Origin of the sequence: Streptomyces xantholiticus, from assembly GCF_014651015.1 — a bacterium.
Lineage (GTDB): Bacteria > Actinomycetota > Actinomycetes > Streptomycetales > Streptomycetaceae > Streptomyces > Streptomyces xantholiticus.
In genome coordinates this window covers 1-56,757 of sequence record NZ_BMWB01000002.1, presented here as the reverse complement: position 1 = coordinate 56,757, position 56,757 = coordinate 1, and the positions used below count along the sequence as shown (strand labels likewise).

At 70.8% G+C, this 56,757-nt stretch carries 49 protein-coding genes, 1 tRNA gene and 5 pseudogenes (1 of these 55 only partly in view); 26 read left to right on the top strand and 29 right to left on the bottom strand.

The features are described from left to right. Positions 1-560, top strand: partial view of an EI24 domain-containing protein gene (locus tag IE198_RS04580; RefSeq protein WP_189882938.1) — the 3' portion only. The gene continues 229 nt to the left of window position 1, outside the view; the window shows 560 of its 789 coding nt (coding positions 230-789); its start codon lies beyond the left edge, outside the window; the stop codon is at positions 558-560. Positions 561-596: 36 nt separating this feature from the next. Here IE198_RS04580 and IE198_RS04575 read toward each other — a convergent pair whose 3' ends face one another. The 3 genes from IE198_RS04575 to IE198_RS04565 form a co-directional block, all read right to left on the bottom strand. After that, positions 597-1,364, bottom strand: a complete 768-nt coding sequence (locus IE198_RS04575; protein WP_189882936.1) for a carbon-nitrogen hydrolase family protein — start codon at positions 1,362-1,364, stop codon at positions 597-599. A 7-nt stretch (positions 1,365-1,371) separates the two neighbouring features. Next, positions 1,372-2,625: a pyroglutamyl-peptidase I gene (locus IE198_RS04570; RefSeq protein ID WP_189882934.1), complete on the bottom strand. Its 1,254-nt coding sequence runs from the start codon at positions 2,623-2,625 to the stop codon at positions 1,372-1,374. Positions 2,626-2,777: 152 nt separating this feature from the next. Continuing rightward, positions 2,778-3,707, bottom strand: a complete 930-nt coding sequence (locus tag IE198_RS04565) for an SGNH/GDSL hydrolase family protein (RefSeq protein ID WP_229833742.1) — start codon at positions 3,705-3,707, stop codon at positions 2,778-2,780. Positions 3,708-3,971: 264 nt separating this feature from the next. Between IE198_RS04565 and IE198_RS04560 the strand changes: the two genes are divergently transcribed. Next, positions 3,972-4,466 carry a DUF3145 domain-containing protein gene (locus IE198_RS04560; protein ID WP_189882930.1) on the top strand — a complete coding sequence of 165 codons (495 nt, stop codon included), beginning with the start codon at positions 3,972-3,974 and terminating at the stop codon, positions 4,464-4,466. Between the two features lie 387 nt (positions 4,467-4,853). Here IE198_RS04560 and IE198_RS04555 read toward each other — a convergent pair whose 3' ends face one another. From IE198_RS04555 to IE198_RS04535, 5 genes are all read right to left on the bottom strand, one after another. Further along, on the bottom strand, positions 4,854-6,116 hold the full coding sequence (locus tag IE198_RS04555; protein ID WP_189882928.1) for a beta-ketoacyl-[acyl-carrier-protein] synthase family protein: 1,263 nt from the start codon (positions 6,114-6,116) through the stop codon (positions 4,854-4,856). Positions 6,117-6,195: 79 nt separating this feature from the next. After that, entirely contained in the window at positions 6,196-6,444 is a 249-nt protein-coding gene (locus IE198_RS04550) for an acyl carrier protein (protein WP_010987188.1), read from the bottom strand. 66 nt (positions 6,445-6,510) lie between these two features. Beyond that, complete coding sequence (locus IE198_RS04545; RefSeq protein WP_189882926.1) at positions 6,511-7,542, bottom strand: ketoacyl-ACP synthase III; 1,032 nt, start codon at positions 7,540-7,542, stop codon at positions 6,511-6,513. A gap of 14 nt (positions 7,543-7,556) precedes the next feature. After that, complete coding sequence (locus tag IE198_RS04540; protein WP_189882924.1) at positions 7,557-8,471, bottom strand: ACP S-malonyltransferase; 915 nt, start codon at positions 8,469-8,471, stop codon at positions 7,557-7,559. Between the two features lie 89 nt (positions 8,472-8,560). After that, positions 8,561-9,745 (bottom strand): PucR family transcriptional regulator, encoded by a 1,185-nt coding sequence (locus tag IE198_RS04535; protein WP_100107014.1) that lies wholly within the window; start codon positions 9,743-9,745, stop codon positions 8,561-8,563. A gap of 93 nt (positions 9,746-9,838) precedes the next feature. Between IE198_RS04535 and IE198_RS04530 the strand changes: the two genes are divergently transcribed. Continuing rightward, positions 9,839-10,498, top strand: coding sequence for a pirin family protein (locus IE198_RS04530; protein WP_189882922.1), 660 nt, complete (start codon positions 9,839-9,841; stop codon positions 10,496-10,498). Between the two features lie 276 nt (positions 10,499-10,774). On the opposite strand, the pseudogene IE198_RS36035 reads toward IE198_RS04530, so the two are convergent. Both IE198_RS36035 and IE198_RS36030 read right to left on the bottom strand, forming a co-directional pair. Continuing rightward, positions 10,775-10,900, bottom strand: a pseudogene (locus IE198_RS36035) (NAD(P)H-dependent oxidoreductase); the annotation flags it as partial. Then, the gene (locus IE198_RS36030) at positions 10,897-11,373 is read right to left on the bottom strand and encodes an NAD(P)H-dependent oxidoreductase (protein ID WP_268246458.1); all 477 of its coding nucleotides are present in this window, start codon (positions 11,371-11,373) and stop codon (positions 10,897-10,899) included. The pseudogene IE198_RS36035 and the gene IE198_RS36030, both read right to left, overlap by 4 nt. 401 nt (positions 11,374-11,774) lie before the next feature. Here IE198_RS36030 and IE198_RS04520 point away from each other — a divergent pair, with 401 nt between their 5' ends. After that, entirely contained in the window at positions 11,775-16,661 is a 4,887-nt protein-coding gene (locus IE198_RS04520) for a ricin-type beta-trefoil lectin domain protein (protein ID WP_189883647.1), read from the top strand. 306 nt (positions 16,662-16,967) lie between these two features. Beyond that, entirely contained in the window at positions 16,968-18,065 is a 1,098-nt protein-coding gene (locus tag IE198_RS04515) for a hypothetical protein (RefSeq protein ID WP_229833741.1), read from the top strand. A gap of 408 nt (positions 18,066-18,473) precedes the next feature. Here IE198_RS04515 and IE198_RS04510 read toward each other — a convergent pair whose 3' ends face one another. Continuing rightward, positions 18,474-19,331 carry a dienelactone hydrolase family protein gene (locus IE198_RS04510; protein WP_189882918.1) on the bottom strand — a complete coding sequence of 286 codons (858 nt, stop codon included), beginning with the start codon at positions 19,329-19,331 and terminating at the stop codon, positions 18,474-18,476. A gap of 97 nt (positions 19,332-19,428) precedes the next feature. On the opposite strand from IE198_RS04510, the gene IE198_RS04505 reads away from it, so the two are divergent. Next, complete coding sequence (locus IE198_RS04505; RefSeq protein WP_189882916.1) at positions 19,429-20,403, top strand: GlxA family transcriptional regulator; 975 nt, start codon at positions 19,429-19,431, stop codon at positions 20,401-20,403. Between the two features lie 11 nt (positions 20,404-20,414). Here IE198_RS04505 and IE198_RS04500 read toward each other — a convergent pair whose 3' ends face one another. Beyond that, complete coding sequence (locus IE198_RS04500; RefSeq protein ID WP_189882914.1) at positions 20,415-20,606, bottom strand: DUF397 domain-containing protein; 192 nt, start codon at positions 20,604-20,606, stop codon at positions 20,415-20,417. Next, entirely contained in the window at positions 20,572-21,414 is an 843-nt protein-coding gene (locus IE198_RS04495) for a helix-turn-helix domain-containing protein (protein WP_189882911.1), read from the bottom strand. Before IE198_RS04495 ends, IE198_RS04500 begins: the two co-directional genes overlap by 35 nt. Positions 21,415-21,498: 84 nt before the next feature. Here IE198_RS04495 and IE198_RS04490 point away from each other — a divergent pair, with 84 nt between their 5' ends. Continuing rightward, entirely contained in the window at positions 21,499-21,915 is a 417-nt protein-coding gene (locus IE198_RS04490) for an ATP-binding protein (protein WP_189882909.1), read from the top strand. 5 nt (positions 21,916-21,920) lie between these two features. Here the strand turns inward: IE198_RS04490 and IE198_RS04485 are convergent, their stop codons facing one another. Further along, positions 21,921-23,105 carry a L,D-transpeptidase gene (locus IE198_RS04485; protein ID WP_229833740.1) on the bottom strand — a complete coding sequence of 395 codons (1,185 nt, stop codon included), beginning with the start codon at positions 23,103-23,105 and terminating at the stop codon, positions 21,921-21,923. A gap of 209 nt (positions 23,106-23,314) precedes the next feature. On the opposite strand from IE198_RS04485, the gene IE198_RS04480 reads away from it, so the two are divergent. The 5 genes and pseudogenes from IE198_RS04480 (at position 23,315) to IE198_RS04460 (ending at position 29,339) form a co-directional block, all read left to right on the top strand. After that, a complete protein-coding gene (locus IE198_RS04480) occupies positions 23,315-24,487 on the top strand; it encodes a lipid II:glycine glycyltransferase FemX (RefSeq protein WP_373299767.1) in 1,173 nt (390 codons plus the stop codon). Between the two features lie 80 nt (positions 24,488-24,567). Further along, positions 24,568-25,929, top strand: a pseudogene (gene murJ, locus IE198_RS04475) (murein biosynthesis integral membrane protein MurJ); the annotation flags it as partial. A 601-nt stretch (positions 25,930-26,530) separates the two neighbouring features. Further along, positions 26,531-27,214, top strand: coding sequence for a response regulator (locus tag IE198_RS04470; RefSeq protein ID WP_189882904.1), 684 nt, complete (start codon positions 26,531-26,533; stop codon positions 27,212-27,214). Next, entirely contained in the window at positions 27,211-28,686 is a 1,476-nt protein-coding gene (locus tag IE198_RS04465) for an ATP-binding protein (RefSeq protein ID WP_229833739.1), read from the top strand. Before IE198_RS04470 ends, IE198_RS04465 begins: the two co-directional genes overlap by 4 nt. Next, positions 28,683-29,339 (top strand): hypothetical protein, encoded by a 657-nt coding sequence (locus IE198_RS04460; protein WP_189882899.1) that lies wholly within the window; start codon positions 28,683-28,685, stop codon positions 29,337-29,339. Before IE198_RS04465 ends, IE198_RS04460 begins: the two co-directional genes overlap by 4 nt. On the opposite strand, the gene IE198_RS04455 is transcribed toward IE198_RS04460, so the two are convergent. Both IE198_RS04455 and IE198_RS04450 read right to left on the bottom strand, forming a co-directional pair. Next, positions 29,336-30,151 carry a serine hydrolase domain-containing protein gene (locus IE198_RS04455; RefSeq protein ID WP_189882898.1) on the bottom strand — a complete coding sequence of 272 codons (816 nt, stop codon included), beginning with the start codon at positions 30,149-30,151 and terminating at the stop codon, positions 29,336-29,338. The genes IE198_RS04460 and IE198_RS04455 overlap by 4 nt on opposite strands. Before the next feature lie 2 nt (positions 30,152-30,153). After that, complete coding sequence (locus IE198_RS04450) at positions 30,154-30,654, bottom strand: GNAT family N-acetyltransferase (RefSeq protein ID WP_189882896.1); 501 nt, start codon at positions 30,652-30,654, stop codon at positions 30,154-30,156. Between the two features lie 87 nt (positions 30,655-30,741). Between IE198_RS04450 and IE198_RS04445 the strand changes: the two genes are divergently transcribed. Next, the gene (locus tag IE198_RS04445) at positions 30,742-31,209 is read left to right on the top strand and encodes a MerR family transcriptional regulator (RefSeq protein ID WP_189882894.1); all 468 of its coding nucleotides are present in this window, start codon (positions 30,742-30,744) and stop codon (positions 31,207-31,209) included. A gap of 6 nt (positions 31,210-31,215) precedes the next feature. Next, positions 31,216-32,229 carry an aldo/keto reductase gene (locus IE198_RS04440; RefSeq protein WP_189882892.1) on the top strand — a complete coding sequence of 338 codons (1,014 nt, stop codon included), beginning with the start codon at positions 31,216-31,218 and terminating at the stop codon, positions 32,227-32,229. A gap of 434 nt (positions 32,230-32,663) precedes the next feature. Here IE198_RS04440 and IE198_RS04435 read toward each other — a convergent pair whose 3' ends face one another. The 3 genes and pseudogenes from IE198_RS04435 to IE198_RS04425 all read right to left on the bottom strand — a co-directional run. Continuing rightward, positions 32,664-33,539 (bottom strand): DUF4429 domain-containing protein, encoded by an 876-nt coding sequence (locus IE198_RS04435; protein ID WP_189882890.1) that lies wholly within the window; start codon positions 33,537-33,539, stop codon positions 32,664-32,666. Between the two features lie 84 nt (positions 33,540-33,623). Next, positions 33,624-34,826: an alpha/beta hydrolase gene (locus IE198_RS04430; RefSeq protein WP_189882888.1), complete on the bottom strand. Its 1,203-nt coding sequence runs from the start codon at positions 34,824-34,826 to the stop codon at positions 33,624-33,626. Between the two features lie 187 nt (positions 34,827-35,013). Further along, a pseudogene (locus IE198_RS04425) lies at positions 35,014-35,303 on the bottom strand (acyl-CoA-like ligand-binding transcription factor); the annotation flags it as partial. Between the two features lie 42 nt (positions 35,304-35,345). On the opposite strand from IE198_RS04425, the pseudogene IE198_RS04420 reads away from it, so the two are divergent. Both IE198_RS04420 and IE198_RS04415 read left to right on the top strand, forming a co-directional pair. Then, positions 35,346-35,901, top strand: a pseudogene (locus IE198_RS04420) (MFS transporter); the annotation flags it as partial. 158 nt (positions 35,902-36,059) lie between these two features. Beyond that, positions 36,060-36,440, top strand: coding sequence for a peptidase inhibitor family I36 protein (locus IE198_RS04415; protein ID WP_100106992.1), 381 nt, complete (start codon positions 36,060-36,062; stop codon positions 36,438-36,440). Here the strand turns inward: IE198_RS04415 and IE198_RS04410 are convergent. Both IE198_RS04410 and aceE read right to left on the bottom strand, forming a co-directional pair. Beyond that, complete coding sequence (locus IE198_RS04410) at positions 36,421-37,194, bottom strand: potassium channel family protein (RefSeq protein WP_229833738.1); 774 nt, start codon at positions 37,192-37,194, stop codon at positions 36,421-36,423. The genes IE198_RS04415 and IE198_RS04410 overlap by 20 nt on opposite strands. Positions 37,195-37,265: 71 nt before the next feature. Then, positions 37,266-39,998 (bottom strand): pyruvate dehydrogenase (acetyl-transferring), homodimeric type, encoded by a 2,733-nt coding sequence (gene aceE / locus IE198_RS04405; RefSeq protein WP_189882884.1) that lies wholly within the window; start codon positions 39,996-39,998, stop codon positions 37,266-37,268. Between the two features lie 439 nt (positions 39,999-40,437). On the opposite strand from aceE, the gene IE198_RS04400 reads away from it, so the two are divergent. The 6 genes from IE198_RS04400 (at position 40,438) to IE198_RS04375 (ending at position 44,931) form a co-directional block, all read left to right on the top strand. Next, positions 40,438-40,878, top strand: coding sequence for a DUF3052 domain-containing protein (locus IE198_RS04400; RefSeq protein ID WP_100106989.1), 441 nt, complete (start codon positions 40,438-40,440; stop codon positions 40,876-40,878). Positions 40,879-40,997: 119 nt separating this feature from the next. Beyond that, positions 40,998-41,456, top strand: coding sequence for a peroxiredoxin (locus IE198_RS04395; RefSeq protein WP_189882882.1), 459 nt, complete (start codon positions 40,998-41,000; stop codon positions 41,454-41,456). A gap of 134 nt (positions 41,457-41,590) precedes the next feature. Continuing rightward, complete coding sequence (locus IE198_RS04390; protein ID WP_189882880.1) at positions 41,591-42,166, top strand: TerD family protein; 576 nt, start codon at positions 41,591-41,593, stop codon at positions 42,164-42,166. 115 nt (positions 42,167-42,281) lie between these two features. After that, positions 42,282-42,857 (top strand): TerD family protein, encoded by a 576-nt coding sequence (locus tag IE198_RS04385; protein WP_189882878.1) that lies wholly within the window; start codon positions 42,282-42,284, stop codon positions 42,855-42,857. A 70-nt stretch (positions 42,858-42,927) separates the two neighbouring features. Continuing rightward, entirely contained in the window at positions 42,928-44,076 is a 1,149-nt protein-coding gene (locus tag IE198_RS04380; protein WP_189882876.1) for a DUF475 domain-containing protein, read from the top strand. Positions 44,077-44,187: 111 nt separating this feature from the next. Next, the gene (locus IE198_RS04375; RefSeq protein ID WP_189882874.1) at positions 44,188-44,931 is read left to right on the top strand and encodes a TerD family protein; all 744 of its coding nucleotides are present in this window, start codon (positions 44,188-44,190) and stop codon (positions 44,929-44,931) included. Between the two features lie 732 nt (positions 44,932-45,663). On the opposite strand, the gene IE198_RS04370 is transcribed toward IE198_RS04375, so the two are convergent. Continuing rightward, a complete protein-coding gene (locus IE198_RS04370; protein WP_189882873.1) occupies positions 45,664-46,416 on the bottom strand; it encodes a TerD family protein in 753 nt (250 codons plus the stop codon). Between the two features lie 212 nt (positions 46,417-46,628). Here IE198_RS04370 and IE198_RS04365 point away from each other — a divergent pair, with 212 nt between their 5' ends. Genes IE198_RS04365 through IE198_RS04355 form a run of 3 tightly spaced genes read left to right on the top strand, consistent with a single transcriptional unit; the run spans position 46,629 to position 51,189 of the window. Further along, positions 46,629-47,792 (top strand): HpcH/HpaI aldolase/citrate lyase family protein, encoded by a 1,164-nt coding sequence (locus tag IE198_RS04365; protein WP_189882870.1) that lies wholly within the window; start codon positions 46,629-46,631, stop codon positions 47,790-47,792. Then, a complete protein-coding gene (locus IE198_RS04360) occupies positions 47,792-50,335 on the top strand; it encodes a phosphoribosyltransferase (RefSeq protein WP_189882868.1) in 2,544 nt (847 codons plus the stop codon). Before IE198_RS04365 ends, IE198_RS04360 begins: the two co-directional genes overlap by 1 nt. Then, positions 50,332-51,189 carry an HAD family hydrolase gene (locus tag IE198_RS04355; protein WP_189882866.1) on the top strand — a complete coding sequence of 286 codons (858 nt, stop codon included), beginning with the start codon at positions 50,332-50,334 and terminating at the stop codon, positions 51,187-51,189. The genes IE198_RS04360 and IE198_RS04355 overlap by 4 nt, the downstream gene beginning before the upstream one ends. A 357-nt stretch (positions 51,190-51,546) precedes the next feature. On the opposite strand, the gene IE198_RS04350 is transcribed toward IE198_RS04355, so the two are convergent. The 4 genes from IE198_RS04350 to IE198_RS04335 form a co-directional block, all read right to left on the bottom strand. Beyond that, positions 51,547-51,765 (bottom strand): FmdB family zinc ribbon protein, encoded by a 219-nt coding sequence (locus IE198_RS04350; RefSeq protein WP_100106980.1) that lies wholly within the window; start codon positions 51,763-51,765, stop codon positions 51,547-51,549. Positions 51,766-51,775: 10 nt separating this feature from the next. Continuing rightward, on the bottom strand, positions 51,776-52,504 hold the full coding sequence (locus IE198_RS04345; protein ID WP_189882864.1) for a DUF4383 domain-containing protein: 729 nt from the start codon (positions 52,502-52,504) through the stop codon (positions 51,776-51,778). 104 nt (positions 52,505-52,608) lie between these two features. Then, a complete protein-coding gene (locus IE198_RS04340; RefSeq protein ID WP_373299764.1) occupies positions 52,609-54,033 on the bottom strand; it encodes a coiled-coil domain-containing protein in 1,425 nt (474 codons plus the stop codon). Between the two features lie 83 nt (positions 54,034-54,116). After that, on the bottom strand, positions 54,117-54,836 hold the full coding sequence (locus IE198_RS04335; protein WP_189882862.1) for a DUF4097 family beta strand repeat-containing protein: 720 nt from the start codon (positions 54,834-54,836) through the stop codon (positions 54,117-54,119). A 248-nt stretch (positions 54,837-55,084) separates the two neighbouring features. Here IE198_RS04335 and IE198_RS04330 point away from each other — a divergent pair. Continuing rightward, positions 55,085-55,159 (top strand) — tRNA-Val (locus IE198_RS04330). Positions 55,160-55,227: 68 nt separating this feature from the next. On the opposite strand, the gene IE198_RS04325 is transcribed toward IE198_RS04330, so the two are convergent. From IE198_RS04325 to IE198_RS04315, 3 genes and pseudogenes are all read right to left on the bottom strand, one after another. Further along, a complete protein-coding gene (locus tag IE198_RS04325) occupies positions 55,228-56,382 on the bottom strand; it encodes a tyrosine-type recombinase/integrase (RefSeq protein WP_189882860.1) in 1,155 nt (384 codons plus the stop codon). Further along, a complete protein-coding gene (locus IE198_RS04320; RefSeq protein ID WP_189882858.1) occupies positions 56,382-56,570 on the bottom strand; it encodes a helix-turn-helix domain-containing protein in 189 nt (62 codons plus the stop codon). The genes IE198_RS04325 and IE198_RS04320 overlap by 1 nt, the downstream gene beginning before the upstream one ends. Beyond that, positions 56,567-56,757 (bottom strand): annotated as a pseudogene (locus tag IE198_RS04315) (replication initiation protein); the annotation flags it as partial. The pseudogene IE198_RS04315 and the gene IE198_RS04320, both read right to left, overlap by 4 nt.

Here is a 56,757-nt window from a genome sequence, read left to right as displayed (position 1 = left end):
CGGCACTGCTGTTCGCCCTCGGGCTGTTCGTCGCGGTGATCACCTTCACCGCCGTGACGCTCCTGGTCGGCCAGCCCTTCTACGAGAACCTCTCCGAGCAGGTCGACCGCTCCGAGGGCGGCGAGGTGCCCCATTCGGGGCTGCCGCTCTGGCGTGAACTGTGGATCTCCGCCAGGGACTCGCTGCGGATCGTGCTGCGCGTGGTCTTCTACGGTCTGCTGCTCTTCGCCTGCGGCTTCCTCCCGGTCGTGGGCCAGACCGTCGTCCCGGTGATCGGGTTCTGCGTCTCCGGCTTCTTCCTGGCGGAGGAGCTGGCCGCCGTGGCCCTCCAGCGGCGAGGCGTCGAACTGAAGGAGCGCCTGGCGCTGCTGAGGGGCCGTCGTCTGCGCACCCTGGGCTTCGGCGTGCCGCTCACGCTGTCGTTCCTGGTGCCGTTCGTCGCGGTCTTCCTGATGCCGGGGGCGGTCGCCGGCGCGACGCTCATGGTCCGCGACCTGGTCGCGCCGCAGGACCCGGAGCCGGCACACGCGGGCCCGCACAGCCTTCGCAAGCCCGACTAGGCACCTACTGCTTCCGAGCCGCTGCGTGCCCGACAGCTACGACAGTGTGCCGGTGACCACGGATGCGGCTTCCGGGCCGGGCGGTGAGTCGAGCAGCACCTGCGCCACCGCGAGGCCGGGGGCGTTGGTTCCCGCAGTGGCGAGCAGGGCGCCGTCCGGGCCCCAGACCGCGCTGCCGCCCCGGCAGTCGCCGACGCTGCACGGCCCCACGGCGTTGGCGAGCAGCACCGGCAGGCCGTTGTCCCTCGCCCGGACCGGGTAGACCTTCTGATACGAGTCGTTGCCCTCCTCGAGGACCGAACTCGCCACATACACCTGGCAGCCGTCGGCCCTCGCCCGCTCCGCGACCTCGGGAATGCGGTTGTCGTAGCAGATCGCCACCGCGAACCGGACACCGTCGAGCATGAAGCGGCCGTCCTCGGTGCCTGCCGCGAAGACGTCCTGTTCCGCACCGTGCAGATGCGTCTTGTCGTAGCGGGCGAGCAGCTCACCGTCCGGGCCGATCACGAGGGCGGAGAGGGCCGGTCGTGGGCCGGACGTACGCACTGCGCAGCCGACCAGCGCCGCCGTCGACGTCGTACGGCACGCCTTGCGCACCGGCTCCAGCCGTGGATCCTCCTCCGTCAGCCACAGGCCCGGGTCCTCGGCGATCGCCTCCAGGTCGTAACCGGTGGCAGCCAGCTCGCAGAAGGCGACCAGCCGGGCGCCGCGCCCGGCCGCCTCCCTCACGAGCGCCTGCATGCTGTGGACATTCGCCTCGATGTCGCCCGGAGCTGACGTGAACTGCCCTGCCGCGATCTTCATGCGGGCATCATCCCGCCTCGCCGCTCTCCGCAGCCACCCGGATGATCTCGCGTGTCTGGCTGATGATGTCCAGCCGGTTGCGTTCGAACTCCAGGTCGGTGATCCCGGTCGTGTTCCCCGGCGCGAACTGCAGCACCGGGGTGTGCACATGACCGCCCGGTACGTCCAGGCCGAGACGGTCGCGCAGCAGCGTGGCGCGGTAGGCGATCTCGTTGGAGAGGTAGTTGCCACCGCCACCGGCGCGTGCGGTCGAACCCTCGGTCGGGCCGTCCGGCCGGATGACCGGGGCGCCTCCACCGGCCGGGATCTCGGTCACGGAGGTGTTGTCGTACACCGGGAAACGGCCCGTGTCAGCCGCGGTGATCGCCTCGTACGGGAGAGAGGTGGACGTCCACTGCGGTTGCGAGGCGGGGTCGGCCACCGGCACCGTCTCCGTACGGGAGACGTTGTCGTTGTCCGGGAAGCCGCCGCGCCACCCCCCGTTGAAGCGCTCGATGTCGACCCGGCCCACCCGGCCCTGGCTGACCGTGGTGAACAGGTCCGCCTTCGGCAACTGCCGCGCCAGCGTCCGCTCGACCGTGCCGTCGGCGAAGTCCTGCCAGCGCACGGGGAACACCGCCGTCTCGATCCTGGCAGGTCCCTGCGAGGTGTGGATCAAGGTGCCGTCGAGAGCGAGGGCGGTGGCGCCGGAGGGGTTGCTGATACGGATGTCCCGGTCGAGCGTGAAGGGGTCGAAGCCGGTCATCACGATGCGCTTGAGGCCCTTGCCGGTGGGGAGGTCCATCGAGTCCTGACCGCGTGAGGAACGTTCCAGACGGTCCATCAGCCGCGCACGCTGTGCCTGCGTCACGTCGAACGCGGGCCGCCACTGCCGCAGCCCGGCCGTCATCCCGAGCCGCGCCCAGTACAGCGGCCGGTCGTCGTCCCGGCTCAGATCGCCTCCCGCCGCGCCCTTGCCCTGCGCCCGGTCCACGGCCCGCTCCCACAGGGCGGACCCGTGGCGCCCCACGGCACGCTCGGCCTGCCGGTAGGACGTCGCACCCTCCAGGGCCCGTACGAAGCCCGGTGCCATCGAGTCGAAGCCGCTGCGCCGCAGGATCTCCTGGGGAACGGCCCGTTCGAGCCGCTGCTCCTCCACGGTGAGCGGGGCGCCGGCCGGGACGGGCGCTGCCGACGCGAGCGGGGACGCGGTGAGGCCGAGGGCGGCGGAGGCGAGGAGGGCGAGCGCGAGCACGTCGAGGCGGGCGCGTGTTCGGGGCACGGGATTCCTTTCGTCGGCCGGCTCGCAGTATCGCGGCGCCACCGCGTCGGGCGGAAGGCCGCACCGGTGTCCACCGGGGGCGATGGCGGTACTCGGCAGGTGCGCGAAGCGGAGGCGGGCCGGGCCCCACGCGTCCCCGGCGGCGCCGGACCTCAAGGCACCTGCGCTGCCGTGACGTTGCGGTGCGCGATCTCCGCCAGCCGCTGCTGGCCGTCCCTGCCGGGGTGGAACCAGTCCCAGCGGCTCAACTGCGCACCGGAGAAGCGATAGTCGAAGACGGCCCCACCGTCGTACCGGCAGCGGTCGTCCTTCGCACAGACGTCCTTCAGCACCTCGTTGTACGCGACGACCCGCTGCTGGACGGTGTCCCTGCGCTGCTGTGCCCGGACGCCCACGTCCTGCGCGTCGCCGAGCATCGTCGCGCAGATGCCCAGTTCCCATATCCGGCTGCCCAGCGCGTCGCCCCGGCCCTCGGACCACAGCCGCTTCAGGTCCGGCACGCTGGCGACATAGACCTGTGCCTTCGGAGCATCGTTCCTCAGTCGGTCCATGGCAGCCTCGAGGGACGCGCGGAACTCCTCGACGGGAGTCATCCGGCCCACGGTGTCCGCACAGGCGTCGTTCGCGCCGATCATCACCGTGACCAGTTCCGGGTCGTGGGCCGCGGCGCGTGCCATCTGCTCCGGCAGGTCCGCGGCGTCGGCGCCGGAACGGGCGAGGTTCCAGCTGCGCTCCTTCACCCCCGACGCGCCCAGCAGACGCATGGCGAGACTGTTCACCCCGGTGTCCGTTCCGGTCGCCCACGACACCTCGGGGCAGTCCGACAGCACCATGCACGCGTCGAAACCGCGGGTGATGGAGTCGCCGACCGCCGCGAGCGAGTCCGGGCTGCGGTCCCACACCGGGGTGGGGCTGGGGCTGGGGGAGGGACGCGCGGAGGCGCCGGGCGGGCGCCGGCCGTCGGACTCTGACGACGAGTCACATGCCGCCAGTGCTCCGGCCGCCAGGGTCGCGGTGGCGAGCGCGGCGGCGACGCCGGTGCGTGCGCGGCGTGTCCCGCTGCGCGTGCTGCGCTGTCCCAAGGTCACTTCCCCCTCTGCAAACCCGGCATCCGACCTCCTGCCGAGTGAAAGCTTGGTGCGTACGGGCCCCAGGACCGACATTACGTCACCCCGTGGCGCGTCTCGCACGGTAACTTTTGCCTCGTCGACCCAGAGGCCCACCTCCCCGATCGGCGCCGGTAAATTACATCACGTCACATGCCGTCCCTTTTGTGGAGACTTGTTCCCGATGCTGTTTACTGAGGCCGCTGGGAAGGCGAACCTCGTCCCACACTGGAGGTCCCGGTGACGACACGTGGCGTTCTGTACGTTCACTCCGCACCGCGCGCGCTGTGCCCGCATGTCGAATGGGCGGTCGCGGGCGTACTCGGCGTCCGGGTCCAGTTGGACTGGATCCGGCAGCCCGCATCGCCCGGCACCTGGAGAGCCGAGTTCTCCTGGAAGGGCGAGGCGGGCACGGCGTCCAAGCTGGCGTCCGCGCTGCGCGGTTGGCATCTCCTGCGCTTCGAAGTGACGGCGGAGCCGTCCGCCGCGGCCGAGGGCGAGCGCTACAGCGCCACGCCGGACCTCGGCATCTTCCACGCGGTGACCGGCATCCACGGCGACATCCTCGTCCCCGAGGACCGCCTGCGGGCGGCGCTGGCGCGGTCCACGCAGGGCGAGACGGACCTGGAGGCCGAGATCGCGAAGCTGCTGGGGAAGCCGTGGGACGACGAACTGGAGCCGTTCCGGTACGCGGGGGAGGGAGCGCCGGTGCGGTGGCTCCACCAGGTCGTCTGACCCCGGACCCGGGCCCGCCCCGGGGCACGTCGGCGTTGCCGGCCTGGGCTGGGCGTCTCCGCGTTCGGCAGTGGGCGCGTGCGCTGCGGGCGCCGCTGTGGAGGCGGGTGGGCCGCTGCGCGGGGCTCTTCCCCTACGCGCCCCCCTACGCCTGACGGAGTGAGTGGTCCCCCCCATCCCGAAACCGGGCTCTGCCCGGCCCCGTACCGCGCTTCGCGCGCTGTCCTCACACTCCTCCCACGGCCTGGTGGCCGTGGGACGTTCCCCCGAACGGGCTGACTTTGTCAGCCCGTTCGGCGTTCGAAGCCGGGGGGTACCGGGGGCGGAACCTCCCGGCAAACGCGCGAGGCCCGCGCCCCCGGGGGGACGCGGGCCTCGCCCGATGAATCAGACCGTGCGGAACGCCAGCACCACGTTGTGGCCGCCGAAGCCGAACGAGTTGTTGATCGCCGCGATCGTGCCCTCCGGCAGCGCCCGCGGCTCGCCGCGGACCACGTCCGCGTCGACCGTCTCGTCGAGGTCGTCGACGTTGATCGTCGGCGGGGCCGTGCGGTTGTGCAGAGCCAGCACCGTCGCCACCGTCTCGATGCCGCCGGCGCCGCCCAGCAGGTGACCCGTCATCGACTTGGTCGCGGAGACCGCGACATGGTCCAGGTCGTCGCCGAGGACGGCCCGCAGCGCCTTGATCTCCGCGACGTCACCCTGCGGGGTGGACGTCGCATGTGCGTTGAGGTGGACGACCTCGGACGGCTTGAGGTCCGTGGTCTCCAGCAGGTTCCGCAGCGCCGCCGCGATACCGCGGCCGGTGGGCTCCGGCTGCGCGATGTGGTGGCTGTCCGCGGACAGGCCCTGGCCCAGCACCTCGCAGTAGACCTTCGCGCCGCGCGCGGCCGCGTGCTCGGCGGACTCGAGGACCACGACGCCCGCGCCCTCGCCGAGGACGAAGCCGTCACGAGCGGTGTCGTAGGGGCGCGAGGCCTTCTCGGGCTCGTCGTTGTTCTTGGACATCGCCATCATGTTGGCGAACGCCGCGATCGGCAGCGGGTGGATCGCCGCCTCCGTGCCGCCGGCGACGACCACGTCGGCACGGCCGGTGCGGATCATCTCGACGGCGTAACCGATCGCTTCGGCACCGGACGCGCACGCGGACACCGGGGTGTGCACGCCCGCCTGGGCGTTCACCTCGAGGCCGACGTTGGCGGAGGGGCCGTTCGGCATCAGCATGGGAACGGTGTGCGGGGAGACGCGGCGTACGCCCTTCTCCTTGAGCACGTCGTACTGGTCGAGCAGGGTCGTCACGCCGCCGATGCCGGAGGCGATGACGGTGCCCAGCCGGGCGGGGGCAACGGCCTCGTCCTCGCCGGCGGGTGCGGTGTAGCCGGCGTCGGCCCACGCCTCGCGGGCCGCGATCACGGCGAACTGCGCGGAGCGGTCGAGCTTGCGGGCCAGCGGGCGCGGCAGCACCTCGCCCGGGTCGACCGCGGCGGGCGCCGCGATCCTCACCGGAAGGTCGGCGAAGCGCTCGCCCTCGAGCAGCTTCACACCGGAACGCCCGGCGATGAGACCTTCCCAGGTCGATGCGCTGTCGCCACCCAACGGTGTGGTTGCGCCGATACCGGTGACGACCACGGTGCGATTGGTCGAGTTCACAGGAATTCTTTCTCCACGACTAGAGGGTGCTGAATTTTCACGGCGCCACCGGAGGGTGGCGACAAACGCGGCTGAAGACTCAGGCCTGGTGCTTGAGGATGTAGTCCGCGGCGTCGCCGACGGTCTTCAGGTTCTTGACGTCCTCGTCCGGGATCTTGACGTCGAAGCGCTCTTCGGCGGCGACGACGACCTCGACCATGGACAGCGAGTCGACGTCCAGGTCGTCGGTGAAGGACTTGTCCAGCTGGACGTCCTCGGTCGGGATACCGGCGATCTCGTTGACGATCTCGGCGAGACCTTCGACGATCTCTTCCTGCGTGGCGGCCATGGTGGCGCTCCTTCGGTGGTTATTCAGAGGGTGTGGCAGTAGCCGTCCGGAAGATCCGTACGGTGCCTAGGGGAGGGTAACGACCGTTGCGGCGTAGACGAGACCCGCCCCGAAGCCGATGACGAGCGCGGTGTCGCCGCTCTTCGCCTGTCCGGTCGCCAGGAGCCGCTCCATCGCGAGCGGGATCGAGGCGGCCGAGGTGTTGCCGGTGGTCTCCACGTCGCGGGCGACCGTGACGTGCTCCGGCAGCTTCAGCGTCTTCACCATCGAGTCGATGATCCGCATGTTGGCCTGGTGCGGGATGAAGACGTCCAGGTCGGCCGCGCTGATTCCGGCGGCGTCGAGCGCCTGCTGGGCGACCTTCGCCATCTCGAAGACGGCCCAGCGGAACACCGCCTGGCCCTCCTGCGTGATGGCGGGGAACTTGACCTCGCCGCGCTCGTTGAGCGGCAGCTTGGAGACATCGCCGAGGTGGAAGTCGTTCCACGGCACGGTCTGCTTGATCGTCTCGGACTTGTCGCCCTCCGAACCCCAGACCGTGGGACCGATGTGCGGTTCCGCGGAGGGGCCGACGACGACGGCGCCGGCGCCGTCACCGAACAGGAAGGCCGTCGCGCGGTCCTCCAGGTCGGTCAGGTCGCTCAGCCGCTCGACGCCGATGACGAGCACGTACTCGGCGGAACCCTCGACGATCATGCCCTTGGCCAGGGTCAGCCCGTAGCCGAAGCCCGCGCAGCCGGCGGAGATGTCGAACGCGGCCGGCTTGCCCGCGCCGACCTTGTCGGCGATCTCGGTGGCCACGGCCGGGGTCTGCTTGAAGTGCGACACCGTGGAGACGATGACGGCACCGATCTGCTCTGCCGCGATCCCGGCGTCGGCGAGCGCCTTGCCCGACGCCTCGACCGACATCGCGGTCACGGTCTCCTCCGGGGAGGCCCAGTGGCGCGTGGTGATACCGGAGCGGGAGCGGATCCACTCGTCGGACGAGTCGATCTTCTCGAGGATCACCTCGTTGGGCACGACCCGGACGGGGCGATAGCCGCCGACACCCATGATCCGTGCGTACGGGGCGCCCTTGCTGGGCTTGATCTTCGACATGCGCTACGGCTCCTTCAGGCAGTGTGCTCGGCGAGCAGCGTGCGGGCCGCGTCGAGGTCGTCGGGCGTCTTCAGCGCCAGCGTCTGCACGCCCGGCAGCGCGCGCTTGGCCAGGCCGATGAGAGTGCCGCCGGGGCAGACCTCGACCAAGGCGGTGACGCCCTGCTCCTTGAAGGTCTCCATGCACAGGTCCCAGCGGACCGGATTGGCGACCTGACCCACCAGACGGGCGATGACGTCGGCGCCGTCGGCGACGATCCGCCCGTCCTTGTTCGAGACGTAAGGGACGGCCGGGTCCGAGGCCTCGAGGGCCTTCACGGCCTCCTCGAGTTGTGCGACGGCGGGCGCCATGTGGTGCGTGTGGAACGCGCCGGCCACCTTCAGCGGCAGCACACGACGGACGCCTTCCGGCTTGTCCTCCGCGAGTGCGGCGAGTTGTTCGGCGGTGCCGGCGGCGACGATCTGGCCCGCGCCGTTCACGTTCGCCGGAGTGAGGCCCAGCTTCTCGAGGTGGGCGACGACCGTGTCGGCCTCGCCGCCGAGAATGGCGGACATGCCGGTCTCGGTGATCGCGGCGGCCTCGGCCATCGCCAGACCCCGCGCCCGTACGAGCTTCAGCGCGGCGATGTCGTCCACGACACCGGCGAAGGCGGCGGCCGTGATCTCTCCGACGCTGTGACCGGCGACGGCGCCCGGAGCCACCTCACCGAGCGCCGACGCGGACAGCAGTCCGGCGGCGACGAGGAGGGGCTGCGCGACGGCGGTGTCGCGGATCTCGTCCGCGTCGGCCTTGGTGCCGTAGTGGGCAAGGTCGAGCCCGATGGCGTCCGACCAGGCCGCGATGCGGTCGGCCGCGCCGGGGAGATCGAGCCAGGGAGTCAGGAAGCCTGGCGTCTGAGCGCCTTGGCCAGGAGCGACGAGTACGAGCACCCTCACACTCTCTCTTGCGGACGGCTCCGCCCGCCCGTGAGGACAGGGACGAAGAACCGTCAGGGGAATTGTCGGTGTTCCACAAAAGTCTAGGGCTGGGCATCCCCGTCGGCCAGACGCCCGAGGATGAGTGCGATTCGCAGCGTGAAGGCGGAGCGTACATCGGAAGGGGACCATCCGGTGACGTCTGTCACACGTCGGAGCCGGTAGCGCACGGTGTTGGGGTGAACGAAGAGCATGCGCGCCGCGCCTTCGAGACTGCTGGCCTGCTCCAGATAGACACTCAGAGTTTCCAGAAGAGCCGAACCCGCCTCCTCCAGTGGTCTGTAGATCTCCTCCACCAACTGCTCGCGTGCCGCAGGGTCGGAGGCGATCGCACGCTCCGGCAGCAGATCGTCCGCCAGAACCGGACGCGGCGCGTCCTGCCAAGCCGAACACGCCTTGAGCCCCGCCGCGGCAGCCTGCGCGGACCGGGTCGCGGCCAGAAGATCGGGCACGATCGGCCCGGCGACGACCGGCCCCGCCGCGTACGGACCGATGAGGGCCTTGGCGACATGGAGCGGATTGTCGCTGCCGCCGGCGATGACGACGAGCCGGTCGCCGAGTACCCCGGTGAGCACCTGCAGCTTGGCGTGCCGGGCGGCGCGGCGGATCGCCTCGACGGTCAGCTCGCTGTCGCCGTCCGGCGCTGTGCCGAGGATCACGCAGACGTGCTCCGGCGAGTTCCAGCCGAGCGCCGCCGCCCGGGACACCGCGCCCTCGTCGGCCTCGCCGGACAGCACCGCGTTCACGACGAGCGACTCCAGGCGGGCGTCCCAGGCGCCGCGGGCCTCCGCGGCCTGCGCGTACACCTGGGCGGTGGCGAACGCGATCTCCCGTGCGTAGACGAGCAGCGCCTCACGCAGCACGGACTCGTCGCCGGGCGCGGCGACCTCCTCGATCGCCGCCTCCATGACCTCGATCGTGGTGCGCACCATCTCGACGGTCTGGCGCAGGGTGATCGCCCGGGTCAGCTCGCGCGGCGCGGTGCCGAAGACATCGGTCGAGATCGCCTGCGGGGTCTCCGGGTGACGGAACCATTCGGTGAACGCGGCGATACCGGCCTGGGCGACCAGCCCGATCCACGACCGGTTCTCCGGTGGCATCGCCCGGTACCAGGGCAGTGACTCGTCCATGCGGGCGATGGCGTTCGCCGCGAGCCGGCCGGAGGACTGCTCGAGGCGGCGCAGGGTCGCGGAGTGCGGGTGGGAGGAGTTCGCTGCAGGTTGGGGCACTGGACAAGAGTGCCTTATCAGGACGGGCGGCCCGTGTCCCGGGGTTCCTGTTCACCGCGCCGACATGTGCCGGCTCCCGGTTACCGTGGGGCCGTGACAACCGTTCGGCGCGCCGGTGAGCGCTACAGCGGCGGCGACCTCGCGGCCGGTATCGAGTCCTTGCACGCCTTCTCCTTCGGTCGGCACTACGACCCGGACAATCTGCGCTTCGGTGCGCTCCTCGCCTGCAACGAGGAGCGGCTCGCACCCGGTGCCGGCTTCGACGAGCACCCGCACAGCCACACCGAGATCGTCACCTGGGTCGTCGAGGGCGAGCTCACCCACCGCGACTCGGCGGGCCATGCCACCGTCGTACGCCCCGGCGACGTCCAGCGCCTCAGCTCGGCGGGCGGCGTGCGGCACGTGGAACGCAACGACGCCGATGTCCCGCTGGTCTTCGTCCAGATGTGGCTCGCACCGCTGGAGCCGGGCGGCGAGCCGTCGTACGAGATCGTCCGCGGCATCGCCGACGCCACCCCGTACGCCCTCCCGGAGGCGGGCGCGATGCTCCACGTGCGGCGGCCGGCGGAGGGGGAACGGACGGCGGTGCCGGACGGGGCCTTCGTATACGTGCACGTGGTGCGCGGTCGGATTCGCCTCGGCGAGGTCGAGTTGGGGCCGGGGGACGCGGCACGGATCACGGACGCGGAGGGTCTGGAGATGGCCGCCGTGGACACGGCCGAGGTACTGCTGTGGGAGATGGCCGCCCGCTGAGCGCCGGGCCGGTGCGGCCGTACGGCCGTGGACCCGCCCGGCCCGGCCCGGCGCCCGGCCGTGTCTCAGGTGCGCGGGTGGACGTGCAGGTCCGCCCTGCTGATGCCCGGGCGTCCCGCGTCCGGCAGCAGCCGCATGTCGCGGCCGTAGTCCCCGCCGGGTCAGAGTCCGGTACGGGATCGGCTCGTCGGTGAACAGCCTGTCGAGGCGCCGCCCGTACTCCTTCTCCACTGCCGCGTATCGCTTTCTTGGCAGGCTGTTGGCGTCGTACACCGCGAACGGTTCCAGCGCTGCGATGCCGGTGAACCAGAACACGCCGTGCTGCACGGGGTGGAGCAGGTCCGACAGCCGGCCGTGGGCGCCACGCTCGGACAGTGACGGCTCCGACGCGCCGATCGTCACCGACACCAGCGCCCGCCGCCCGGCCAGGGCGCCCTCGCTGTAGGGCGGGGCAGGTCCGGGCCGTGGGCGAAGCCGAAGGTGAACACCCGGTCGAACCAGCCCTTCAGAATCGCGGGCACCGAGAACCACCACAGCGGGAACTGGAGGATCACGGCGTCCGCCCGGAAGCAGCTTCTCCTGCTCGGCCGCGATGTCCGCGTGAACCGTCCGGACAGCGTGGCCTGTTCATGGGCGGCCAGCACCTCCAGCCGCCGGTCGGCGGGGTGGTCGGGGAAGTCGTCGGCGTCCAGGGTCGCCTTCCACTTCATCGCGTACAGGTCGGACACCTGCACCTCTTCCCCGGCGTATGTGACCGCTCGAATCCTCGTGGTGCGAGTAGGCGGCTTCCAGCCGAATTGTGACGGAGAAATGTCGTTGTGGGCACTGCTCCTTCTCGTACTCCACACATCCAATCCACGCTGTGGGCACGGCATTTGCGGTCTCTGCGCCGTGATCAATCGTGCAAGCGGTTTTCCGTTTGGGTGGCCCCGGCTCCGAAGTCGGCCCTTGCCGCGCCCCGTTGACCTGTGTCTATGGTGAACGCGCGCTCATGAGCAGGTCTTGACCACCCTGCCGTGACCAGCGCACGTCATTCGGCGGCCGGGGGAACGGTGCCGCCATGGGGGAGGGACGGTTCGTCATGCCGCGATACGGGCTCATTGTGAACGCCGCTTCGGTGGCTGCTGCCCGCTGCCCCTGTTCCCGCGCCGGATCAGAGGGCTGATCCGCGCGCTTCGCCACCGCCTCTTGGGGCGGTTCCCCTGCCTGCCCTCGCCCGTTGACAAAGGATGATCCTTTGCGTCTCAGACCGGGGTTCTTCAACCCCAGATCGCGCATGTCCGCGACGTTCACCTCGGCCGTCACGTCGGTCGTGGCCTTCGCTGTCCTCGGTGGCCTGGCTGTCCAACCCGGTCCGCTCGGCGGGGACACCGAACCGCGCACGGTCCCGGCCGGCGACTCGTACGACGGCTATGACGCCAAGGCGGCCGAACGGCTGCGTGAGGACCAGTGCCTGGCCGGCGAAGCCCTGCGCACGGGCGGCCCGAGCATGTTCGCCCTTGCGCAGGAGGCCATCGCGCTGCCGCCCGATCAGCTTCACGAGAAGCTCGAACGGGACATCTTCAGCGACAAGACTCCGCTGCATCAGGCCTACAGAGCGGACAGCGACAGCAAGGACCAGTGGGTCGACAAGGTCCAGAAGCAGGGGTACGCGTGGTCGAGTGCCACAAGCGGCCTGGAGTCCTACCCCGGCGAACCACGCGACGCGAACAAGATCTACGACCGGATCGGGCTGTTGCCGTGGCTGTGGCAGTCGTACTCCAGTCCGGAGGAGGGGGTTCTCAACCCGTTCTGGGACCCGTCGCCCACCGCTGACGACAAGACGAAGGCCGCCGCGCTCGCGCTCGGCGACCCGCTGTACACCACTGGTGGGACGCCGCAGGAGCAGGAGGCGTGGGCACTGTGGAAGAAGAACTCCGGGAAGGTCGAACCCAACGAGTTCTTCGTTCCGAGAGTGTTCGCCGATGACGCCCGTATCTTCCTCGCCTCCGGCGGCTTCCCCCGCACAACCCCGGCCCCGGGCACGCCGGAGTTCCGTATCGCGGTTGAGGACCTGAAGACCCGCTTCGCGTCCTGTGCGTGGCACGACCCGATCGACCCGAACCGCGTTCTCGGCAAAGAGGTGGCGCAGGCGTCCTCCGAGTGGCAGCAGGAGATCGCCTCGCAGGCCACCCAGCGGCAGCAGATCCTCGGCGCCAGTGCCACCGCCACGAAGGCGTTGCAGGACGGCACGTACACCCTGGGGCAGATCGTCGGCCAGTCGTGGCTCGCGGACTACTACACCCGCTGGCAGGACTACTGGGCCGCCGGCGGTGTGGGCTGGATCGGTGACAGCCATGTGACGATCGAGGTACCGGGCGCGAAGGGCAGCTGCCTCGATGTGGCAGGCGGTGGCAAGACCAACGGCACGCCGGTCCAGATCTACACCTGCAACGGCGGCGCGGCGCAGCAGTGGACGCTCGAGGGCAGTGAGGACGACCTCCACCTGCGCAACGTCGGCTCGCAGAAGTGCCTGGATGTGGCGGAGAACGCGTCGGCGAACGGCACGAAGATTCAGATCTCGGACTGCTACAAGTCCAAGGGCCAGTCGTGGAAGGGTGACGTCCGTGCCACCTCGCCTCTGAAGAGCGTGTCCACGGGCAAGTGCCTGGATATGCCCGCGTTCACGAAGAGTACGGACGCGCGGCTGTGGGACTGCAAGGACGCCGGTGCGCAGAAGTTCCTGATCAAGCCGTCCGGCCACAAGGGCACGGACAGCCTGTCGTACCCGGAGAAGGCACAGTTCGACCGGGCGAAGAAGAGCATCACCGACACCCAGGCGGCGGCGAAGAAGCACCTGGCCGCGCTCAAGACCCAGCTGGAGAGCGCCAAGAAGTCGGCTGTCGCTTCGGACGCCGCCGAGCAGGCCGCGTACGGGATCGCGGATGCCGCTGGTGCGCCCCGGGGTCGTGGTCTTCTCGTCGGTCAGCAGAAGGCGCAGGTCACCAAGGGTGCCGTGGCCGCGCTGACCGCGATGGTGAAGGCCGGTGAGACCGCCGAGGCCGCCACCCGTGCCGCCGCCGGTGACAGCAAGACCATCGCGCAGCGTGCGCTGGCCCAGGCCGCGCAGGTCAATGCGGAGTTCCGCAAAGAGGCCGCGCACAAGGCCGAGTTGCAGGCGAAGGCGGCAGCGGACGCGGCCAAGCTGCACCGGGACAACGCCAAGAAGGACAAGGAGACCGCAGAGGCGAAGCTCGCCGAGACCGTGAAGGCGGAGGCGGACGCGAAGGCGGCCGCTGCCGAGGCGCACGCCAAGCGGCTCGCGGCCGAGGCCGAGGAGAAGACGGCCAAGGCGGAGAAGGACACCGCCGCGGCCAAGCAGGCCGAGGCCGACCAGCACAAGCAGACCGCGCAGGCCGAGGCGGCGAACGCCAAGGACGCCAAGGAGAAGGCCGAAGCGGCCGAGGCGACCGCGGTCGCGCGGAAGAACGACGCGGTCAAGGCCCGTGACAAGGCCCGCGATCTGAACACCGACGCCTGGGACGCCGCGCAGAAGGCCGACGCGGCTCGCGCCAAGGCGGACGCGAAGGAGGCGTTCGCCGAGGCTCACGAGTCCGACAGCAACGCCAAGGAGTCCAGGGCGGCAGCGGACGCGGCGAACGCGCATGCGAACGACGCCGAAGCGGCAGCCGGCCGTGCCCGCACCGCCGCGAATGCCGCGACCGAGGCGGCGGCCGAGGCAGATGCCGCGGCGACCCGTGCCGAGGCGGCGGCCAAGCGGTCCCGTGCTCACGCGGACGCCGCCCACGCCGCCAAGCTGAAGGCCGACGCCGCCGTCGCGACCGCGACCAGCGCCGCCGCTGATGCGATCAAGGCCTCCCAGCAGGCCTCCGCCGAGGCCAAGACCGCAGTCAAGCTGGCGGAGGAGGCGGAGAAGCTGGCCAAGACCGCCAAGTCCCACGCGGACGAGGCGAGCAAGGAGGTCGTCAAGGCTCTGGCCGCGTCGGCGAAGGCCGCGGGTTTCGCTCACGTCACCGCGCAGGCGGCGGCCGACGCGGGCGCCGCCGCCGCGCAGGTCGCCAAGCCGGCGAATGACGCGATCCAGCTCGGCTCGCCGTATGTCACCACCGACTCGGCCGCGAGCCTGGTCGTGCTGACGGGGCAGGCGTCGAAGTCGATCGCCGAACAGCAGAAGGCCGTCGCCGACGCCCACGCCAAGAACGCACAGGCCGAAGCCGCCGCGGCGAAGAACCTCGCCGACCAGGCATCGGGCGACGCGAAGATCGCCTACCAGCACGCGGCCAACGCCGCCGGCCACGCGGCAACCGCCCGCACCTACTCCAAGGAGGCCCTGGGCTATGCGGCCGACGCCGCCGCAGCCGCCGCCAAGGCATCGGCGTCACTGGCCCGCACGATCGAGTACGACCGCCAGGCAACCGCGGCCGCCGCGGCCGCCGACCAGGCAGCCGGCCGCGCCGAGGGTTATGCCAAGGACGCCCGGGACTCCGCCGACCAGGCCGCCCTCGATGCCCAGGCCGCACGCGACGCCGCAACCGCGGCCGAGCAGTCCGCCAAGGAGGCACGCGCAGCAGCCGGCCGCGCCGCCACCGCCGCCACCGAGGCCGAACAGGCCGCCAAGGACGCACTGAAGTACGCGAAGGAGGCGCAGAAGGCGGCGGAGGAAGCGGCACGCAACGCCGCGAACAAGCAGGTCTCCACCGGTGCGGGCACCGGAGTCGGCGGCACGTGGTACGTCGTCGACGAGGACACCATCGAGATCACCGACGCCAAGCAGCAGAACGACTGCGTCATCGAGATCGGCTTCGAGGGCTGCACCGTCACGTTCCTCGTCACATTCAACGCGACGGTCGACTTCTTCCTCTGCACCAATCCCGACGTGCCGGCCAGCGCCAACGGCTGCCCGCAGGACGACATCCTGCTTCTGGAGAGCAAGCCCCTGAAGGGCTTGAAGAAGGAGGTCACCGAGCACTTCACGAAGCTGGAGCTCATCCAGCAGACCCTGACCTACAAAATCATCAAGGCAGTCCTGGTCCAGGACTTCGTCGACTGCTGGCACGGCAGCGCCAGCGGCTGCGCCTGGGCCGCGAGCAACTTCATCCCGGGCAAGGCCTTCGCGAAGGTCGCCGAGGCGATCCACGCCCTGGACGCCGCGATGAAGACCGGGGTCGGCGTCGCTGACGCCTGGAAGGCGCTGAAAGCCCTCGACTTGGCTCCCGGCACCATCGCGGGGCTCCAGAAAACGGTCAACCTCTATGAGGACCTGCTGACGTCCTGTAGGCGCAACAGCTTCCCTGGCAGCACCCAAGTGCTCATGGCGGACGGCAGCCGCAAGGCGATCAGCGACATGCGCCTGGGCGACTGGGTGCTGGCCGAGGACCCCGAGAGCGGCACGAAGCGTCCGCAGATGGTCACGGCAACGTACGCACATGACACGAACCGGCTGATTGCCATCACCTTCGCCGACGGAAGCACCCTGTCCAGCACTGCGGGGCACCGGGTCTTCGTCGTCGACCGTGGCTGGAAGCTCGTGTCGGAGCTGCGCAAGGGCGACGGGCTGCGCTCGTCCGACGGATCGGTCCACCCCGTCCGCGTTCTGCGAGACCTCGCGCAGCTCACCACGCGTTCGGTTTACGACCTCACCGTCAGCGGACTGCACACGTTCTATGTGCGCTCCGAGGGGCCGCGGGCCAAGGATCTTCTGGTCCACAACTGCGGGGACCTCGGGGACGAGCTGCTCTTCCCGGACAGCCAGGCCCACACGCTGAGCAAGCACGTCGACCCGGATCGGGCAGAGGCGGAGCGGCTCGCCAGGATCAACCGGGACAAGGGTCTTCCCCCGGTCAACAGTGTGTGGACCAGTCGGGACGTCGCCCAGGAGGCTGTCGACGCCGTCCTCCAGCACTACTTCTTCCCGAACGGCCAGCGGAGGGAAGCCAGCTTCAAAGCACTGGACAACTTCCTCCAGAAGAAGGGCCAGTGGAGGAACAAATCGGAGTTCCCGATCGAAGGTAGATTCGACCAGCACTCTTCACTCGGCACGGTGTATCACGCGGACGGTAGAACACCTACCGCCGCGGGGCAGACTGTCAAGATCGTTCTCAAGAGGCTGCCGGGGAAGAGGGGGCACAAGGGCTACATCGTCTATTCGGCCTATCCGGTCTGACGAGACAACGTCCCGAATGATCACTGCACGAAGGGCATGAGAGTGCTCCATCAACCGTGAAAGCGGGCGGGCCCGAGCCGAGTACAGCTGTGCGGGAGCGGGCCCGCCCCCGATGAGTGAAGCGAGGAACCGGTCATGGCAAGGCAGCGTGAGGAGTACTGCGTTCTCTACGAAGGGGACTTCGGACTGAGTGCCCTCATCGGGAAGTTGTGTTCCTCCGCAGGATCCCTCGCCGGACTTCCCGATTACACGCAGGCACTGGCCTTGGCTGCGGAAGTGGCAGCAGAGTGCGACGGTGAGGGCGCCGTGGAACTCGGCGTGGACGTCCGCTGCCTGCTGGACTCCGCCGTGCCCGGTGACGTCATGCGCACGGCGTGGCTGGCGGCCTCGTGCGGGCGCTTCGATCCGGCCGCGCACGGCATGGACATGAGCGATTGGCTGCAAAGACTCGCGGATCTCTACCCTGGTCGACCCCGGAAGCGCTCGGCCGACCTGCGCGATGCCATCGTCCAGGAGGTGCGCACTGTGGCCGCCACCCTGTCCGGACCGGTCGCGACGGCACTCGAGTCGATCATCAGCGAATGTGACGAAGACCTGGGGCTCCGGCTCTTCCTGCGCGTCGTGAAGAACCATGGCTTGCCGGTCGGCAAGGACCAGTACGACCGCCTCATGGCGCTCGGGACCACGCTCCGGTATCCGGGTCCGCTCGTTTACGAGGGCATCAACGTCCAGTGGCCGCCGATCGACACGACCCGGCGCGACGCCACAGGAGATTTCGGGTTCTCCGGGCTCACGTCGTGGTTCGCCGGAAACTGGCACGATCACACAGCACGGGAGACCGTCCAGATGGCCGCCGCCAACGACGACACCGCCGAGACCCCCGGCTCAGCGGCGGCAATGCTGTTGGAAGACACCCTCCGCCTGCTCGAATCCCCGCTGTCCGCCGAGACGATCAGCACGCTGTGGCTGGCCGCATCGGAGCGAGGCTTCAGTATTGACAGGTTCAGCATCGACGCCAGGCACTGGCTCGGGCAGATCGTGGACGTGTGCACTGAACGTCTGAGGACGGTCGATCCTGCGTACAGGCACGTGACGCCGCCCATCAGGTCGGATCTTACGGACGTGGTTCTGCGTGAAGTACGGGAAGCGAGGCCGCTGCTGGAGGACAGAACCGTCAGCCCGCACTGGCAGGGAATCGCCGGGCCAACCGCGGCCCAGGCGATTGAGGAGGTCATCGGCCAGGTTGACCCCGACCTCGGATTCAGGCTCTTCCTGCGGCTGCTGACGGTGCTGTCCGTACCGCTGACCGCAGAGCAGTACAGCCGGTACCACGCACTTGGCGAGCAGTTCGGCTACGGCGAGTTTCACGTCGGAGAGCTGGAGGTCCTGGTGCGCCACGACTGAGGACGACCACGACGACGATCTCGCGGACCGCGCGCTCGGCGTGTTGGCTCGGGTGGTGCCGGACCGCGCGGCTCCGCTGCTCGCCCGCGACCTCGGACGCCGGCCTTGGGGCCCGGACGCCGCCGGTATCCGGGCGCCGGAAGACGTGCCGTTCCCGCTCCCCCCGAACTGCTGACCGCGGTAGGGGCCAGGCCTGCGGAGGACGGCCTCTCAGGGGACGAGCCCATCCGGCTGATGCGCCTGCTGCGGCAGTGGGGCGGACGGGCCGCCCCCGCGTTGCCCGTGCTGTACGAACTGCTGACCCGTTTCCCGCTGCCGGCCGCCCCGGCCATCGCCGGGATCGCCGCCGAATGCCCGCCCGGCGAGCGCCGGCGCGGCGTCGCGTCAGGCGCGGTGACCGCTCGCGACTCAGGACGCGGTCTGATTCTCACAGTGCTCCGCGGGGAGCAGGCGGTCGGTCAGGAAGGCGAGAATCTCGTCCCTGGCCCGCACCGTGGGATGCCCGTTCTCGTCGACGAAGTGGGCGGTGACCACACTGTGCGGCGTTTCGACCATGTCGCGGAAGAACGGTGGCGGCGCGGTGTTCGCGGCACTGCCCGGAAGGACGCGCCCGTCGAAGGCGTCGCCGAGGAGCGCCCGGTAGGCGGCGAAGCGCTGACCGGTGCACCAGCGGTCGTTGTCGAAGCGGTAGGCGAGAACCTTCAGGCCGTCCCGTGTGACGCGGTCCCGGACGGCGCGCGCGTCCTCGTCGCCGATCTCCAGTCCGGCGGGATCGTCCAGCGGCAGCGAAGGGTGGCCCAGGACCGGTGCGACGACGGCCGGCTCGAGCGCCATGGTGAGGGCGAAGTTGCCGGTGAAGCACAGGCCGATCGCACCGACTCCCGGGCCGCCGCATTCGGCGTGGGCCCGGCGTGCGAGCTCGCGCAGCCACGCCGTGACGGGGCTGGTGCCACCCCCGGCGAACGCGCGGAACTCGGCGCTGACGCAGGCACGGCGGGCGACCTTCTCGCCCTGCGCGACGGTGGGGTACGCGCCGTCGGGCCCGAAGAGCGAGGGGACGTGGACGGTGAAGCCCGCGTCCCGCACCCAGCGGGCCAGCCGCAGGACGTCGGGGCTGATGCCGGGCATCTCCGGCATCAGCACGACGGCGGGGCCCGAACCCGCCACGTACACCGTCTTCACCACCCCGCCCACGTCCACGAGCCGGTGGGAGAAGTCCTCGATCGGATCGTCGAGGTGGCCGTCGTGTCCATCGGCAGTAGTCATGGCGACAGCGTGGCCCGATGCGTCCGCGCCGGACGATGGGCCGGATCGCCATGTGTGCGGGTAATCTCGCCAGACTTGGCGGGGGAGGTGGGCGGGTGTGAGCGCGCTGCGGGTCGGTGTCCTGGCGTATCCGGGCTGCTTCGCGTCCGAAGTGTTCGGTGTGCCGGACCTGTTGACGATGGCCACGCACGTCGCCGGGCCGGACGGCGCCGGATACGAGGTGTCGGTGCTCTCGCCGCGTCGCCGAGTGGCCGCATCGGGCGGTGCGGCGCTGCCCGTCTCTCCGCTGCGCGAGGTCGACGTCCTCGTCGTGCCGGGGTTCGAGTTCGTGCCGGGGCACCTCGACCTGGACACCAGACTCGCCGTCCTGGCCCCCGAGGTCGCCGCGATCCGCGCGCACGCGGCCGAGGGCCGCGCCGTCGTCTCTGTCTGTGTCGGGGCCTTCCTGCTCGGCCAGTCCGGCCTACTGGCCGGGCGCCGCGCCACGACGGCATGGCTGTTCGCGGACGAACTGGCCCGCCGCTGCCCCGACACCGACGTCCGGCCCGAACATCTGGTCCTCACCGACCGGGGTGTGACGACGACCGCGGCCTTCAGCGCCATGTACGACTTCGCGCTGCAACTGATCCGCCGGCACAGCGGCGTCCGCGTGGCGCGGACCACCGCGCGGGTGGCGCTCGTCGACGACGCGCGGTCGTCCCAGACGCCGTACGTCGACGCGCGGCTACTGCCGCAGCCCGGACATGAGTTCTCCCGCAGGGTCATGCGGCACCTCGACCAGCACCTTGCCGCGCCGTACGACCTCGCCGCGCTGTCGTACGCGTTCGACGTCAGCTCGCGCACACTGCTGCGGCGTTTCGCGGCCGAGACCGGTCTCAGCCCCCTCGGACACCTGCAGTCGTCGCGCGTCCGGCGCGCCCGCCACCTCCTGGAGACCACGGACCGAACCGTCGCCGCCATCGCTGCGACGGTTGGATACCGGGACCCCGGAACCTTCGCCGCCCTCTTCGCCCGGCACACCGGACAGCGGCCGAGCGCCTACCGGGCCGCGTTCCGGCGCGATGCGCCGTGAGGCCCGGGGAGTTACCGCAGCCCGTCCACGAACGCCCGCCAGGCGTTTGCGCCGACGGTGATGACCGGGCCGTCGGCGTTCTTGCTGTCCCGGACGGGGACGGTGGCGGCGGGGCAGCCGTCGGCCACCTCGACGCACTCGCCGCCGGTGCTGCCGCTGTAGCTGGACTTACGCCACTGCACCTTGCTCGGGCCGGTCTCCATAGCGTTCCTCCATCACGCGGGCGATCAGCGCCGCCGAGTCCTCGACGGAGAGGGCGGCGGCCTGAAGGTGAGCGTAACGGCGTGAGGCTTCCTTGATGGTCTCGGGGTTGGCCGTCATGTGGCCGGAGATCAGGTCCTCCGTGTAGATGATGTCCGGATCGGCGTCGAAGCGCATGGTGGTGAACGATCCATCGAGGCTGGTGTGTTCACCAGCGACGTACGGCAGGACCTGGACACGCATCCAGCGGTGGTCCGTGAACTCCAACAAGCGGGCGAGTTGCCTCCGCATCACCCCACGGCCGCCGATCGGCCGGTGCAGAACCGCCTCGTCGAGAATCGCCCACGCCAGCGGCGGCTGCTCACGCTCCAGGATGCGTTGGCGTTCCATCCGGGCGGCGAGCAAGCCCTCCAGGTCGTCCGGCATACCGGTGGCCAGAACCGCCCGCGCGTACTCCTCCGTCTGCAGCAGCCCGTACACCAACTGCGCCTGGTACGTGGAGATGTACGCCGCCTTCGCCTCCATCTCCGCGTACGGCTGGAACCAGTTCGGCAGTTGGCTGCGCAGGACCAGGCCCACGAGGCGCGAGAACACTCCGTCCGTGCCGAGCGCCGCGTCGACCCGTTCGGAGAAGTCGCGGGTGGGGACCTTCTTCGTGGTCTCGATCTGGCCGATCAGAGAGCCCGTGCAGAAGATGATGTCCCCGAGCCGGCCCTGTTTGAGGCCGTGGGCCTCGCGTTGACGGCGGAGCTCCCAGCCGTAGTAGTCGAGCGGGGAAGCGCTGGGATCGAGTGACTGGACGTTGGCCACGGCGGGCACCTCCGGCCTGCAACGCCTCGCGGCGTTCGGTTCGTTACGTAGCCGAGCGTAGTCATGTCATCGCAGGCTGGTGACATGAATCACGTAACTGACCAGCAGCCCGGCTACCGCGCCGACTTCGTCGTCGGCGAGCACTCGGCCCGGCATCTGCGCCGGATCCTGCGCGCCTACCTCACGAGCTGGGGGGTGCCGGAGGTGGCCTGTGCCGCCGAGCTGGCGCTGACCGAGCTGGTCGCCAACGTCGTGCGGCACGTCCCCGGCCGTCGCTGCTGCACGCTCGTCGAGCTCCGGCCCGGTGGCGTGCGGGTCGAGGTGTCGGACGGCTGGCTGCGGCTGCCGCGCCTGTCCGCGCAGGATGAACTGGCGGACGGCGGGCGCGGCCTGCTGCTGGTCGACGCGGTCACCGACAGGTGGGGCGTGGAACCGGACCCCGGCGGGCACGGCAAGACGGTCTGGTTCGAATGCGCGGCCGAGGCGGGGGACAGCACGTGAAGCGGTCAGCGCAGCGCGCTGCGCGTCTGCCAGCCCGCCCACGGAACGTTCCACGCACCGAAGCCGTTGCCCGGTGCCACGAGGCCCTTGGTGTCCTTGCCCTTGATCTCGAACGGGTCGCCGGGGCGGACCTGGGCGTAGAACCAGGCGGCGTTCGCGTCGCTCATGCCGATGCAGCCGGAGCTCTTGTTGGCCTTGCCGAACCACTTGTCGTTCCACGGCGCGGCGTGCGCGTACATCCCCGACCAGGTCAGCCGCATTGAGTGGTCGACCATCTTGTCGTACGCGTCGCCGAGGCCTACGGTCTCGGAGTTCATGTTGATCGTGCCCTCCTTGGCCATCAGCACGGCCGTGCCGCGCCAGGAGCGCTTGTCGCCACCGGGAGTGCCGCCGGAGACCGGGATCGTACGGACCGCCTGCCCGTCGCGTTCCAGGGTCAGCTGCTTGCGGTCGAGGTCGACCTTGACGACCTGGCTCGCGCCGATGGTGAACGTGGTCGAGTAGTCGCGGACGAACCAACCGCCGTCGCCGGAGTCCGTGCCGTTCAGCTCGGCTGCGAGGGTGACCTTCGTGCCGGGCTTGAAGTACTCCTTGGGGCGCCAGTCGACCCGGTCACGGCCGGAGTAGTCCTCGACCCAGCCCCATGAGCCCTCCGTGCGCTCGGAGGTCGTGAGCTTCAACTGCTTCTCGACGGCGGCCTTGTCGGTGACCGGGTTGTCGAAGACGAGGGATATCGGCTGGGCGATGCCGACGGTGGTGTTCGCTCCGGGCCGCCAGTCGACCTTGTTGACCTTGTCGGCCGCCGCGGTGGTGAACACGGACTTCGTGGTGCTCTTCGTGCCGGCCTTCGTGGTCGTCAGGACGGTGACCACGTACGAGCTGCCGGGAGCCGCCTTGCGTTCCGAGGTCCAGCTCGAGCCGTCCGCGGCCGGCTTGCCGCTCAGGGTGCCGCCCTTGGCGTCGGTGACGGTGACCGAGGTGAGCGTGCCGCCCTCAGCCCTCACCTTGACCGGCTCACCGGCCCTGACGTCCTTGCCCTTCGGCGTCACCGTCACGGTCGCCGGGCGGTCCTCGGCCGCCGATCCGCCGCCCTTGGCGTCTGTGGCCGGTGTGCCGGCTCCGGACGAACAGGCGGCGAGCGGCGCGAGCAGCACCGCGAACGCCGCGATCCGCACACGTATGTGGCCCAACGGATTTCCCCCGTCACGAGTAGTGGTGGTGCCCGCGACTGTAGAGCCCGGGAAAGCGCAGGTGAGCCGCGCTGCGGCCATATGACGGCGACTGGAGACGAACGGTCGTCGTCCGGTCACATTGGCCGCGCGGAGCGGTCACGGACGGCTGTGAGCATCCTCGGCATCGCCTTGCAAGACCCGGCGTTCCCCACAGAGAGGCTCACACCGTGTCAGCGCTGCTCGTGACGGCCGACCGCGGCCAGGAAACACCGCTGGGGCCCATCACGGCCGCCGCTTACCGCCAGTTCCTGACGTCCCGCGAAGGGGCGGCACTGGGCGCCGGGTTCCTGCAGTGTCCGTCCTGGGCGCAGGTCAAGCAGGGCTGGCGCGCCCAGCTCGTCGGCTGGGGGCCGGACCCGGAGTCCGGGAGGCTGACCGGTGTGGCGCTGGTGCTGCTGCGCCAACTGCCCGGAACCCGCAAGTACTTCGCGTACCTGCCCGAGGGGCCGGTCGCCGACTGGGCCGACCCGGACATCGACGGCTGGCTCGCCCCGCTGCTGCGGCATCTGCGCGCGGCGGGCGCGTTCGCCGTACGGATCGGCCCCTCGCCCGCGTACCGCCGTTGGAGCGCGGCCCACCTCAAGTCGGCGACCGGGTCGGGGCGGCGACTGGCCGACGTCCTCGCCAGTGAGGTGGACCCGCTCGGCACCGCCGTCGCCGAACGGCTGCGGGCGCGCGGCTGGCAGCGGTGCGGCGGCGAGGAGGACGGAGACGCGCAGCCGCGGCACGTCTTCCGGATACCGCTCACCGGCCGCACCCCGGAGGACCTGTGGTCCGGGCTCAACCAGGAGTGGCGGCGCAACGTCCGGCGCGCGAGGAAGTCAGGGGTGGAGGTCGTGGTCGGCAGCGCGGCGGAGCTCCCCGAGTTCTACCGGCTGCTGCGGATCACGGAGGAGCGGGACGGCTTCCGGCTCGGCCGGTCGCTGGAGTACTACGAGCGCCAGTACGCGGCCCTCAACGCGGAGGAAGCGGGCCGGATGAAGCTGTACCTCGCACGCCACCAGGGCGAGATACTCGCCGCGCACACCATGGTCCGCGTGGGCCGCCGGGTCTGGTACCAGACGGGTGCCTCCGCCGACCACCGCCGCGAGGTCCGCCCCTCGAACCTGCTGCAGTGGCGCATGCTGCTCGACGCCCAGGCACTCGGCGCCGACGTCTACGACATGCGCGGGGTACCCTCCACCCTCGACCCCGAGGACCGCCCCTACGGGCTGCTGCGCTGGAAGCTCGGCACCGGGGGAGAGGTCGTCGAGACCCTGGGGGAATGGGAGAGACCGTTGGACGGCACGGCCAACCACGCGCTGTACCGCGCGTTCCAGACGTACCTGGCGCGCCGGTGACGGCGTCGGGCACCACGACGGTCACGTCCGGCGAAGCGGCGCCGTCCCGGGCGCCGTCCGTGCTGCGGAGCGGGGCCGTCATGGCCGCCGGGTCCGTCGTGTCGCGGGCGACCGGGTTCGTGCGGTCCGCCGTCGTCGCCGCGGCGATCGGCGTCGGGGCGGTCGCCGACGGGTACGCCGTCGGCAATTCCGTACCCACCATCGTCTACATGCTCCTGATCGGCGGCGCGCTCAACGCCGTCTTCGTGCCGGAGCTCGTCAAGGCCGCCAAGGAGCAGGAGGACGGCGGCGCCGCGTACACCGACCGGCTGTTCACCGCCTGCGTCCTCGCCCTGCTGGTGCTCACCGCCGGCGCGGTGTGGGCGGCGCCGGCGATCATCGACGCGTACACCGACTACCCGCCCGGGCAGACTGCCATGACGGTCGCGTTCGCCCGCTACTGCCTGCCGCAGATCTTCTTCCTCGGTCTGTTCACCCTGCTCGGCCAAGTGCTGAACGCCCGCGGGCGGTTCGGCGCGATGATGTGGACGCCGGTCCTCAACAATGTCGTCGTCATCGCCGTCTTCGGCCTCTACCTCGTCACCGGTGACGGCGGTTCGCTCTCCTCCGCCGAGACCGCGCTGCTCGGCTGGGGCACCACCGCGGGCATCGCCGTCCAGGCCCTCGCCCTGCTGCCCTCCCTCCGCTCGGCCCGCTTCCGTTTCCGGCCCCGCTTCGACTGGCGCGGCAGCGGGCTCACCCGGCCGCTGCGAAAGGCCGGGTGGCTGGTACTGCTGGTGCTCACCAACCAGGCGGCGTACTGGGTGACGACCCGGCTCGCCACGGCGGCGGGCCTGCACGCGCAGGCGGTGGGCGTGGACGGCGGCGCCGGGTTCAGCGCGTACAACAACGCCTATCTGCTGTGGGCCGTGCCGCACGGCATCATCACCGTGTCGCTCATGACCGCGCTGCTGCCCAGGATGAGCGCGGCGGCCGCCGACGGCGACACCGCCGGGATACGGCGCGACGTGTCCTACGCGCTGCGCAACAGCGCGGCGGCCGTCGTCCCGGCGGCATGTGCGCTGTTCGCCCTTGCGCAGCCGGTGATGGTGCTCGTCTTCCAGTACGGCGAGACGGACGCGGACGACGTCGCCGCCATGGCGGCGACGCTGATGGCGTTCGCGCCCGGACTGATCGCCTTCAGCGGGCAGTACGTCCTCTCCCGCACGTTCTACGCGCTGTCCGACACGCGCACCCCGTTCCTCCTCAACCTGGTGATCGCGGGTCTCAACGCGGCCCTGTCCGTGACGGCGTACGAGCTGCTGCCGGCACGCTGGGCGGTGACCGGAATCGCCGGCGCCTACTCGCTGGCGCTGTGGGCGGGTTGGGCCGTCACGGCGCTCGTCCTCCACCACCGACTCGCGGCGCGGGACGCCCCGGGCGGCGAGGGCGCGCCCCGGCGCGCTTCCGGTCCGTCGGCGGGGGCGCCGGCCGACGGCTTCCGGACGTCTTTGGACGTGCCGGGCCTCCGGCCCGACGGCCAGGACGCTCCGGTCGCCCTCCGCCGACCGCCGACGGGGCCGCTCCCGGGGGCTTCCGACGGCGTCGGTGCCTCGCGCGGCGCCCTGCCGAGCTCGCACGGTACGGCGGGGCCCGGCGGGTCGGTCGACCCCCGCGCCGGTGACGGCGCGGCGGCGGGCCCCAGCATGCCCGGGCCCGCCGCCACTTCGGGCGGGACCGCCGCGCCGGGCGCGACCCGGCGGCGCCTCGCGCCTGCGCGTACCCCGTGGCGTTCCGCCACCCTCGCCGCGCAGGCGCGGCTGCTGGTTGCCGCCGTCCCGACGACGCTGCTCGGGTACGTGGCAGCCCGCTGGGCAGCACCTGCCGGGGCCGTGTCGGCGGCCGGGGCGGGGGCGGCGGCGATCGCGGCCGGCTTCGTGCTGCTCGCCCGCCCGCTGCGGCTCGCCGAGGTCGACGCCCTCGTCAGGGGTGCCGCCGCACGGCTCCGCCGCCGCTCCTGAGCCCGACCACCAGCCGCCTTCGAACTTCAGGGATACTGCCCACATGCCTCGCGTGCTCCTCATCGAAGACGACCCCTCCGTTCGCGAGGGAGTCGAACTCGGACTGCGCCGCCGCGGACACGAGGTGCGGACCGCCTCCACCGGCGAGGCCGGGCTCGCCGCGCTGCGCGAGTTCCGGCCCGACCTGCTGCTGCTGGACCTGATGCTGCCCGGCATGAACGGCGTGCAGGTGTGCCGCAAGGTACGGGACGACAGCCAGTTGCCGATCATCATGCTCACCGCCCGCGGCGACGACTTCGACGTCGTCATCGGCCTCGAGGCGGGCGCCGACGACTACATCGTCAAGCCCGCCCGCACCGAGGTCATCGAGGCCCGCATCCGGGCCGTACTGCGCAGGATCGAGGAGCCCGGCAGCGGCCGGCCCGTCGTGGAGTTCCATGGCGAGCTCGCCGTCGACCGGGCCGGTCTGACCGTCGCCAAGAACGGCGAACGCCTCGCGCTCGCGCCCTCCGAGATGAAGCTGCTCCTGCACCTGACCTCCGCACCGGAGCAGGTCTTCAGCCGCCAGCAGCTGCTGGAGCACGTGTGGGAGCACAGCTACCACGGCGACGCCCGGCTCGTCGACGCGTGCGTACGGCGGCTGCGCAACAAGATCGAGGACACCCCGGGCAGCCCCCGTTACATACAGACGCTGCGCGGCTTCGGCTACCGCTTCGGGCCGCTGTGAGGCTCCGCAGGACAGCCGGCGAGCGACGCCGCCCCTTCGGCCTGCGTACCCGGCTCGTCCTCGCGTTCCTGCTGGTGGCCGCCGTCAGCGCCGGCACCACCGCCGCGCTCACCTTCCGCGAGGCGCGCAACGCCGTCCTCGGCACGGCACAGGACACCGCGGTCGCCTCGTTCCGTGAGCAGGTGCAGCAGCTCGGCATGGAACTGCCCCAGGACCCGACCGGACTGCAGGACGTGCTGCGCGACATCGCCCGCAAGGGCAAGCCGCACCCTTGGTACGTCTACGCCGAGTACGGCTCCATCCGCGCCTCCTCCGCGGCCGCCCCCACCTCGACCGTGATCACGCCCGAGCTGCGTCGCACGGCCCGGTCCAATCCGCACGGCAGCTTCGAACGGGTCGTCAAGGACGGGGTGCCGTACCTGACCATCGGCATGCCCGCCGTGTTCCGGGCCGGCGCGAACAGGGTCATGCCGACCGGGCTCGTCCTGTTCGCGGTGATGCGGATGTCCGAGGAACAGGCAGGCGTCGAGGCACTGGTCGTCGCGGCCAGGGACGGTGCCCTGCCCGGCCTCGCCATCGCCCTGGTGCCCGCGCTGGTCGCCGCACGCAGCGTGCTGCGGCCCGTCCGCGAACTGCGCAAGGCCGCCCTTTCCATGGGCAGCGGCCGGCTCGACACCCGTATCCAGGCAAGAGGCAGCGACGAACTCGCCGATCTGGCCCGTACGTTCAACGAGTCCGCCGGCCAGCTCGAGCGCTCCGTCGACGAACTCCAGCAGGCAGAGGCGCGCGCCCGCCGTTTCGCCTCCGACGTCTCGCACGAACTGCGCACGCCGCTCTCGGGCATGCTCGCCGTCACCGAGGTCCTCGACGAGGAGGCCGAGCGCCTCGACCCCGACACCGCCCGCGCCGTCCGGCTGATCAGTGCGGAGACCGGCAAGCTCGCGGTGCTGGTGGAGGACCTGATGGAGATCTCCCGTTTCGACGCCCGAGCCGCCGAACTCAACACCGACGAGGTCGACGCCGCGGAGACGATACGCAAGACCCTGGAGCACCGGCGGTGGACCGACCGGGTCAGGGCCGACCTGCCGGAGGGCATCCGCGCCCGCCTCGACCCGCGCCGCTTCGACGTCGTAGTCGCCAACCTGGTCGGCAACGCGCTGCGGCACGGCGGCGCGCCCGTCACCGTACGACTGCGCACCGCCGCGGGCGGGGACGGGACCGCCCTGCTGGTCACCGAGGTCGCCGACAGCGGGCCCGGTATCCCGCCGGAAGTGCTCCCGCACATCTTCGACCGCTTCTACAAGGCCGACGCGGCCCGTACCCGCTCCGCCGGCAGCGGTCTGGGGCTGGCGATCACCCTGGAGAACGTCCGCCTGCACGGCGGCACGGTCCGAGCCGCGAACGGCCCCGAGGGCCGCGGCGCGGTCTTCACCGTCGAGATGCCCCTGCGCGTGGGGGAGGCGGTGGCATGAGGCGGCGCTCCGCGGCGGTCCTCGCCGGCCTCGCCACGCTGCTGCTCGGCGGATGCGGAGTGCCGGAGACGGACGTCATCGAAGCGGGCGGTCCCGCCACCGTCCAGGTCTTCCCGGAGGCTTCGTCCGGTCTTGTGCTCTTCCTCCGCTCGCCGGACGGGGAGCTGATGCCCGTGATCCGCTTCCTGGAAGGCGAGTTGGAGGAGCCCGACTCGCCGGGTGCGGGGACGCCCACGACGGTCGCGGCGCTGTTCGCCGGCCCGCTCCCGAACGAGCGCAGGGCGGGACTCACGGACGGCCTGCCCGAGTTGCCCGGCCGGACCGCCGTCCGCGCCGTGCCGTACCGAGAGGGCGGCGTGGAGGTGACGCTGCCGATCGCGGTCGGCGACCTGGACGACCTCGCGGTGAGGCAGCTGGTGTGCACGATCGCGTTCACCGAGGACGACGAGGGCCTCACGCCGGTGCGTCTTCGGGGCACCGACACCGCCCTGGAGCCCGCCGTCTGCGACGAGGACATCGACCTCGGCCGCCTCCCCCGCCCGACCACCGCCCCGGCCGCGAGCAGCCCGTCCGGAAGTCAGGGCGGCCAGGGAGGCCGGCGGGGCTCGGCGGATCAGGCGGCTCAGGACGATCAGGCTCCGAGCGGCCCCTAGCCGCGCAGCTCCGCCAGCACCGCGTCCGTGAGCGGCGGCCATGCCTCGATCGCCCACGGGCCGAAGGCGCGGTCGGTCAGCGCCACGCACGCCGCGCGTGCGTCCGGGTCGATCCACAGGTAGGTGCCGGACTGGCCGAAGTGGCCGAAGGTGCGGGTTGAGGACGAAGTGCCCGTCCAGTGCGGGGACTTGGAGTCACGGATCTCGAAGCCGAGGCCCCAGTCGTTGGGCTTCTGGTTGCCGTAGCCCGGCAGTATCCCCGAAAGGCCCGGGTGCACGACCGACATGGCTTCAAGGACGGTACGCGGGTCCAGCAGCCGCGGCGCCTGCACCTCGGCCGCGAAGCGGACCAGGTCGGCGACCGTCGAGACGCCGTCCTTGGCGGGGGAGCCGTCGAGGGTGGTCGACGTCATGCCGAGCGGCTCCAGCACGGCCTGCTGGAGATACTCGGCGAACGGGATGTCGGTCACCTTGGCGATGTGGTCGCCGAGTACCTCGAAGCCCGCGTTCGAGTACAGCCGGCGGGTGCCGGGAGCGGCCATGGCGCGGTGCTCGTCGAAGGCCAGCCCGGAGGTGTGGGCGAGCAGGTGCCGGACCGTGGACCCGTCCGGGCCGGCCGGTTCGTCCAGCTCGATCGCCCCCTCCTCGTAGGCGACGAGCGCCGCGTAGGCCGCGAGCGGCTTGGTGACGGAGGCGAGCGGGAAGCGGTGGTCCGTCGGGCCGTACGAACCGGCGACCGTGCCGTCCGCTCGTACGACGGCGGCCGCCGCAGTCGGTACGGGCCAGTTCTCGATCATCGCCAGGCTCTGCATGGCTACGAGCCTAAACGGTGCTGGAGACTGAGCCGCATCGCCGGGTCGGGGGTGCGGACGAAGCCCAGGGAGGTGTACAGCGGTTCGCCGTCCGGCGAGGCCCTCAGGTCGATCTTGCGGACGCCGCGCTCACGGAACCAGCCGAGCAGCCCCTCCATGCAGGCGCGTGAGTAGCCGCGGCGGCGCATGTCCTCGTCGGTGGCGACGCTGAAGACATAGCCGCAGGTGCCCTCCGGATTGCCGGGACTGCCGAGCCGGTACTCGATGGTGCCGACCGCGCACGCCGCGAGACCACCGGGTCCGCCAGGTCCTTCGACCGGCCGCTCGACGACGAACGCCGTCAGACTGCCGGCCGGGTCCGCGAGCCGGTCCCGCAGGGTCGCCACCGCGGCGGGCTGCCAGCTGACATCGGGATCCGGGCCGAGGAAGGAGTCGTGCATGACCTTGCGCAGGCGGACCAGCTCTTCGGCGTCGGCAGGTGTGGCACGGCGGGAGAGGCTCATGATCCGACAGGCTAGTTCCGGCCTCTGCGGAAATACCAGGGGATCGGGCTTGCTTGGAGTGCACTCCAAGGTTTTAGCGTGGAGCGCATGACGGTGATCGAGAGCACCATCGAGAACACCCCGGCACGGACAGATCCCTGCAAAGCCGCTCCCCCCGCACATCCACGCCCCGAAGGACACGACCGCTACACGATCAGCGAAGTCGCCGCCTTCACCGGCCTCACCGCGCACACCCTGCGCTGGTACGAGCGGATCGGGCTGATGCCGCACGTCGACCGCTCGCACACCGGCCAGCGGCGGTTCACCAACCGCGACCTCGACTGGCTCGCCTTCGTCGGCAAACTGCGGCTGACCGGGATGCCCGTCGCCGACATGGTCAAGTACGCCGAGATGGTCCGCGAGGGCGAGCACACCTTCGAGGCGCGCGCCGAACTGCTGCAGCGCACCCGGCGCGACGTGCTCGAGCGGATCACCGAACTCCAGGACACGTTGGCGGTGCTGGACCACAAGATCAAGTTCTACGCGGACGCCCGCACGGCGTCGGAGAGGCCCTGACCCCTGATGAGCAACAGCAAGATCGCACAGGTCCGCCTCGGCACGAACGGCCCTCTCGTCGGGGTCCAAGGCCTCGGCTGCATGGGTATGAGCGAGTTCTACGGCGACACCGACGAAGCCGCGGCACGAGAAACGCTGGAGGTGGCGCTCGCGGAGGGCGTCACGCTCCTCGACACGGCCGACGTGTACGGGCGGGGCGCCAACGAGGAGTTCCTCGCGCCCTTCGTCCGTGCACACCGCGACGAGATCACGCTCGCCACCAAGTTCGCCATCGAACGGACCGACGACCCGGACTTCCGGCGCGTGCGCAACGACCCCGCTTACATCCGCCGGGCCGTCGAGGACAGCCTGCGGCGGCTCGGCGTCGACGTCATCGACCTCTACTACATGCACCGCCGCGACCCGGCCGTGCCGCTCGCCGAGTCCGTCGGTGCGATGGCGGAGCTGGTCGAGCGGGGCCTCGTCAAGCACCTGGGGCTGAGCGAGGTGACGGGCGCGGAGCTGCGCGAGGCGCACGCCGTGCACCCCATCGCGGCGCTGCAATCGGAGTGGTCCCTTTTCAGCCGAGACGTGGAGCGCAGCGCGGTCGGCGCGGCGGCGGAACTCGGTGTCGCGTTCGTCCCGTACTCGCCGCTCGGCCGGGGCTTTTTGACCGGCGCGTTCACCGACGCGGGCAAGGACCTGTCCGAGGGCGACTTCCGCCGGTACCAGCCCCGTTTCACGGGCGAGAACGCCCGGACGAACGCGGCGCTGCTCGAGCCCGTTCACAAGATCGCGGCAGCGCACGGCGCGACGGCGGGGCAGGTGGCGCTGGCGTGGGTGCAGCAGCGGGCCGACGTCCACGGGCTGGCGGTCGTCCCGATCCCGGGCACGCGGAAGGCCGCGCGGCTGAGGGAGAATCTGGCGGCGACGCGGATCGTCCTGACGGACGACGAACTGGCGGCGCTGGAGCCGATAGCCGGGAGGGTCGCCGGAGACCGCTACCCGGACATGTCGTCGACGTCGGCGGCCCGCGAGTAGCGCCTTCGGGCCCACTCCCACCCCGCTGTAGCGAATTCGCGGCTCCGCCGCGGGCGGGGCGGACCCCGGACCCGGTCCGGGCTCCGGGAGGCATGCCGGGCCCGCCCGGGGTCGTTCCCCGTGCTGATCACGGTGTATTCGGGGTTTGACCGGGCCCGGTCCGGGCCGTTCGCCGCGCTGCGCACGGTGTTGGGCCCGGACCGGGCCCGCGTACCCGCGCTTCGCGCGGTGTCGTCGATGTCCCCGCTCGTGCGGGGGAGGAGTCCGAGCCCCGGGGTCAGCGGGAGTCTTTGGACGCCGCGGAGCGCGGGGTCCGGAGCGCCTGCCGCGCCACGCGGCGGAGCCGCAATCCGGTACAGCGGGAAGGTGGGGGGTACCCCGCGGCCCCGGGCCGAGGGGGCGAACGGCCCCGCGCAGCGGTCCCGCGGCGAACGTCAGAGCTCGGCCAACAGCTCCGCCTTCTTCCGCGTGAACTCCTCGTCCGTCACCAGCCCCGCCAGATGCAGGTCCCCGAGGTGCCGTATCCGGTCCGCGATGTCCGCAGGGTCGCGGCGGGACGCGGGGGCGGTCAGGGCCGGGGCGGGCGTCTGGCTGCGGATGGACTCGAGGACCGCCGCCGCGAACGGCAGGGACTCGTGCACCGGCCCGTACCCGAGCCCGAAGACGACCGCCGCCGGGTCCTGATCCGCCTGCGCCGCGGCGCTCTCGGCCCCGTCGGAGACATCGGCGTCGCCGCGCCGCAGCAGTCGCAGATAGCCTTCGAAGACCTCGGGCGAGCGCCATTCGACGCCGCTCAGCTCCGACACGGCGAAACTCTGGTCGCCCGCCTTCCACTTGGCGGACGACGCCCCGGTCCAGAACCACCGGAACGCGACGTTCGAGCCGTCGAAGGACGCCTTGCCGTCGTACGCCTTGAAGCCGAGCGGTGCCTGTGGCGCCGAGACGAGGTAGCGCTCGGCGGGCCTGCCCGCGTCAGGGCCGAGCAGGGCACGCAGTTCGTCGGCGTAGTACTCGGCGAGCGTCTCCCGCTCCGCCGGCAGCACCAGCCGGTAGGGATCGCACCCTTCCTTGAGCTGCCCGGCGGCCGCCTCCATCAGCGGGTCCACGCCGGGTCTGGGAACAGCGTGCAGCACCACCGTGCCGCGCTTGCCCGGGGTGAGCGTCACCGACGCCAACGCCTCGTGCGGAACGCGTCGTTCGCGCAGCGAGGAGAGCAGCTTCGGTGTGCGGATCCCCCGTTCGAAGCGGATGAGCACGGAGTCGGTCTCGAACTCCCAGGTGGCTTGAATTCCGGCCAGCACATCACCCATGTGCCTCATCGTATGCGGCTCACGCCCGCGCGTCGCCCCTCGGCGGCCATCCCTTTTGGGCGGGCTCTACGCGCGTCAGACCGCTCAGGCACCGGAAATACCACTGCGGCACGTGTCGGTGTCGCCTGCGCAGCTCACGTCGGCGTAGGCGCCGACAGCTATGTCGGCGAAGTTCTGGACGCTTTCCGTTCCCGGCTCGAAATAGCCGGTATGGCCGACGGCGCCCGCCGCGGAAAGGACCCGCGCGCCGAACTCCGGTGTCACCGGGTCCTCCCCGTGACCGAGCCCGCCGACCTCCAAGTGCGGGACGCCCTCGATCCAGTCGTCGGCGTCGCGCATGGCCCAGACCCTCGCCGTCGTGTGCAGTCCGGCGACGTTCTCCGCGCGCATGCCCGGGCTGCCGGCGACGGCCACGTCGCGGACCCGCGCGGGCAGTTGACGGGCGGCGACGCCGCAGACCACGGAGCCGTAGCTGTGGCAGAAGAGTGAGACGGGCGAGCTGCCGGGCAGTGCCCGGGTGAGCGCGACCAGCCGTACCGCTCCGCTCTCCGCGAGCCTCCCGATGGCCGACTCCATGCCGACCCCGACGGGGGAGGTGTAGTCGGCCCAGGCGATGACCGCGGTACGGAGCCGGGGTGCGGCCGCCCCCTGCGCCGCGTACAGGGACTGGGCCATCCCGACGGGGGCCGTGTACTTGCGGGTGGAGCGCTGGAAGGTGAGCAGGTTGGTGTCGACGCCGGGCACGATCACCGAGACCCGCTGCGCCCTGTCGAGGTCGCCGAAGACCTCGGCCACCCGGCCGGAGCCGGACGGGTCGAAGGCGAGGATCTGCCGGTCGCCGCTCATCAGCGCCTCGAACCTGTGCATCCGTCGCACTGCCTGATGGTGGCCGGCGGCCGTCAGACCGGGACCCGCGACCCGTCGGCGCTCACGCGCCAGGGAAGTCGCCAGCGCCTTGCGGTTCGCCCGGTAGCGCAGTGTGACGGGCGCGCCGTTGAGGTTGCCGACGATGTGCGGGTACTCGTCGGCGAGCCGGGCACTGCGGGCGCTGCCGAGCGATGCGAAGAACGCGGCGAGTTGCTGCGGCGGAGTGTTCACGCCGGGCAGCTCCCTGGCCCCGATGCGAGCCTTGCTCCAACCGGCCAGCTCGGCTTCGAGGGCGTCGCGGGGACCGCGCTCATGCCGTACGGCCGTCCAGCCGGTGGTCGCCAGCATCACGAACACCACCGCGAGGGCGAGCAGGGCACGCCACACGGTCGGGGTGGGGGAGGTGTCGAAGGAAGTCACTTCGGGACACCCTAGGAGACGGGTGCGGGCGCAAGCGATCAGCGTGAGGCAGATCACGTGTCGCAGAGGGAATCGATGGGGAGGAGAGTGACGTTCCGTGCGCGTTGCGTACGTCCGACGAGCACGGACCCGGCACATTCTCCGTGTGTACGGCCCCTGTTGGAGCGCCTCCTGGGGGCCTCGCGTCTCACTGCCCGGCCGGTGTGCGCCAGTTCCCCGCGAGCGCGGGGCCGAGCTGGTCGAGGAAGGCCTCCGTCGGTGAGCGGATCGCTTCCACGCTGGGATCCTGCCCCTGACCCCACAGCCGTCCTGTGGCCCGCATCACACCGCTGAACGCCGCCACCGCGATCCGGGGCCGCGGATCGGTTTCACGTCGAGGTCCTCCCGCTCGGCGACGAGCCGGGCCGGCGCCTCCTCCATCACGGTGGAGCGGCGCATGCTCCCGGCGAGCAGGGCCGGGGTCGACTCGATCATCCGGCAGCGGGACGTTCTTCCTGCAAGGGCGTCCAGGGCATGAGCCCGGTCGGCGGCATGGTCTGCACCGCGGCCGCCATGTTCGGCATGACCGCGCTCACCGAAGACACCGGCACTCTCGCGACGTCCCTCTGGTTCGGCCTCCTCGGCCTCGGTCTCGCGCCGGTCATGGCCGGCGCCACCAAGGCCATCGTGGGCAACGCCCCGCTGGGGCTCTCCGGCGTCGCGGGGCGGTCTCCAGCAGGCCGCCATGCAGGTCGGCGGCGCGCTCGGTACGGCCGTCCTCGGCGCGGTCATGACCTCCAAGGCCAACGCCGAGTTCGCCGGCAACTGGCAGGACGCGGGCATCCCGGTCCCGCCGGACCCGCGGCTGGAGCAGGCGGCCGAGTTCGGCGCCGTACCCGGCGAGCTCGCCCAGGCGCCGGGTAGGACGCCGGAGCCTGTCACCAGGATCGGTGATCTCATCCACGAGACGTTCATGTCGGGCATGGGCCTGGCGTTCACCGTCGCAGGCATCGTCGCGGTCGTCGCGGCCCTGGTCGCCGTGCTCGCCAAGCGCGGACAGAACGCGGAGGCCGGTGGGGGCGCGGCCCCCATCTGACGCCGCGCGGCGTCAACACGCTGCCCTCGACAGCCCCGCCGGGCGCCCCCGGCGGGTCTGTCGCCTATCAGGGTGATTCACCCCGCCGCCCCTTCCGCGGCAGGGACACCGCAGGTCAGGGTCGATCCACCGATTCGTACGACCCACGGGGACCCCTGATGCGCGAGACCGTCACCGCCGCGGCCCTGATCGCCGCCGCACTTCTGTCGCTGCTGCTCCGGCCGATCCACACGGCATCCGCCGCGCCGCCGCCACCCCTCGGTGAGTGCGCGGCAGGCGAACTGTGCCTCTGGGCCGAGGCCGACTTCCGCGGGGCACGCCACACCCATGAGCTCGCCGGCACCGACATCGAGAGCTGTGTGCCGCTGCCGCCCGGCACCTCGGCGCATGCCCTCGCCAACCGCACCGGCCGGCCCGTCACGACGTACCAGTCGGCCGAGTGCGCGGAGACCGGCGAGTTCGAGACGTACCCCGGCGGCGGCACATGGGTGCCGAAATCGCCTTACCGGGTGCGGGCGTTCAAGATCTGGGAGAACTAGGAGCGGGCTCGGGTACGGAGGCGGTGCCCTCCGTACCCGACAGCCGCGCCACCTCCGCCCGCAGCTCACGCACCTCGTGCGTCAGGGCCTCCAGCAGCGCCGTCTGCCGCCGCTCCTCGGCATCGTCCCGTTCGAAGCGGGAGATGAACCACGCCGCGATGTTCGCGGTCACCACACCGAGCAGTGCGATACCGGAGATCATCAGCCCGACCGCGAGCAGCCGTCCCAGCCCCGTCGTCGGCGCATGGTCGCCGTAGCCGACCGTCGTCATCGTGGTGAACGACCACCACACCGCGTCGCCCAGCGTCTTGATGTTCCCGTCGGGCGCGTCCCGCTCCACGTGCAGGACCGCCAGCGAACCGAACATCATCAGCCCGACCACCGCGCCGCCGACGTACGTGGTCAGCGTGATCTGCGGCGCCATCCGGGCCCGCCGGCCCACCAGCAGCAGCGTGGACACCAGCCGCAGCAGCCGCAGCGGCTGCACCAGCGGCAGCAGCACCGCGACCAGGTCCAGTGGATGGCTGCGCACGAACAGCCACTTCCCGGGCGCCAGCATCAGCCGTACGACGTAGTCCAGGGCGAATGTCCCCCACACCACCCACTCGGCCACCAGGCACGCCGTGTGAGCCCAGCGCGGCGCGCCCGGCGCCATGATCGGCACCGCGTAGGCGACCGCGAACACGAGGGCGAGCGCCAGCAGGGGCGTCTGCATGCGCTGTTCCCAGCGGATCTGGGCGGTTTGCTGCTTCATGCCAGGCATCGTAAGGAAACGACGAGGGCGGCGGACCCCGCGGGTCCGCCGCCCTCACCGGATTGCCGCCGCTATGCGTCGCCGCCCGCCGCGCCCGGCTCGGCCGCCGACACGTCCAGCAGCTGGTAGCGGTCCACCGCCTGCTTGAGCGCGCTGCGGTCGACCTTGCCCTCGCGGGCCAGCTCGGTCAGCACCGCCAGCACGATCGACTGCGCGTCGATGTGGAAGAAGCGGCGGGCCGCGCCCCGTGTGTCCGCGAAGCCGAAGCCGTCCGCGCCCAGCGACTGGTACGTGCCCGGTACCCAGCGGGAGATCTGGTCGGGCACCGACCGCATCCAGTCGGAGACCGCGACGAACGGGCCCTCGGAGCCGGACAGCTTGCGCGTCACGTACGGCACGCGCTGCTCCTCCTCGGGGTGCAGCAGATTGTGCCGCTCCACCTCGACCGCCTCGCGGCGCAGCTCGTTCCACGACGTCGCAGACCACACGTCCGCGCGCACGTTCCACTCCTCGGCGAGGATCCGCTGCGCCTCGACGGCCCACGGCACGGCCACGCCGGAGGCCATGATCTGCGCCGGGATGGAGCCCTGCTCGCCCTGCCTGAAGCGGTGGATGCCCGCGAGGATGCCTTCGACGTCCACGTCCGCCGGTTCCGCCGGGTGCTGGATCGGCTCGTTGTAGACGGTGAGGTAGTAGAAGACGTCCTCGGCGTCGGGACCGTACATACGACGCAGACCGTCCTTGACGATGTGCGCGATCTCGTAGCCGAACGCCGGGTCGTAGGCGACGCACGCCGGGTTGGTCGAGGCGAGCAGCTGCGAGTGGCCGTCCGCGTGCTGCAGACCCTCACCGGTCAGCGTCGTACGTCCCGCGGTCGCGCCGAGCACGAAGCCGCGCGCCAGCTGGTCGGCCATCTGCCAGAACTGGTCGCCGGTGCGCTGGAAGCCGAACATCGAGTAGAAGACGTACACCGGGATCAGCGGCTCGCCGTGCGTGGCGTACGCGGAGCCGGCGGCGATCAGGGACGCGGTGCAGCCGGCCTCGGAGATGCCGTCGTGCAGCATCTGACCGGTCGGCGATTCCTTGTACGCGAGCAGCAGCTCACGGTCCACGGCCTCGTACTGCTGGCCGAGCGGGTTGTAGATCTTCGCACTCGGGAAGAACGAGTCCATACCGAAGGTGCGGTACTCGTCGGGCGCGATCAGCACGAACCGCCTGCCGATCTCCTTGTCCCGCATGAGGTCCTTCAGGAGCCGGACGAACGCCATGGTGGTGGCGATCGACTGCTGCCCGGAGCCCTTCTTCACAGCCGCGTACGTCTTGTCCTCGGGCAGTGCCAGCGGCTTCGCCCGGACGATCCGGGTCGGCACATAACCGCCGCAGGCCTTGCGGTGGTCGTGCATGTACTGGATCTCTTCGGAGTCGCGGCCCGGGTGGTAGTACGGCGGAGCGCCGCCCTCGAGCTGCTGGTCCGTGATCGGGATGTGCAGCCGGTCGCGGAAGCGCTTCAGGTCGTCGACCGTCAGCTTCTTCATCTGGTGCGTGGCGTTGCGGCCCTCGAAGTTCGGCCCCAGCGTCCAGCCCTTGATGGTCTGCGCAAGGATCACCGTCGGCTGACCCTTGTGGGCCTTGGCGGCCTTGTAGGCCGCGTACACCTTGCGGTGGTCGTGACCGCCGCGGCCCAGCATCAGGATCTGGTGGTCGCTCATGTTCTCGACCATGGCCCGCAGCCGCTGGTCGCCGCCGAAGAAGTGATCGCGGATGTACGCGCCGGTCTCCGTCGCGTACGTCTGGAACTGGCCGTCCGGTGTGGTGTTCAGCTTGTTGACCAGCACGCCGTCGCGGTCCTGGGCGAGCAGCGGGTCCCAGGAGCGGTCCCAGACCAGCTTGATCACGTTCCAGCCGGCGCCGCGGAACTGCGACTCCAGCTCCTGGATGATCTTGCCGTTGCCGCGCACCGGGCCGTCGAGGCGCTGGAGGTTGCAGTTGACCACGAAGGTCAGGTTGTCCAGGCCCTCGCGGGCGGCGATGGACAGCTGGCCCAGCGACTCGGGCTCGTCCATCTCGCCGTCGCCGAGGAACGCCCATACATGCGAGTCGGAGGTCTCCGCGATGCCGCGCGCCTCCATGTAGCGGTTCATGCGCGCCTGGTAGATGGCGCCGAGGGGGCCGAGGCCCATCGAGACCGTCGGGAACTCCCAGAAGTCCGGCATGGACCGCGGGTGCGGATAGCTGGAGAGCCCGTACGGCTCCTTGGACTTCTCCTGGCGGAAGCCGTCGAGCTGCTGCTCGCTGAGCCGGTCAAGCAGGAAGGCGCGGGCGTAGATACCGGGGGAGGCGTGCCCCTGGAAGAAGATCTGGTCGCCGCCCTTGCCGTCGTCCTTGCCGCGGAAGAAGTGGTTGAAGCCCACGTCGTACAGGGAGGCGGAGGAGGCGAAGGTGGCGATGTGCCCACCGACGCCGATACCCGGGCGCTGGGCGCGCGAGACCATCACCGCCGCGTTCCACCGGGTCGCGTTGAGGATCTTGCGCTCGATCTCCTCATTGCCGGGGAAGAACGGCTCGTCCTTGGTCGCGATGGTGTTGACGTAGTCCGTGCTGCGCATCTCGGGCACGGCGACGCGCTTCTCGCGCGCCCGCTCGATCAGACGGAGCATCAGGTAGCGGGCCCGTTCCCGGCCCCGCTCGTCGACGGCGGCGTCGAGGGAGTCCAGCCACTCCTGGGTCTCTTCGGGATCGAAGTCCGGGACCTGGCTGGGAAGGCCGCCAATGATGATCGGATTGCGATCTGATCCGGAAGCCACGCTGTTCCTTCGCTGTTCGGAGGTACTGGGACGGCAGAGCTGTCGTACCGCCTCCCATCGTGTACCGCGGGGAGGCTCACGTCATCTCTACCGATAGGTAACCCTTGAACCGGCCGGGATTCGGCCCCTGCCCGGGGTAGGGGCAGGGTCGAATCGCAACCTTACGCCCAACCCGTCCATGTGTTTCGTTCGGTCGTTCGGATCCCATTGAGATGTGAAAGGGTAGGAATGCCGCGTAGGCGGCGGAAGGGTGTGGCCACCATGGCGGTGCGGACCGCAGCTTGCCTGGAGTTGCGCCGAGACGGCCGCAAACGTCACCGTTTCGGCGGTCTGGACGGCCGGGTACTTGCGCGATCCGTCCCGCCCGTGTGGACTACGGCCAATGCCGCGCGTACGCGCGCGGCCGAAGCATTTGTCGAAAACGATCAGGAGGCAAGCCGTGAGCGCGACCGCGGACCACGCGGAGGAGCGGACCAACCCGGCGGCAAGGCTGGGGTTCGAGCCCGGACAAGTGGTCCAGGAGATCGGCTACGACGACGACGTCGAGCAGGAGCTCCGTGAGGGCATCGAGGCCGTCACCGGCCAGGAACTCGTAGACGAGGACTACGACGACGTCGCTGACGTCGTGGTGCTGTGGTTCCGCGACGAGGACGGAGACCTCACCGACGCACTGGTGGACGCCATCGGTCTGATCGACGAGGGCGGGGTCGTCTGGCTGATGACCCCCAAGACCGGCCGTGACGGCTACGTCGAGCCCAGCGACATCAATGAGGCCGCCCAGACCGCGGGTCTCTCCCAGACCAAGAGCATCAACGCCGGCAAGGACTGGAGTGGCAGCCGGCTGGTCACCCCCAAGGGGGCCAAGTCGGGGAAGCGCTGAGCCGCCGAGCCGCGAAGAGCAGGCATCAGGCCCCCACCGGCGCAAGCCGGCGGGGGCCTTCTGCGTAGGCTGGTCCCTCCGGAACGGCTCACAGAGCTCACAGAAGGGAAACGCTCTCCATGGCGATCGAGGTCGGCGACAAGGCGCCGGAGTTCGAGCTGAAGGACAACCACGGCCGCACCGTGGCGCTCGCGGACTTCCACGGCGAGAAGAACGTCGTACTGCTCTTCTACCCCTTCGCCTTCACCGGCGTGTGCACCGGCGAGCTGTGCGCCCTGCGCGACGAGCTGCCGAAGTTCGTCAACGACGACACCCAGCTGCTGGCCGTCTCCAGCGACTCGATCCACACCCTGCGCGTCTTCGCCGAGCAGGAGGGCCTCGAGTACCCGCTGCTGTCCGACTTCTGGCCGCACGGCGAGATCTCCCGCGCCTACGGCGTCTTCGACGAGGAGAAGGGCTGCGCGGTCCGCGGCACCTTCATCATCGACAAGGAGGGCGTCGTGCGCTGGACCGTGGTCAACGGCCTGCCCGACGCCCGCGACCTGAGCGACTACGTCAAGGCGCTGGACTCGCTCTGATCCCGCGCGGGGGTTTCAGCAGGTATCCCCCGGAAATGACACGGCGAGCGGGAACCGGTCACTAGGATCCGTTCGTTGATCCGAATAGCCACGCACTACGGGGGCGCTGCCCCTTAAAACCAATGGAGGGACTCGTGGGAGTCAGCCTCAGCAAGGGCGGCAACGTCTCGCTGACCAAGGCCGCGCCGAACCTGTCCGCGGTTGTCGTGGGCCTGGGCTGGGACGTCCGGACCACCACCGGTACCGACTTCGACCTCGACGCCAGCGCCCTGCTGACGAACGCCGAGGGCAAGGTCACCAACGACGGCAACTTCGTCTTCTTCAACAACCTCAAGAGCCCCGACGGCTCCGTCGAGCACACCGGTGACAACCTCACCGGTGAGGGTGAGGGCGACGACGAGCAGATCAAGGTCAACCTGGCCTCGGTCCCGGCCGACGTCGACAAGATCGTCTTCCCGGTCTCGATCTACGAGGCCGAGAACCGCCAGCAGTCCTTCGGTCAGGTGCGCAACGCGTTCATCCGCGTCGTCAACCAGGCCGACAACAGCGAACTCGCCCGCTACGACCTGAGCGAGGACGCCTCGACCGAGACCGCCATGGTCTTCGGCGAGCTGTACCGCAACGGCGCGGAGTGGAAGTTCCGTGCCGTCGGCCAGGGGTACGCCTCGGGCCTGCGCGGCATCGCGCAGGACTTCGGCGTAAACGTTTGATCATCTGATCCAGACAGCAGTCTCCGCGTCCGGCGCCGCACTCTCCGTGCGGCGCCGGACGCGCCTGGGCCCCCACCGGGCCCTCGGCAAAGCCACCCAGGGGAGGACTCACCACATGGGCGTCACGCTCGCCAAGGGAGGCAATGTCTCCCTCTCCAAGGCCGCACCCAATCTCACTCAGGTGCTCGTAGGGCTCGGCTGGGACGCGCGCTCCACCACCGGCGCGCCCTTCGACCTCGACGCCAGCGCGCTCCTCTGCCAGAACGGGCGGGTGCTCGGCGACGAATGGTTCGTCTTCTACAACCAGCTCACGAGCCCCGACGGCTCCGTCGAGCACACCGGTGACAACCTCACCGGTGAGGGAGACGGCGACGACGAGTCCCTGCTGGTGGACCTCGTCAAGGTGCCGGCCGACGTGGACAAGATCGTCTTCCCTGTCTCCATCCACGAGGCGGACAACCGCGGCCAGACCTTCGGACAGGTCAGCAATGCCTTCATCCGCGTGGTGAACCAGGCCGACGGTCAGGAGCTCGCCCGCTACGACCTGAGCGAGGACGCCTCGACGGAGACCGCGATGATCTTCGGCGAGCTCTACCGGTACGGCGGCGAGTGGAAGTTCCGGGCCGTCGGGCAGGGGTACGCGTCGGGTCTGAGGGGCATCGCTCTAGACTTCGGGGTCAACGTTTCGTAAAGCCGCGTGCGGCGCGGGGGAGAACCCTCCCCAGGCTCGCCCGGGGGACAATTACACGATTGGGTAGCCAGTGGTTCTGAAAACCTTCGGCTGGTCGTTCGCCGTCACGGCGCTCGGCCTCGCATTCGCCGCCTGGCAGTGGGGCTGGGAGGCGTTCGGGATCGTACTGATCCTGTCGATCCTCGAGATCTCGCTGTCGTTCGACAACGCGGTTGTCAACGCCGGAATCCTCAAGAAGATGAACGCCTTCTGGCAGAAGATCTTCCTGACGATCGGCATCCTGATCGCGGTCTTCGGCATGCGGCTGGTCTTCCCCGTCGTCATCGTCGCCATCAGCGCCAAGGTCGGTCCGATCGAAGCGGTCCAGCTGGCCATGGACCAGCCCGCCAAGTACGAGGACCTGGTCACCGACGCCCACGCGGCGATCGCCGCGTTCGGTGGCATGTTCCTGCTCATGATCTTCCTCGACTTCATCTTCGAGGAGCGCGAGCACAAGTGGCTGGCCTGGCTGGAGCGGCCGCTGGCCAAGCTCGGCAAGGTCGACATGCTGTCGGTCTGCATCGCCCTGATCGTCCTGCTGATCACCGCCGTCACCTTCGCCACCAACGCCCACACCAGCACCGGCCATGTCGACAAGTCGGCCACAGTGCTCCTCTCCGGTGTCGCCGGCCTCATCACGTACCTCGTCGTCGGCGGTCTCTCCGGTTACTTCGAGGACAAGCTCGAGGAAGAGGAGGAGCGCGAGCACGAGGAGGAGGAGAAGGCCAAGAAGGAAGGCAAGCCCGTCTCCGCGATCGGCCTGGCCGGCAAGGCGGCGTTCTTCCTCTTCCTGTACCTCGAAGTGCTCGACGCGTCCTTCTCGTTCGACGGCGTCATCGGCGCGTTCGCCATCACCAACCACATCTTCTGGATGGCGCTCGGCCTCGGCATCGGCGCGATGTACGTCCGGTCCCTCACGGTCTACCTGGTCCGCCAGGGCACCCTGGACGACTACGTCTACCTGGAGCACGGCGCCCACTACGCGATCGGTGCGCTGGCGGTCATCCTCCTCGTCACCATCCAGCACGAGATCAGCGAGATCATCACCGGCCTCGTCGGTGTCTTCCTGATCGCCGCGTCCTTCTGGTCCTCGGTGCGCCGCAACAAGGCGCTCGAGGCCGAGGGAAATGCGGGGGGCGGCGGCCCGGGAGAGAAGGCTGAGGTCTCCTCCGGGGTGTGACGCCCACACCATTGAGGAACGCTTCCTTGCGGGGCGGCCGGGTGCTCCCGGCCGCCCCGTCGCGTTGTCCCCTGCGGAGCGGGGCGACCAGTTCACGACTAGGGGTGGGGCATGGCCATCTGGGACAACCTGTGGCGGGGCAGGGCGGAGCAGTTCGATTCGGGCAGTGCCTCGACGAATTCCATCGAGCTGACCAAACGGAACCCGTCCGTCTCGCTCACCAAACAGGGCGCGGCAAGCGGCAACCTGCGCGTGAACCTTTCCTGGCGGATGCGCACCTCCGACATCGAGGGCCGCTCGCGGCAGAGCGGACGCCTGCTGCGGAACCCGATGAAGCTCTTCCAACCGGATGTGGTCCAGGCGCACACCCAGGGCATGGTCAACGTCGACCTCGACCTCGGTTGTCTGTACGAGCTGACCGACGGCAGCAAGGGCGTGGTGCAGCCGCTGGGCAGCTTCTTCGGTGACCTGAACGGCCCGCCGTACGTGAAACTCAGCGGCGACGACCGCTTCGGGGCGCCGTCCGGCGAGACGATCTTCGTCAACCTCGACCACCGGGAGTCGATCAAGCGACTGCTGTTCTTCGTCTACATCTACGACCAGACCCCGGCCTTCGACCGCACCCACGCGCACGTGACGCTCTACCCCAGCAACGGCCCCCGCGTCGAGATAGAACTCGACGAGCGCGCACCGCAGGCGCGGTCGTGTGCCGTGTTCTCGGTGGACAACAGCAAGGATGGGCTGACGGTTCGGCGTGAGGTCAAATTCGTCTACGGCTTCCAGGCGGAACTGGACCGGCTGTACGGGTGGGGCCTGCAGTGGGGGCGGGGCTACAAGTCGCAGTCGCGGGCGTAGCGCGCACGACGGGGTGCGTGTGGTTCCTGCGCGGGAGCCTGTCCCTTTTCCCGCCCCTTGCCGAAACCGGGGCAGGCCCCCGGACCCCGTGGCGCCGTCCGGGCTCGGCCGAGCCCCGGGGGTCTCCGGGATGCCGGGCTTCGCGCGGGGGCACGATCGTCGCTGTCCGGCGACCCGTCTGTCGACGGGGGCGTGTGGCCCCTGCGCGGGAGCCTGTCCCCTCTCCGCCCCTTGCCGTAACCAGGCAGCCCCCGGAGCCCCTGGCGCCGTCCGGGCGGCCTTCCGGACTCGACTCGGCCCCGGGCCGGTCTGTGGGGGATTTCGGGGAGGGGCCGCGCCCCCCGGGGCGGGTCTCTGCGGGGTACGGGCGGCTTCGGGCGGGCAGGATTGCCGGTGTGCGGCGAGCCGGCATGTCGGCAGGCGGAATGCGCCTCGTTGCCCCGCCTGCCCCTTCCCGAGGTTGGGGCAGGCCGCGGACACGTGACGCCGTCCGGGCTCGGCCCAGCCCCTGGGTCTCCGGGATGTGCCGGGCTTCGCGCGGGCGGGCAGGATGTGCCGCTGCGCTGCGACCCCCGGCCCGTGGGGGCACGCGATTCAGGCCTTGCTGCTCCGGGCCGCGCTCGGCGGGGCGGGAGCCGGGGTGGAGCCCCGACAGGACCGGCCCGCTCCAGCCCGCGCCGGGGGCACCTCCCACGGCCGCCAGACCCCGGGTCCGGTGAGGGGTGGGGGCCGTCAAGGGCGCTGGAACTGCGGGCCCATCGGGGGGAGGCGGAAGCTCGGGTCGGGGGCGTACGCCGCCGCCGCGGCCGGTTGCGGATAGCCGTAGGCCGGCTGTGCTGCCGGCGCGGGCTGCGTCACGTCCGACGGCGGATAACCGTACGCCGGCGCGGGCTGCACATCAGGCGCCCCCGGCGCCCCCGCCTCCGCCTCGGCCGCCCCAGCCTCGTCCACCGAGATGCCGAACGCCGTCGCCAGCCCCACCAGCCCGGTGGGATAGCCCTGCGCCACCGCGCGGAACTTCCAGCCGTCGCCGCGCCGGTACAGCTCACCGCAGATGATCGCCGTCTCCTCGCCGGTCTCCGGCTTCACGTCGAAGACGGCCAGCGGCTCCCCGTCGGCCGCCGCGCCCGCGTCGTGGAGCAGTATCCGCAGGTCATGTACGTGCTGGAAGGTGCCGCCGTCGGAGGACGCCGCGATCACCACCTGGTCGACGGACGCGTCCAGGGCCGCCAGGTCGGCCTCGACCGTGTCGGTCAGGTGCTCTGCGACGCGCTTCTTCGGCAGCCGGCGCACCAGCCCGGAAGGGTGGCGTGGCTGGTTGTAGAAGACGAAGTCCTCGTCGGAGCGCACGCGGCCGTCACCGCCGAGCAGCAGGGCGGAGGCGTCCACATCCGGCACTCCCGCGCCCGGGGTCCAGCGCAGCACGGCCCGTACGGCCGTGGCATCAAGAGGGACGTTCGAGCCCTTCAGCATCGCGTGCGTCATGCCCGTCATCCTGCCTGGCCTAGGGGGGCCGGGACAACGCGGGGCCCAGTTCCGGGCCCCGGCGGCCCTCGTGCGGCTACGTGGACGACAGGGGCGAGAAGCGGACGAGTTACCTCGATTTCATGCGCTTGGGGAACTCTTGACACCTGTGCTTACGTACTATTACCGGCCACATGTTGTCAGGGCCTAACCGGCAGTACGGGGGATTCCATATGCGTCATTTCGGGCACATCTCGCCTGCCGTCCGGGCGAGGCTGTTCCACCAGGAGCCGTGCCACTTCGGCGCGGACTCGGCGGCCCGGACGCTGGCGGCTGCTCTGGGCGCCACGCTCTACAGCCCGGCCACCCGGCCCAGGCTGGCGGACGACGTGCTCAAGCAGGCGGCCCGCGGGGTCGTCTCCATGGTGCTGTGCCTGGAGGATTCCATCGACGACGCCGAGGTGGCCGAAGCCGAGGCGAACATCGTCCGGCAGTTCGTCGACCTCGACGCACGGGGCGGGGAAGTGCCGCTGCTCTTCGTCCGGGTCCGCAACCCCGAGCAGATTCCGGATCTCGTGGGGCGCCTGGGCCAAGCGGGACGCTTGTTGTCCGGATTCGTACTACCGAAGTTCACCGAGGAGCGGGGTGTGCCGTTCCTCGAGGCGCTGGCGACCGCGGAGGTCGGCAGCGGTCGGCGGCTGTTCGCCATGCCCGTCCTCGAGTCGCCGGAGCTGCTGCACCTGGAGACCAGGACCGAGGCGCTCACCGGTATCGCCCGCACCGTCGACAAGTACCGTGACCGGGTCCTCGCGCTGCGTCTCGGCGTCACCGACTTCTGCTCCGCGTACGGGCTGCGCCGCTCGCCCGACATGACCGCGTACGACGTACGGATCGTGACGTCCGTCATCGCGGACGTGGTCAATGTGCTCGGCCGCTCCGACGGCACCGGGTTCACGATCACCGGACCGGTGTGGGAGTACTTCAGGTCCCAGGAGCGCATGTTCAAACCGCAGCTGCGCCGCAGCCCCTTCCTCGAAGGCCGCGCGGAGGAACTGCGCACCGCGCTCATCGAGCACGACCTGGACGGTCTGCTCCGCGAGATCGAGCTGGACCGGGCCAACGGCCTGCTGGGCAAGACCTGCATCCACCCCTCCCACGTGCTGCCGGTGCACGCACTGTCCGTCGTCAGCCACGAGGAGTTCAGCGACGCGCAGGACATCCTGCGGCCGGAACGCGGCGGCGGCGGTGTGCTGCGCTCCGCGTACACGAACAAGATGAACGAGGTGAAGCCGCATCGCGCCTGGGCCGAGCGGACCCTCCTGCGGGCCGAGGTCTTCGGCGTCGCCAAGGAGGACGTCGGTTTCGTGGAACTGCTCGCGGCCGGACTCACCGACTGATGACGACAAGGGGCGAAGAGGACGTGGTGTGGTCGGGAAGCTGGGTCGCGGAGCGGCTCGGAGTCGGACTCGTCGGCGACGAGGGACTCCAGGAGCTGCTGGGCCTGGCCCTGCGCCGCAATCCCAAGCGGGCGCACCTGCTGGTGTCGAACGTCCTGGGCAAGCATGTGCCGCAGCGGCCGGCGGTGGTCTGGCGGGCGGGCTACGACCTCGGTTCCCGCGTGCGTGACCTGCTCGGCGCGGACGAATGCCGGCGCGCGGTCGTCGTCGGCTACGCGGAGACCGCGACCGGGCTCGGCCACTCGGTCGCGGACGGCATAGGCCTCGCGCCCTACCTGCACTCCACACGCCGCCCGGTCGACGGGGTGGCCCCGGCGGGCGGCTTCGAGGAGTCCCACTCCCACGCCACCTCCCACCTGCTGCTGCCTCAGGACCCTGAGCTGCTGGCCGGGACCGGTCCGCTGGTCCTGGTCGACGACGAGTTCTCCACGGGCAACACGGTCCTCAACACGATTCGCGACCTGCACGAGCGATACCCGCGCGAGCGGTACGTGGTCGTGGCCCTGGTCGACATGCGCTCCGCGGCCGACCTCGGTCGGCTGGACGCCTTCGCGAAGGAGATCGGCGCCGGCGTCGACCTGGTGGCCATGGCCTCCGGCAGGGTCGACCTGCCGGACGGTGTCCTGGAGAAGGGTCAGGCACTGGTCGCCCACCACGAGCGCAAGCCTTTGGCAGGCACCCTGCCTGCCGTGACCGTGGCCGTGGCGGAGCCTGCGGCCCGCTCCGGCCACACCCGCGTCGAACTGGCCTGGCCCGCCGGCGTGCCGGACGGCGGCCGGCACGGCTTCACCCCCGCCCACCGGGCGCAGCTGGAGGCCGCGCTGCCGGCCATGGCCGCACAGATCGCCGAAGCCCTCACCCTCCCGGACACGCGGCCCGTCGCCCCGGACACGCCGCCTGTCGCCCCCGTCGCCCCGGACACGCGGCCCGGCCGCCTCCCGCGGGTGCTCGTGCTCGGGAACGAGGAGCTGATGTACGCGCCGCTGCGGCTCGCGGTCGCCCTTGAGGACGCCGGCGCCGCGGCCGAGGTGCGGTACTCCACCACCACGCGCTCGCCCGTGCTCGCCGTCGACCACCCCGGCTACGCGATACGCACCCGCCTGGTGTTCCCCGCCCACGACGACCCCGCCGACGGCCCCGGTGAGCGCTACGCGTACAACGTGGCGGGCGCCGGATTCGACGCCGTCGTCGCCGTCGTCGACTCGACCGCCGACACCCCGGAGCTGCACGCGCCCGACGGCCTGCTGGCCCGGCTCGCCGCCCACACCCAGCACGTCGTGCTGGCCGTCGTCCCCAGTTACGTACCGCAAAACCACGCGCCCGAAGGACCTGAGAGGCCCTCCATGCTTCCCCAGCCGCTCCGCGGACCCGCTTTCTCCTCCTATGCGCCGGAGGAGGTCGGCTGGCTGTTGCAGGACCTCTCGGACGTGGAGCTCGAAGCGCCCACGGAGGAGCGCGAGGAGGCCATCCAGAGCGGTGGCGCGCACTACGCGGAGTCGCTGCCCGTCGAGTACCAGCCGAGCGAGCAGTACCAGCAGCTGTTCCAGGCCGCGCTGACGGTGTCCGCGGCCCGTATCGCCCGTGCCGTCGGAACCGTCACGGACACCGTCCTCGCCGAGCGGACCCCGCGCCCCGTGCTCGTGTCACTGGCCCGCGCCGGCACGCCCGTCGGCGTGCTGATGCGCCGCTGGGCCCGGCACCGGCACGGCCTCGAACTGCCGCACTACGCCGTGTCCATCGTGCGCGGCCGCGGCATCGACGCCAACGCCCTGCGCTGGCTCGCCGAGCACCACGACCCGGCCGACGTCGTCTTCGTCGACGGCTGGACCGGCAAGGGCGCCATCACCCGCGAACTGGCCGAAGCCCTGCGGGACTTCCCCGGCTTCGACCCGGAGATCGCCGTACTCGCCGACCCGGGCGGCTGTGTGCGCACGTACGGTACCCGCGAGGACTTCCTCATCCCGTCCGCCTGCCTCAACTCCACGGTCTCCGGCCTGATATCCCGTACCGTCCTGCGCGCCGACCTGGTCGGCCCGGACGACTTCCACGGAGCGAAGTTCTACCGGGAGCTCGCCGGCTCCGACGTCTCCGGCCACTTCCTCGACACCGTCGCCGCCCACTTCGACGAGGTCGCCTCCGCCGTCGACGCCGACGTCAAGGAACTGCTGTCCGCCGACCGCACCCCCACCTGGGAGGGCTGGGGCGCCGTCGAGCGGATCAGCGAGGAGCACGGCATCCACGACGTCAACCTCGTCAAGCCCGGCGTCGGCGAGACCACCCGTGTCCTGCTGCGCCGCGTCCCCTGGAAGATCCTCGCGAGCCGCGGCGCCGGCGCCGACCTCGACCACGTACGGCTGCTGGCCGAGCAGCGCGGCGTACCGGTCGAGGAGGTCGACGAACTCCCGTACAGCTGCGTAGGGTTGATCCACCCCAAGTACACCCGGGGCGCCACGGGCGCCGACGGCAGGGCGGTGGCCCAGTGACCGTACTCGTCGCCAGCGACCTCGACCGCACGCTCATCTACTCGAACGCGGCGCTCGGCCTCGGCATGCCGGACGCCGTCGCCCCCCGGCTGCTGTGCGTCGAGGTGCACGAGCACAAGCCGCTGTCGTACATGACGGAGCGTGCGGCAGGGCTGCTCACCAAGCTCGCCCAGGACACCGTCTTCGTACCGACGACGACCCGTACCCGCAAGCAGTACCAGCGCATCAGCCTGCCCGGCCTGCCGCCCAAGTACGCGATCTGCGCCAACGGCGGGCACCTGCTCGTCGACGGCATCAGCGACCGCGACTGGCGCGATCAGGTCGCGTCCCGGCTCGCCGCCGAATGCGCGCCACTCGCGGAGATCCGGGCACATCTGGGCAGGACCGCCGACCCGGCGTGGCTGCGCAAGGAACGGGTCGCGGAGGAGCTGTTCGCGTATCTCGTCGTCGAGCGGTCGCTGCTGCCGGAGGACTGGGTCAAGGAGCTGGCCGTGTGGGCGGAGGCCCGGGGCTGGACCGTCTCCCTGCAGGGCCGCAAGATCTACGCCGTGCCGAAGCCGCTGACAAAGAGCGCCGCCGTGCGCGAGGTCGCCCGCCGCACCGGCGCCCGGCTGACCCTGGCGGCGGGCGACTCGCTCCTCGACGCCGACCTGCTGCTCGCTGCCGACCGCGCCTGGCGGCCCGGCCACGGGGAGCTCGCCGAGGCCGGCTGGCGCGCCCCGCACGTCGTCGCGCTGCCGCAGATGGGCGTGGCGGCGGGGGAGGAGATCGTGCGGCTGCTGCGTCAGGAGGCACGTCGGTTCCGTCGCGAACGGCAGGGCATCAGCTCGGTCGTGTTCCCGCCCCTGGCGTGAGCGGCGGCCGGGCAGGCGTCGGCGTCAGTCGCGTCGTGTTCCCGCCTCCGGCATGAGCGGCGGACCGCGGCGAAGGCGACCACCGCGAGCACCACTCGCGGCGGGTGCCGGCGGTGCTGCGCGACTTCGGTTCGCGACGGTGCCGCCCTGTGGACGGGGCGGCACCGAGGTGTGGCCCCGCCCTGGGCGCTACTGGATCGGCCCCGTGTGGGCCGGGCCCCGGATGGGTCGGGCCCCGGACGGGTCGGGCGGCGGACCAGGTCCGGCTTCCGGAGCCGGCCGCCGCCCGGACGGCCGGGCCGTCCCGGCTCCCCGCGGCCCGCCCGGACGGACCGTGGGGAGCCGGCGGCTGCCGGGTCAGCCGCAGCAGCCGCCTCCGCAGCAGCCACCGCCGCCTCCGCCCCCGCTCGGGGCGGGTGCGGCGGACTTCGTACCGCCCACGGCGACCGCGGAGAGCAGCTTGACGGTGTCGTCGTGGCCCTCCGGGCAGTTCGCGGGGGCGGAGGACTCGGCCATCGGGCGGTTCACTTCGAAGGTGTCGCCGCAGGTCCGGCAGCGGAATTCGTAACGAGGCATGCCGGTAAGGCTAGCGGCGTGCGCGTGGCTTGCGGGAGAGCAGCCGGCGGCCGATCTTCGACGCACCGCTGGTGCCGTCGGTGAGAGGGTCGGCCGCGGGCCCCTCCGGGGGTCCGGTGACGGGGCCGGGGGAGGGCCGGGCGAGCGGTTGCCGTGCCGCGAGATCCGCGCGGCGGCGGCTCGCGCGCTGCTCCCACTCGGCCTGCTCGGGGTGGCGGGCCTTCCAGTACGGGTTGTCGTGCGGCAGGGTCGCGCTGACCCGCCCGTACATACCGAAGAACATCAGCAGCACACCCACCACGAAGCTGAACATCACGTTCTGGATGCGGAAGGCCAGCGGGTTGAAGCTGCGGTCGAGCAGCGCGAGGTTCACGAAGCCGCTGAGGATGAACAGGATGCCCAGCACCATGTTCACCGTCGAGGCGAAGTTGCCGCCGATCACCATGCTGACGAAGAGCAGCAGACCGACGGCGATGGACAGGACGCTCAGCGCGCCGTTGGTGTTCAGCCCGGCGACGGTGTCGCCGCGGGTGTCGAAGAAGCCGATCCGGTCGATGAGCCCGAGGATGCCGAACGCGACCAGGACCAGCCCCATCAGCCCCGCGCCGACCCGGTAGAAGCGGCTCAGACGGTGATCGACGGGCAGATGCTCGTCCAGCTTGATACGGCGCCGGGCCTGGGCCCGGCTCTGACGCCGGCCCTGGTCCGGTCCCCTCGAGTGCAGTACGTGTGCGGCCATCCCCGGCCTCCTTCGTACGTACGCGTACACCGGAATCCCAGGATCCGCCCGGTGAGCAAGGGCCACAACCGGCGAGACCCCTCGCCCCGAGGCCGGCCGGCGGGTCAGCCGTGATGCGTGCCCCGCTCCTCGCGGATCTGCTCGACCACGTGCGCCACGGTCCGGCGTACGCCTTCCGTCTCGGTGAGGAAGTGCCAGTAGTCGGGGTGCCTGCCCTCGAGCCCGGCGACAGCGCGCTCCAGCCGCGCCACCGAGTCGTCCAGGGGGCGGGCGTGACGCGGGTCCGGGGTGGTACGCCCGGCCATTGCGAGACGCTGGGCGTCGCGGATGGCGAACCGGGTCCGCTCGATCTCCTGCTGCGGGTCCTTGGCGACGGCGTTGAGTCTCCGCAGCCGGTCACCGGCCGCGGAGACCGCCTCGTCGGTCGAGTTCAAAAGCGCGCGGACCGTGCTGAGCAGGGCCGTGGCGTCCGGCCAGCGCTGCTCCTCGCGCGCCTTTCCGGCCTCCCGAAGTTTCTCCTCGGCCTGGCGGACGGTGAGCGCCGCCTGCTCGGGGACGGGCTGGAGGTCCTGCCAGCAGGCTGCCGTGAAGCGGCGGCGCAGTTCGCTGAGGACCGGCTCGACCTGCGCGGAACGGGTGGTGAGCGCCTGGGCGCGGGTGCGGAGCGACACGAGGCGCTTGTCGATCTCGGCGGCGCGCTCGGGAAGCCGTTCCGCATCGGTACGTACGGCTTCGGCGTCGCGCAGGACGCGGTCGGCGCGCTGCAGTGTCTCCTGGACGCCGTGCCGCCCGGCACCCTCGTTGAGCTTGGTCAGCTCGGGGCCCAGCGCGGCGAGACGGGCGGCGAGATCGTTCGCTCTCAGACCGGAGCTGCGGACCGAATCGAGAGCGGCGCTCGCGGCGATGAGCGCCTGTCGCGCCCGTTCCACCGCCGGTGCCAGCCTGGCCAGCTGCGTCTCCGCCTTGTCCAGCAGCGGCCCCAGTCCCCGCTCGAACCGGTCCAGATCACCCTTGACCCGTACCAGCTCGTCCTTCGCCCGGGTCAGCTGCGTACGCGCCTGCGCCGCCACCGAGGCTTCCAGGTCGTCCCGGTCCAGATCATGTGCGTCAACGGCGGTGATGTAGGCGTGGCTCACCTCGTCGATGCGCCGCCCCAGCGCGGCGAAATCCTCCACAATACGCCGCGCCCCTGGCGAACTGTCCACCGCCGTGATCGTTTCGATCGAGATCCGCAGATCCCGCTGCGCCGTGTCCAGCTCGTAGAACGCCGCGGCGGCGGCGTCCTTCGCGGCCTGCGCATCCGCCCGCTGACTCTCGCTCCGGCCGCCGAACCAGCGCCGCGTCCCCCCGCCCCCGGCGAACGCGGCCGGCAGCAGCGCGGCAGCGGCGGCGAGAACCGGCAGCGGGAGGAGCATCAGCGCCACGACGCTCCCCAGGTCGCGCCGAACACCCCCGGAACCACCCGTCGGAACACCCCTGACGGCGATCGCTCGTGCCGAGTCGTGCGGCCGTGCGTCTCTCGCCGTCACATCCCTCTCCCGTGCTGCGTCCGCCCTGCCCCGTACCGGTGCGGTTAATTCTCCCACCAGGAAAGGACGAACACACGGGCCCGTTAGTTCGCGCTGCGCACGACGACTTTGCCGTTGTCGCTCACGGCCTTGACCACGTGCCTGCTGTCCTCGTCGGTGGGAACGGCGACATCCACGTCCCCGTTGTCGCTCTTCGCGTCCACCGCGTACGACGCACCGGCGGCCGGGAGCCGGACCTCGCCCCGCCCGTTGTCGCTCACCGCCTCGACCCGGTCGGCCACCGCCGCCAACTCCAGCCGCACCGACCCGTTGTCCGACCTCGCCACGATGTTCTTCCCGGTCACCCGCTCCGCGACGACACCGCCGTTCCCGCTGCCCAGTTCGAGCGCCCCCGTGCAGTCGGTGACCTTCACGCTGCCGTTGTCCGACCGCAGCTTCAACGGGGTGTCGAACCCGCTCGCCCGCACGCTCCCATTGTCGTCCTCCACGGTCACGGCGGTGCCCCGCGGCACCTTCACCGTGTGCCGCGCCACGCAGTCACTGGCGACGGCGTCGCACTTCACCGTGAGCGTGCCGTCCGCCATCCTCCACGTGGCATCCGGCCCGTTCCCGAGGAACACCCACCCGTCGACCTGCCGGGTCACCTCCACCTCCTCGACGTCGGCCGGCACCAGCTCGATGTCCGAGTTGTCGGAGTCGATGGTCAGCGTCCCACCGCCGAGCGGGAACGACTTCTTCTCCACGGCCGCCTCACTCGCATCCGCACTCCCGCACCCGCCGAGCCCCACCCCGAGCAGCAGCACCCCCGATGCGGCGAGCCCGCCCCGTACGGCCCGGCGCTGACGGCGGCGGAGTCGGGTGGGGCTGTCATGGCGATCGTCCCTCCAGGTAGCTCTGTGTGATGACCCTTCACACTACGAGCACGCGGCTCGGGCCTCGATCCGGCCGCCCACCGTCTCCCGGGTGGGGCTGTCCCCCGTACGCGGAAGGGGCGCGGCGGAACGGTTTGGAGCAGCACGGTGTACGCCATGTACGCTGTTCCCTCATCCACGGGTGCGTAGCTCAGGGGTAGAGCGCTGCTCTTACAAAGCAGATGTCGGCGGTTCGAAACCGTCCGCGCCCACCAGTGCAAAGGCCCCCAGCCGATCATGGCTGGGGGCCTTTGACATCCACATCTGACATCAACGGGGGCGTTCACTCACGGCCGGGCCGCCTCTTGAGCATCCGGTCCATGTGGCTGACAGCCTCGCGCTGCGTGTCCTGGACGACATGCGTGTAGACGTTCATCGTGACGGCGATCTGACTGTGCCCAAGGATCTCCATCACGACTCGGGGAGCGACCCCGGCCGCGGTGAGCAGGGTGGCGCAGCCGTGCCGGGCGTCGTGCAGCCGGATGACGCGAAGGCCGGCCGAATCGGCGACGCGGGTGAACGAGCGGTACAGGTTCCGTGGCTCGATCGGCTGCCCGGTTCGCGTGGTGAACACGTAGCCCGTTTCCTGCCAGTCGGCACCAGCGCGCTCACGCTGGGCAGCCTGCCGCAGACGCTGCCAGCGCAGGGGTGCGACGCAGATAGCAGGCAGCGGCAGCGTCTGCTTGCGGCGCCGCCCCTTCGGATCGTCCTCGTAAACCTCACCGCGCACCCGCTGGCGCTGCGTCCGCACCCGAATCTCCCGCTTCTCGAGGTCGATGTTCTCCCAGCGAAGACCGACGACCTCCCCACGCCGAAACCCGAGCGCGATGGCGAGCACGAAGGCCGCGTAGAGCGGGTCGGTACGAGCAGCGGCCAGGAAGCCCAAAGTCTCGTCCAAGGACCACGGCGACAAGTCGCGGGCGTCGACCGAGGGTGGCTCGACGAGCGTTGCCACGTTCCTCGTGACCAGTTCCTCGCGGCAGGCAGCTGTGAGGGCGGTCCGCAGCACGCGGTGCGACTCCTTGGCGGTCGCGGCGGTGGTCTTCTTCTCCAGCTGGACCAGGAAGCGCCGGACGTCAGCGACGCTCAGCGATTCGAGCCGCTTGGAGCCGAGCATCGGGACCAGGTAGAGCCGCACGTGTACTTCGTACTTGGCGTACGTCGTCCGCTTCCTGCGCGGCTTGATGATGTTGTCCAGCCAGTACGGCAGCCACTCGGCGAGCCTGGCCGACCGGGTGGGCACGGGCACGCCCTGGTCCACCTTGTCGAGGAGTTCGCGGCGCTTGGCGTCGCACTCGGCCCAGGTCTTCCCGTAGGCGAACTTGCGGGCGCGGGTGCCGTCAGGCTGGAGAACGTAGACGGCGGCCTGATAGCGGCCGTCCTTGCGCTTGGTGATGGTGCCCGCGCCGTTGGGGTTGCGCTTGCGCTGGGAGGCCATCAGGCAGCCTCCTCGATCTCGCGGGTGATGAAGTCCCGTACGGCGTCAGCCGGTACGCGTCGTGCTCGTCCGATGGTGATGGAGGTCAAGCGGCGCGAGCGGATCAGGTCGTAGACCGTGGAGCGTCCTAGCTTGAGCCGCGCCATGACCTCGGGCACGGTCAGCAGTTCGGCGGTGGCGGTGGTCATGCTGCGGCTCCTTCCAGGGCGAGTTGGTCTTGCAGTGCTTCGCGGGCGGTTTCGCGGTTGAGTTGGATGTCGCGGGCGATGGTGGCGGCGAGTGCGGATTCGCCGGGGGTGTGGCCGTGGCCGGCGTACTCCCAGGAGGCGAGGACGAGGACGGTGTCCGGGTCGCCGAGGGCGTCGTGGTCCTGGG

Excerpts from the sequence above, each read along its gene's own strand:
- IE198_RS04500 (WP_189882914.1), bottom strand. The coding sequence starts at position 20,606 with ATGGAGACCGGCCCGAGCAAGGTGCAGTGGCGTAAGTCCAGCTACAGC.
- IE198_RS04455 (WP_189882898.1), bottom strand. The coding sequence starts at position 30,151 with ATGCAGAGCCTGGCGATGATCGAGAACTGGCCCGTACCGACTGCGGCG.
- IE198_RS04415 (WP_100106992.1), top strand. The coding sequence starts at position 36,060 with ATGCGCGAGACCGTCACCGCCGCGGCCCTGATCGCCGCCGCACTTCTG.
- IE198_RS04575 (WP_189882936.1), bottom strand. The coding sequence starts at position 1,364 with ATGAAGATCGCGGCAGGGCAGTTCACGTCAGCTCCGGGCGACATCGAG.
- IE198_RS04410 (WP_229833738.1), bottom strand. The coding sequence starts at position 37,194 with ATGAAGCAGCAAACCGCCCAGATCCGCTGGGAACAGCGCATGCAGACG.
- IE198_RS04490 (WP_189882909.1), top strand. The coding sequence starts at position 21,499 with ATGAATCACGTAACTGACCAGCAGCCCGGCTACCGCGCCGACTTCGTC.
- IE198_RS04370 (WP_189882873.1), bottom strand. The coding sequence starts at position 46,416 with ATGACGCACGCGATGCTGAAGGGCTCGAACGTCCCTCTTGATGCCACG.
- IE198_RS04550 (WP_010987188.1), bottom strand. The coding sequence starts at position 6,444 with ATGGCCGCCACGCAGGAAGAGATCGTCGAAGGTCTCGCCGAGATCGTC.
- IE198_RS04440 (WP_189882892.1), top strand. The coding sequence starts at position 31,216 with ATGAGCAACAGCAAGATCGCACAGGTCCGCCTCGGCACGAACGGCCCT.
- IE198_RS04395 (WP_189882882.1), top strand. The coding sequence starts at position 40,998 with ATGGCGATCGAGGTCGGCGACAAGGCGCCGGAGTTCGAGCTGAAGGAC.
- IE198_RS04510 (WP_189882918.1), bottom strand. The coding sequence starts at position 19,331 with ATGACTACTGCCGATGGACACGACGGCCACCTCGACGATCCGATCGAG.
- IE198_RS04365 (WP_189882870.1), top strand. The coding sequence starts at position 46,629 with ATGCGTCATTTCGGGCACATCTCGCCTGCCGTCCGGGCGAGGCTGTTC.
- IE198_RS04360 (WP_189882868.1), top strand. The coding sequence starts at position 47,792 with ATGACGACAAGGGGCGAAGAGGACGTGGTGTGGTCGGGAAGCTGGGTC.
- IE198_RS04320 (WP_189882858.1), bottom strand. The coding sequence starts at position 56,570 with ATGACCACCGCCACCGCCGAACTGCTGACCGTGCCCGAGGTCATGGCG.
- IE198_RS04445 (WP_189882894.1), top strand. The coding sequence starts at position 30,742 with ATGACGGTGATCGAGAGCACCATCGAGAACACCCCGGCACGGACAGAT.
- IE198_RS04345 (WP_189882864.1), bottom strand. The coding sequence starts at position 52,504 with ATGGCCGCACACGTACTGCACTCGAGGGGACCGGACCAGGGCCGGCGT.
- IE198_RS04460 (WP_189882899.1), top strand. The coding sequence starts at position 28,683 with ATGAGGCGGCGCTCCGCGGCGGTCCTCGCCGGCCTCGCCACGCTGCTG.
- IE198_RS04375 (WP_189882874.1), top strand. The coding sequence starts at position 44,188 with ATGGCCATCTGGGACAACCTGTGGCGGGGCAGGGCGGAGCAGTTCGAT.
- IE198_RS04470 (WP_189882904.1), top strand. The coding sequence starts at position 26,531 with ATGCCTCGCGTGCTCCTCATCGAAGACGACCCCTCCGTTCGCGAGGGA.
- IE198_RS04545 (WP_189882926.1), bottom strand. The coding sequence starts at position 7,542 with ATGTCGAAGATCAAGCCCAGCAAGGGCGCCCCGTACGCACGGATCATG.
- IE198_RS04385 (WP_189882878.1), top strand. The coding sequence starts at position 42,282 with ATGGGCGTCACGCTCGCCAAGGGAGGCAATGTCTCCCTCTCCAAGGCC.
- IE198_RS04350 (WP_100106980.1), bottom strand. The coding sequence starts at position 51,765 with ATGCCTCGTTACGAATTCCGCTGCCGGACCTGCGGCGACACCTTCGAA.
- IE198_RS04325 (WP_189882860.1), bottom strand. The coding sequence starts at position 56,382 with ATGGCCTCCCAGCGCAAGCGCAACCCCAACGGCGCGGGCACCATCACC.
- IE198_RS04435 (WP_189882890.1), bottom strand. The coding sequence starts at position 33,539 with ATGGGTGATGTGCTGGCCGGAATTCAAGCCACCTGGGAGTTCGAGACC.
- IE198_RS04450 (WP_189882896.1), bottom strand. The coding sequence starts at position 30,654 with ATGAGCCTCTCCCGCCGTGCCACACCTGCCGACGCCGAAGAGCTGGTC.
- IE198_RS04520 (WP_189883647.1), top strand. The coding sequence starts at position 11,775 with ATGTCCGCGACGTTCACCTCGGCCGTCACGTCGGTCGTGGCCTTCGCT.
- IE198_RS36030 (WP_268246458.1), bottom strand. The coding sequence starts at position 11,373 with ATGCCGTGCCCACAGCGTGGATTGGATGTGTGGAGTACGAGAAGGAGC.